The 57671-nt window shown below is 62.1% G+C and carries 51 protein-coding genes (2 of these 51 only partly in view); 21 read left to right on the top strand and 30 right to left on the bottom strand.

The window, feature by feature from the left end:
• The 7 genes from AC0L2D_RS16555 to AC0L2D_RS16525 form a co-directional block, all read left to right on the top strand.
• Positions 1-1095, top strand: partial view of a hydantoinase B/oxoprolinase family protein gene (locus tag AC0L2D_RS16555; RefSeq protein WP_473541563.1) — the 3' portion only. The gene continues 873 nt to the left of window position 1, outside the view; the window shows 1095 of its 1968 coding nt (coding positions 874-1968); its start codon lies beyond the left edge, outside the window; it ends in the stop codon at positions 1093-1095.
• 160 nt (positions 1096-1255) lie between these two features.
• A complete protein-coding gene (locus AC0L2D_RS16550) occupies positions 1256-2113 on the top strand; it encodes an FAD binding domain-containing protein (RefSeq protein ID WP_473541562.1) in 858 nt (285 codons plus the stop codon).
• A complete protein-coding gene (locus AC0L2D_RS16545; protein WP_473541561.1) occupies positions 2104-2601 on the top strand; it encodes a (2Fe-2S)-binding protein in 498 nt (165 codons plus the stop codon). The genes AC0L2D_RS16550 and AC0L2D_RS16545 overlap by 10 nt, the downstream gene beginning before the upstream one ends.
• Complete coding sequence (locus AC0L2D_RS16540) at positions 2594-4942, top strand: xanthine dehydrogenase family protein molybdopterin-binding subunit (protein WP_473541560.1); 2349 nt, start codon at positions 2594-2596, stop codon at positions 4940-4942. The genes AC0L2D_RS16545 and AC0L2D_RS16540 overlap by 8 nt, the downstream gene beginning before the upstream one ends.
• A 12-nt stretch (positions 4943-4954) precedes the next feature.
• Complete coding sequence (locus AC0L2D_RS16535) at positions 4955-5686, top strand: LamB/YcsF family protein (protein ID WP_027163996.1); 732 nt, start codon at positions 4955-4957, stop codon at positions 5684-5686.
• Between the two features lie 96 nt (positions 5687-5782).
• Positions 5783-7165 (top strand): aspartate aminotransferase family protein, encoded by a 1383-nt coding sequence (locus tag AC0L2D_RS16530; protein ID WP_473541559.1) that lies wholly within the window; start codon positions 5783-5785, stop codon positions 7163-7165.
• Positions 7162-7830 (top strand): nuclear transport factor 2 family protein, encoded by a 669-nt coding sequence (locus AC0L2D_RS16525; protein WP_013533161.1) that lies wholly within the window; start codon positions 7162-7164, stop codon positions 7828-7830. The genes AC0L2D_RS16530 and AC0L2D_RS16525 overlap by 4 nt, the downstream gene beginning before the upstream one ends.
• A gap of 114 nt (positions 7831-7944) precedes the next feature.
• Here the strand turns inward: AC0L2D_RS16525 and AC0L2D_RS16520 are convergent, their stop codons facing one another.
• From AC0L2D_RS16520 to AC0L2D_RS16475, 10 genes are all read right to left on the bottom strand, one after another.
• Positions 7945-9138 carry an ABC transporter substrate-binding protein gene (locus AC0L2D_RS16520; RefSeq protein ID WP_013533160.1) on the bottom strand — a complete coding sequence of 398 codons (1194 nt, stop codon included), beginning with the start codon at positions 9136-9138 and terminating at the stop codon, positions 7945-7947.
• A gap of 42 nt (positions 9139-9180) precedes the next feature.
• Positions 9181-10272 (bottom strand): branched-chain amino acid ABC transporter permease, encoded by a 1092-nt coding sequence (locus AC0L2D_RS16515; protein ID WP_013533159.1) that lies wholly within the window; start codon positions 10270-10272, stop codon positions 9181-9183.
• 4 nt (positions 10273-10276) lie between these two features.
• Positions 10277-11182, bottom strand: coding sequence for a branched-chain amino acid ABC transporter permease (locus AC0L2D_RS16510; protein ID WP_013533158.1), 906 nt, complete (start codon positions 11180-11182; stop codon positions 10277-10279).
• 1 nt (position 11183) lies between these two features.
• On the bottom strand, positions 11184-11918 hold the full coding sequence (locus tag AC0L2D_RS16505) for an ABC transporter ATP-binding protein (protein WP_013533157.1): 735 nt from the start codon (positions 11916-11918) through the stop codon (positions 11184-11186).
• Complete coding sequence (locus AC0L2D_RS16500) at positions 11915-12667, bottom strand: ABC transporter ATP-binding protein (protein WP_013533156.1); 753 nt, start codon at positions 12665-12667, stop codon at positions 11915-11917. The genes AC0L2D_RS16505 and AC0L2D_RS16500 overlap by 4 nt, the downstream gene beginning before the upstream one ends.
• A gap of 247 nt (positions 12668-12914) precedes the next feature.
• Complete coding sequence (locus AC0L2D_RS16495; RefSeq protein ID WP_063167471.1) at positions 12915-13886, bottom strand: 5-oxoprolinase subunit C family protein; 972 nt, start codon at positions 13884-13886, stop codon at positions 12915-12917.
• Positions 13876-14751 (bottom strand): 5-oxoprolinase subunit B family protein, encoded by an 876-nt coding sequence (locus AC0L2D_RS16490; protein WP_473541558.1) that lies wholly within the window; start codon positions 14749-14751, stop codon positions 13876-13878. The genes AC0L2D_RS16495 and AC0L2D_RS16490 overlap by 11 nt, the downstream gene beginning before the upstream one ends.
• 9 nt (positions 14752-14760) lie before the next feature.
• Complete coding sequence (locus tag AC0L2D_RS16485) at positions 14761-16125, bottom strand: acetyl-CoA carboxylase biotin carboxylase subunit (protein WP_473541557.1); 1365 nt, start codon at positions 16123-16125, stop codon at positions 14761-14763.
• Positions 16125-16358, bottom strand: coding sequence for an acetyl-CoA carboxylase (locus tag AC0L2D_RS16480; protein WP_013533152.1), 234 nt, complete (start codon positions 16356-16358; stop codon positions 16125-16127). Before AC0L2D_RS16480 ends, AC0L2D_RS16485 begins: the two co-directional genes overlap by 1 nt.
• Before the next feature lie 66 nt (positions 16359-16424).
• Positions 16425-17147, bottom strand: coding sequence for a LamB/YcsF family protein (locus AC0L2D_RS16475; protein WP_013533151.1), 723 nt, complete (start codon positions 17145-17147; stop codon positions 16425-16427).
• A 135-nt stretch (positions 17148-17282) separates the two neighbouring features.
• Here AC0L2D_RS16475 and AC0L2D_RS16470 point away from each other — a divergent pair, with 135 nt between their 5' ends.
• Positions 17283-18188: a LysR family transcriptional regulator gene (locus AC0L2D_RS16470; RefSeq protein ID WP_013533150.1), complete on the top strand. Its 906-nt coding sequence runs from the start codon at positions 17283-17285 to the stop codon at positions 18186-18188.
• Between the two features lie 74 nt (positions 18189-18262).
• Complete coding sequence (locus tag AC0L2D_RS16465; protein ID WP_473541556.1) at positions 18263-18430, top strand: hypothetical protein; 168 nt, start codon at positions 18263-18265, stop codon at positions 18428-18430.
• On the opposite strand, the gene AC0L2D_RS16460 is transcribed toward AC0L2D_RS16465, so the two are convergent.
• Positions 18414-19154 (bottom strand): NADPH-dependent F420 reductase, encoded by a 741-nt coding sequence (locus AC0L2D_RS16460; protein ID WP_473541555.1) that lies wholly within the window; start codon positions 19152-19154, stop codon positions 18414-18416. The two genes, AC0L2D_RS16465 and AC0L2D_RS16460, sit on opposite strands and share 17 nt — an antisense overlap.
• Positions 19155-19507: 353 nt before the next feature.
• Here AC0L2D_RS16460 and AC0L2D_RS16455 point away from each other — a divergent pair, with 353 nt between their 5' ends.
• Positions 19508-20107 (top strand): TetR/AcrR family transcriptional regulator, encoded by a 600-nt coding sequence (locus tag AC0L2D_RS16455; RefSeq protein ID WP_013533147.1) that lies wholly within the window; start codon positions 19508-19510, stop codon positions 20105-20107.
• A 253-nt stretch (positions 20108-20360) separates the two neighbouring features.
• Here AC0L2D_RS16455 and AC0L2D_RS16450 read toward each other — a convergent pair whose 3' ends face one another.
• The 3 genes from AC0L2D_RS16450 to AC0L2D_RS16440 form a co-directional block, all read right to left on the bottom strand.
• Positions 20361-21500: an alpha-hydroxy acid oxidase gene (locus AC0L2D_RS16450; protein ID WP_473541554.1), complete on the bottom strand. Its 1140-nt coding sequence runs from the start codon at positions 21498-21500 to the stop codon at positions 20361-20363.
• Between the two features lie 101 nt (positions 21501-21601).
• On the bottom strand, positions 21602-22702 hold the full coding sequence (locus tag AC0L2D_RS16445) for an isocitrate/isopropylmalate dehydrogenase family protein (RefSeq protein ID WP_127368603.1): 1101 nt from the start codon (positions 22700-22702) through the stop codon (positions 21602-21604).
• 25 nt (positions 22703-22727) lie between these two features.
• Positions 22728-23471 carry a glucose 1-dehydrogenase gene (locus tag AC0L2D_RS16440; RefSeq protein ID WP_473541553.1) on the bottom strand — a complete coding sequence of 248 codons (744 nt, stop codon included), beginning with the start codon at positions 23469-23471 and terminating at the stop codon, positions 22728-22730.
• 141 nt (positions 23472-23612) lie between these two features.
• Between AC0L2D_RS16440 and AC0L2D_RS16435 the strand changes: the two genes are divergently transcribed.
• Entirely contained in the window at positions 23613-25109 is a 1497-nt protein-coding gene (locus AC0L2D_RS16435; RefSeq protein ID WP_473541552.1) for an aldehyde dehydrogenase family protein, read from the top strand.
• 100 nt (positions 25110-25209) lie between these two features.
• Here AC0L2D_RS16435 and AC0L2D_RS16430 read toward each other — a convergent pair whose 3' ends face one another.
• The 9 genes from AC0L2D_RS16430 to AC0L2D_RS16390 all read right to left on the bottom strand — a co-directional run bounded on the left by AC0L2D_RS16430 (position 25210) and on the right by AC0L2D_RS16390 (position 36912).
• Entirely contained in the window at positions 25210-26106 is an 897-nt protein-coding gene (locus AC0L2D_RS16430; protein ID WP_473541551.1) for a LysR family transcriptional regulator, read from the bottom strand.
• A 124-nt stretch (positions 26107-26230) separates the two neighbouring features.
• Positions 26231-27730, bottom strand: coding sequence for a sugar ABC transporter ATP-binding protein (locus tag AC0L2D_RS16425; protein ID WP_024502414.1), 1500 nt, complete (start codon positions 27728-27730; stop codon positions 26231-26233).
• A 3-nt stretch (positions 27731-27733) separates the two neighbouring features.
• Positions 27734-28828 (bottom strand): strictosidine synthase, encoded by a 1095-nt coding sequence (locus AC0L2D_RS16420; RefSeq protein ID WP_473541550.1) that lies wholly within the window; start codon positions 28826-28828, stop codon positions 27734-27736.
• Entirely contained in the window at positions 28825-30942 is a 2118-nt protein-coding gene (locus tag AC0L2D_RS16415) for an ABC transporter permease (protein WP_473541549.1), read from the bottom strand. The genes AC0L2D_RS16420 and AC0L2D_RS16415 overlap by 4 nt, the downstream gene beginning before the upstream one ends.
• 12 nt (positions 30943-30954) lie before the next feature.
• Entirely contained in the window at positions 30955-31971 is a 1017-nt protein-coding gene (locus tag AC0L2D_RS16410) for a sugar ABC transporter substrate-binding protein (protein ID WP_064994996.1), read from the bottom strand.
• A gap of 33 nt (positions 31972-32004) precedes the next feature.
• Entirely contained in the window at positions 32005-32958 is a 954-nt protein-coding gene (locus tag AC0L2D_RS16405; protein ID WP_473541548.1) for an ABC transporter permease, read from the bottom strand.
• 394 nt (positions 32959-33352) lie between these two features.
• Positions 33353-34177 (bottom strand): alpha/beta hydrolase, encoded by an 825-nt coding sequence (locus AC0L2D_RS16400; protein ID WP_473541547.1) that lies wholly within the window; start codon positions 34175-34177, stop codon positions 33353-33355.
• 10 nt (positions 34178-34187) lie between these two features.
• Positions 34188-35669 carry an NAD-dependent succinate-semialdehyde dehydrogenase gene (locus AC0L2D_RS16395; protein ID WP_473541546.1) on the bottom strand — a complete coding sequence of 494 codons (1482 nt, stop codon included), beginning with the start codon at positions 35667-35669 and terminating at the stop codon, positions 34188-34190.
• Between the two features lie 16 nt (positions 35670-35685).
• Positions 35686-36912, bottom strand: coding sequence for an iron-containing alcohol dehydrogenase (locus AC0L2D_RS16390; RefSeq protein ID WP_024502418.1), 1227 nt, complete (start codon positions 36910-36912; stop codon positions 35686-35688).
• Positions 36913-37088: 176 nt separating this feature from the next.
• Between AC0L2D_RS16390 and AC0L2D_RS16385 the strand changes: the two genes are divergently transcribed.
• The 10 genes from AC0L2D_RS16385 to AC0L2D_RS16340 all read left to right on the top strand — a co-directional run bounded on the left by AC0L2D_RS16385 (position 37089) and on the right by AC0L2D_RS16340 (position 50942).
• On the top strand, positions 37089-37790 hold the full coding sequence (locus AC0L2D_RS16385; RefSeq protein ID WP_013533133.1) for a GntR family transcriptional regulator: 702 nt from the start codon (positions 37089-37091) through the stop codon (positions 37788-37790).
• Between the two features lie 11 nt (positions 37791-37801).
• On the top strand, positions 37802-39394 hold the full coding sequence (locus AC0L2D_RS16380) for a sugar ABC transporter ATP-binding protein (protein WP_473541545.1): 1593 nt from the start codon (positions 37802-37804) through the stop codon (positions 39392-39394).
• Positions 39382-40380 carry an ABC transporter permease gene (locus tag AC0L2D_RS16375; RefSeq protein ID WP_473541544.1) on the top strand — a complete coding sequence of 333 codons (999 nt, stop codon included), beginning with the start codon at positions 39382-39384 and terminating at the stop codon, positions 40378-40380. Before AC0L2D_RS16380 ends, AC0L2D_RS16375 begins: the two co-directional genes overlap by 13 nt.
• Before the next feature lie 54 nt (positions 40381-40434).
• The gene (locus AC0L2D_RS16370) at positions 40435-41385 is read left to right on the top strand and encodes a substrate-binding domain-containing protein (RefSeq protein ID WP_013533130.1); all 951 of its coding nucleotides are present in this window, start codon (positions 40435-40437) and stop codon (positions 41383-41385) included.
• 72 nt (positions 41386-41457) lie between these two features.
• Positions 41458-42051 carry a DJ-1/PfpI family protein gene (locus AC0L2D_RS16365; RefSeq protein ID WP_013533129.1) on the top strand — a complete coding sequence of 198 codons (594 nt, stop codon included), beginning with the start codon at positions 41458-41460 and terminating at the stop codon, positions 42049-42051.
• Between the two features lie 1435 nt (positions 42052-43486).
• Entirely contained in the window at positions 43487-46081 is a 2595-nt protein-coding gene (locus AC0L2D_RS16360; protein WP_082826410.1) for a non-ribosomal peptide synthetase, read from the top strand.
• Positions 46078-47061, top strand: a complete 984-nt coding sequence (nadE, locus tag AC0L2D_RS16355) for an NAD(+) synthase (protein ID WP_032898949.1) — start codon at positions 46078-46080, stop codon at positions 47059-47061. Before AC0L2D_RS16360 ends, nadE begins: the two co-directional genes overlap by 4 nt.
• A 3-nt stretch (positions 47062-47064) precedes the next feature.
• Complete coding sequence (gene asnB, locus AC0L2D_RS16350; protein ID WP_473541543.1) at positions 47065-49086, top strand: asparagine synthase (glutamine-hydrolyzing); 2022 nt, start codon at positions 47065-47067, stop codon at positions 49084-49086.
• Positions 49083-50636: a class I adenylate-forming enzyme family protein gene (locus tag AC0L2D_RS16345; RefSeq protein ID WP_473541542.1), complete on the top strand. Its 1554-nt coding sequence runs from the start codon at positions 49083-49085 to the stop codon at positions 50634-50636. The genes asnB and AC0L2D_RS16345 overlap by 4 nt, the downstream gene beginning before the upstream one ends.
• Positions 50637-50675: 39 nt before the next feature.
• The gene (locus tag AC0L2D_RS16340) at positions 50676-50942 is read left to right on the top strand and encodes an acyl carrier protein (RefSeq protein ID WP_013533122.1); all 267 of its coding nucleotides are present in this window, start codon (positions 50676-50678) and stop codon (positions 50940-50942) included.
• A 59-nt stretch (positions 50943-51001) separates the two neighbouring features.
• On the opposite strand, the gene AC0L2D_RS16335 is transcribed toward AC0L2D_RS16340, so the two are convergent.
• From AC0L2D_RS16335 to AC0L2D_RS16305, 7 genes are all read right to left on the bottom strand, one after another.
• Positions 51002-51694: a N5-glutamine methyltransferase family protein gene (locus AC0L2D_RS16335; protein ID WP_164753432.1), complete on the bottom strand. Its 693-nt coding sequence runs from the start codon at positions 51692-51694 to the stop codon at positions 51002-51004.
• Between the two features lie 110 nt (positions 51695-51804).
• Positions 51805-53067: a polysaccharide biosynthesis/export family protein gene (locus AC0L2D_RS16330; protein WP_063167489.1), complete on the bottom strand. Its 1263-nt coding sequence runs from the start codon at positions 53065-53067 to the stop codon at positions 51805-51807.
• Positions 53068-53083: 16 nt separating this feature from the next.
• Positions 53084-54313 (bottom strand): hypothetical protein, encoded by a 1230-nt coding sequence (locus tag AC0L2D_RS16325; protein WP_473541541.1) that lies wholly within the window; start codon positions 54311-54313, stop codon positions 53084-53086.
• Positions 54310-55314 (bottom strand): SDR family NAD(P)-dependent oxidoreductase, encoded by a 1005-nt coding sequence (locus AC0L2D_RS16320; protein ID WP_024502427.1) that lies wholly within the window; start codon positions 55312-55314, stop codon positions 54310-54312. The genes AC0L2D_RS16325 and AC0L2D_RS16320 overlap by 4 nt, the downstream gene beginning before the upstream one ends.
• A gap of 87 nt (positions 55315-55401) precedes the next feature.
• Entirely contained in the window at positions 55402-56076 is a 675-nt protein-coding gene (locus AC0L2D_RS16315; protein ID WP_013533117.1) for a sugar transferase, read from the bottom strand.
• On the bottom strand, positions 56073-57209 hold the full coding sequence (locus AC0L2D_RS16310) for a DegT/DnrJ/EryC1/StrS family aminotransferase (protein ID WP_013533116.1): 1137 nt from the start codon (positions 57207-57209) through the stop codon (positions 56073-56075). The genes AC0L2D_RS16315 and AC0L2D_RS16310 overlap by 4 nt, the downstream gene beginning before the upstream one ends.
• 39 nt (positions 57210-57248) lie before the next feature.
• Positions 57249-57671, bottom strand: the 3' portion of a protein-coding gene (locus AC0L2D_RS16305; protein WP_013533115.1) for a nucleotidyltransferase family protein. It continues 300 nt past the right edge of the window; 423 of the gene's 723 nt are visible here — the last part of the coding sequence; its start codon lies beyond the right edge, outside the window; it ends in the stop codon at positions 57249-57251.

Genomic DNA, 57671 nt, shown 5'->3' with positions numbered 1-57671 from the left:
CCGGGCGCGACCTTCTCGGCCGTGGTCGCCGGCATGAAAACCTTCTTTCCGGACCTCCCGCTCAACAGCGGGTTTTACCGGATGATCGAGGTGACCGCGCCGAAGAACAGCATCGTCAGCGCGGAATGGCCGGTGGCGGTGACCGGGTTCCTGATGCCGTTTGAAAAGATCATGAACGCGATCTTCGAGATGTGGTCGAAGATCATGCCCGAACGCGCTATCGCCTGCGCCTTCAACCTCGAATATCTGCTGGCCGGGGGACGGGATGCGCGCAAACCCGAAAAGCCGATCTTCATGTTCTACGAATGGCTGCCTGGCGGCTGGGGCGGGCGCAACGGCAAGGATGGTGCCGATGTCACCACCGCCTGCTTCGGAACCGGGCTGATGTCGCAGCCGAACGAAGGCAACGAGCGGGTCAATCCCACTCGGACGCTCGAGTTCCAGATCAAGCAGGATTCAGCCGGGCCCGGCAAGTGGCGGGGCGGCGTCGGCGTGCAGAAGACCTCATTGCTGCTTGAGGCTGAAAATGCCGTCATGTCCTATATTTGCGACCGCGAGCGTGCTGTCGTCTGGGGTGTCGAAGGAGGCCTGCCGTCGATGCCCCACGGCTTGACCATGAAGCGCGCCGGAGAAGAGACCGAGATCTGGCTCGGCTCCGTATTCTCCGATTACTCCGTCCACACAGGCGACCAGTTCGCTCGTCCGACGGCCGGCGGCGGTGGTTTCGGCGATCCACTGCAGCGCGAGCCCCGCAAGGTGATGGAGGACGTGATCGACGACTACGTTTCCCTGGAGCGTGCCAGGACTGACTACGGTGTGGTGATCCGCGAAATCGACCGCGACCTGTGCCAGTACGAAATCGACGAGATGGCGACCGAAGCCTGCCGTGCCGACATCCGGGCGAAACGGAAGGGCTGGGCACGCATGGATCCCGAGGAGGTCGCGCGCAAATATCGCTCCGGCGAGATCGATACGCTCGATGCGGTTCGGCACTATGCCGTGATCCTCGACTGGGAGACTGGCGAACTACTTCCCAAAACCACCGCCCAGTTCCGGGAGAGTTTTGAGAAACGGACCGTCACCCACTGGGTTTGAGCGCCAGCGAGCGCGCCGCAATCTTGCGGGCGCTCGCGGGATGCCAGAGTTATCTGTTTTTCGATACCATATTCAAAGAATTACTATTTCACAGGAACCTAAAGCTGGAGCAACAATGTCGCAGCGCCGCGAAGGTTGGCTGCTCCGAGGGGTATGACAGATGGCACCAGGCGTGGGACGATCGTTCACCGCGGCCAGCACACTTGAAGAGGCAATGGCCGCACGCCGGCAGGGCGCGGTGGTGCTTGCAGGCGGCACCTGGATGATGCGTCATCCCCAACGCGGGGTCGACCTTCCCGACGCTGTGGTCGCACTCGACCGAATACCGGCCTTGTCCAAGGTCGAAATCGACTCGGACCATGTCGTGATAGGTGCAACTGTTACCCACGCAGTCCTTGGCCGCGCGTTGCATGGGGCAGCGGGCTTCGAAGGTCTGGTTGCCGCGGCGGAGAACGCGGCCAATCCCGGTATCCGAAGGGTCGCCACCGTGGGCGGCAACATTTGTGCCCTCGACTTTGCCGCCGCCGATCTCGCCCCTGCGCTTCTCGTCTGTGAGGCGACGGTGGAGCTGGAGACGTTCGAAGGCCCAAAACTCATCGGTATTTCGGATTTCCTCAAAGACAGGCATGCGCTGCTGGCAGAGGCGATTGTGACGAGAATTCATCTGCGCCGCGACCTTGTCGCAAGCGCGCATATCCGCCTGCCGCTTCGGAAGGCTGGCGACTATCCGGTCGCCGTCGTCTCGCTTGCGGTGGACAAGGACAAACGATGTCGCATCGCCGTCGGCTCGGCGGAGCCGGTAGCGCGGCGCTGGACGGCGCTCGAACAGGCGATGAGGGCAAGCCAGGCCTCCGCGCTCGATCCGGAGCGCGCTGCCGGGCTTGCACTGGAGCACAATGATTTTCAGGGCCGCGACGGCAGGGAAGCGGAGGGTTGGTACCGGCGCCAGGTTCTTCCGCCGCTGGTCAAGCGCGGTGTTGCCGCACTTCTCAAGACCGAGGGCCTGGCATGGTTGTGACATTCCAGCTGAATGGCGAGGACTGCAGCTTTCACGGCGATCCGATGACGCCGCTCGTCGACATCTTGCGGCGGGAACGATTCCTGACGGGGACCAAAGCCGTGTGCCGCGAAGGCTTCTGCGGCGCCTGCACGGTGCATGTCGACGACGAAGCGGTGCCGTCCTGCCTGAAGCCGATTGGCCTGGTCCAGGGGTGCGCGGTCACGACCATCGAGGGATTGAGTTCCGGAAACCAGGTGCTGCATCCGCTCCAGGCCAATCTAGAGGCCGCCGATGCCGTGCAATGCGGCATGTGTTTTCCGGGAATGGTTATGAGCCTTTCGGCGTTCGTGCGTGACAATCCGCATGCGAGCCGTCCCGACATCAAGGCCGCGATGGTCGGCAACATCTGCCGCTGCACCGGATATGAGCGGATCGTCGACGCCGTGGCCGACTGCCTTGACCAAGCGCGGAAGGCTGGCCAGTCGGTGGGAGGCATCCATGTCTGAGCTGTCCGCCACGGTGATGAATCTTCCCCGCCGCGATGCGCAGGACAAGCTGCGTGGGCGGACGAAATACACCAACGACCGGGTTCGCCCCGACATGTTGCATGCCGTGCTGCTGCGGTCGACCGTTTCCGCGGGGCGTATCCGCAAGCTCGACGTTTCGGCGGCACTTCGCTGTCCTGGCGTGCGCGCGGTGGCGACCGGCGCCGACGCGCCAGGCCTCTACGGCATCGGCATTGCCGACCATCCGCTCCTGGCCATCGACACCATCCGCTATCATGGCGAGCCAATCGCCGTCGTTGCCGCCGAAACGGAGAAGCAGGCGCGGGCGGCGCTTGCCGTCATCGTGCTTGAGATCGAGCCGCTGGCACCGGTGTCCACCATGGCCGAAGCGCTCCAGCCCGCAGCCCGTCTCGTCCACGAGGGCTGGCGCGGCTATGAGGTGATCACCGAGGGCGGCGCACGTGCCGGTAACATCGCATGGGAGGCAAAATCCAGCCGCGGCGACGTCGATGCGGCCTTCGCCCGTCCCGACATACGCATAGTCGAGAGCAGCTTTACCGTCGGCCGGCAGAGCCATGTGCCTTTCGAACCGCGCGTTGCCATCGGCTCCTGGGAGGACGGCCGGGCTCACATCCAGACCTCGACGCAGGTGCCTTGGACAGTTCGCAACGTCACCGGAAGGGTCATGCAGCTTGCGCCCGGGCGTGTGCGGGTCACCGTGCCGCCTGTCGGAGGCGGGTTCGGCCTGAAATTCGATGCGTCCATCGAGCCGATCACGGCACTTCTGGCGCGGATGACCGGGCGCACGGTGGTCCTGGAAAACACCCGGCAGGAAGAGATGGCAACCTGCCTCTGCCGCGAGAATGCGGAAATCCGCATTCGGTCCGCTGTCACTGCCGAAGGATACATCGCCGGACGCGAGGCGGTCGTGCTGATGGACTGCGGCGCGTATGGCGGCGAACAGGTTTTCCTGACAACGATGACGGCGCACACGCTGGGCGGCAATTACAGGGTTGGCGCAACGCGGCTCGTCAGCCGCGCCGTATACACCAACACACCACCCAACGGCGCTTTCCGAGCTTGCAACGGCGTCTACAACACCTTCGCGTTGGAGCGACACACCGACGAAATCTGCGATGCGCTAGGCTTCGACCCAATGGAGTTCCGGAAGAAAAATGTCCTGGGAGATGGCGATCTCGGTGCCACGGGGCAGGTTTTCGAGGCCGACGTGCTGGGTCCGATGCTCGATCGCATGGAGACACTGCGCGCCAGCACCGGTACATCAGAGGCCGAGGCCGACGGCAGGCTCTATGGAATTGCGACCACGGTCGGCACATGGTTCGTTTTCGTCGGGCCTTCGGCGGCGACGGTGAATTTGAACGCCGACGGCAGCGCAACGCTGGTCACCTCGGGTGTGGAGATCGGATCCGGCACGATGGTGCAATCCCTGCCGCAGATCGTGGCTGGGCAGCTCGGGCTTGCTCCCGACCAGGTGATCGTGCGCGAAGCCGATACGGATGCCGCCGGTCTCGATGTCGGCGTTGGCGGTGGGCGCACCACCGTGTCCATTGGTGCCGCGAGCATCGCCGCCTGCGCGGAAGTGCGGGAGAAGCTGCTGCGGACCGCCGGCGAGATGCTCCAGACCCGACCGGAAGACCTGGTGCTGCGGGACGGTCGTGTCGAGATCACGGGACGTCCCGGTTCCGGCATGTCGATCCCCGCTGTCGTCGCCCATGCACAGGCAACCACTGGCCCGATCACCGGAAGCGGGGCCTTTGCCGCCAGGAACACTCCGGCAATGTCCGGCTGCGCGATGGGGCATTTCATCGATGCGCTCGACATTCCCGTCTTCGTCGTTCACGAGGCCGAGGTGGCGGTTGATCCGGACACCGGCCATGTCGAGGTGCTGGCCTATCGCGTAGTTCAAGATGTCGGCCGCGCGCTCAACCCGCGCGCCATCCTGGGCCAGATACAGGGCGGCGTGGTACAGGGGCTCGGCTATGCGTTGCACGAGGAGGTGACGCTCACCGCCGACGGATGCATCGCGCAGGACGATTTCGAGACTTATCGCCTGCCGCTGGCGCAGGATGTGGTTCCGGTCGCCGCCGACCTTTACGAGGGCGCGCCGTCGATGGGGCCTCTAGGCACCAAGGGTGCGGGCGAGGTCCCGATCCTGGCGGTGGGCGCGGCGATCGGCTGCGCTGTGGCACGCGCCATCGGCAAGCCGGTGCGGCAGCTGCCACTGACGCCGCCGCGCGTGCTTCGACTGCTGCATGAGCGCGAACCACCGCCGGAATTCCCGCACATCGCCCCCGGCTGGGCGTTGAACACTCTGGGCTGAGGCAAGTAAACCATGGTCACCCTGAACTGCGACATGGGCGAAAGCTACGGCAACTGGCGCTTCGGTGACGATGCCGGCATCATGCCTCATATCGATTGCGCCAACATCGCCTGCGGCTTCCACGCCTCCGATCCATGGACGATGCTGAAGACCGTGCGGCTCGCCCTTTCGCATGGCAAGCGGGTCGGCGCGCATCCCTCCCTTCCCGATCGTGAGGGGTTCGGCCGGCGCGAAATGAGACTTCAGCCGGAGGAACTGACAGCTGCCTTCCTCTATCAAATCGGTGCTCTGACAGGGATGCTGGCCGCCGAGGGCGGGCAACTCAGCCATGTCAAGCCGCATGGCATCATTTACGGCATGGCCGCGCACGACGTCGACACTGCCCGGGCAATTGCCGCGGCGGTCAAGCCGTTCGGCGTCCCTCTCTTCGGCATGGCGGGAACCTGTCACGAGACGGCGGCAGCCGAACTCGGCGTTGCCTTCGTGGGCGAGTTCTTTCCCGATCTTGCCTACGCTCCCGGCGGCAGCCTGATCATCCCGCGCGTCCAGTCGGCCATCGACCTGACGCTTGCCGAGCACCGAATGATGGGGGCGCTTACCCGACGCGAACTCGTCACGACAGACGGCACGATCCGCCCGGTCGACTTCGACACCGTCTGCATCCACTCCGATCCGCCGAATGCGCGCGACGTCGCTGCGCTGATGCGGCGGATCATCGACACTCATTCCAACGGCCTGCCATGATTCATTCTTCCGAATCGTGAAAGCTCCACGCAAGGGACTCGAGGACTATCTCGAACTCACTGCCCGAACCATTTCTCCAAGCCGCTGAGGACTTCCATGGATGCGCTTTCCAACTCTCTCGCCGCCGCCGACATCGCCACCACCATGCACCCCTACACCAACCTGCGTCAGCACGAAGAAACCGGGCCGCTGATCATCAGCCGCGGCGACGGCATCCGTGTGTATGACGAACGCGGCAAGGAATACATCGAAGGGCTGGCCGGGCTCTGGTCGGTGGGCGTCGGCTTTTCGGAAAAGCGGTTGGCCGACGCTGCCTATCAGCAAATGCTGAAGCTGCCCTACTACCACACCTTCTCCTCCAAGGCGCATGAGCCATCCATCCGGCTCGCGGAGAAACTCGTGGAGATGACGCCGGAAAACCTGACGCGTGTCTTCTTCACGTCGTCGGGCTCGGAAGCCAACGACACCATCGTCAAGATGATGTGGTTCATGAACAACGCGCTGGGCCGGCCAAAAAAGAAGAAATTCCTGGCACGGACCAAGGGCTATCACGGCATCACCGTCGCCTCCGGCAGCCTGACAGGCTTGCCGGTCAACCATCGGGACTTCGATCTGCCGGTCATTCCCGTTCGCCACCTGACCTGCCCGCACTTCTATCGCTTCGGCATGGCAGGCGAAGACGAAGCCGCCTTCACGGCGCGCCTGCTCGCCGAGCTGGAAGCGGTGATCGCGGAAGAAGGGGCCGACACCATCGCAGCCTTCATAGGAGAGCCGCTCATGGCAGCCGGCGGCGTTCTGCCACCGCCGGTCGGGTACTGGGAAGGCGTGGAGAAAATCTGCCGGGCAAATGATATCATTCTAGTAGCGGACGAGGTGATCTGTGGTTTCGGGCGGCTTGGTACGCCCTTCGGCGCTCAGAAATACGGCTTCACGCCTGATATCATGACGGTCTCCAAGCAAATCACGTCGTCTTATATGCCGCTTGCCGCCGTCATTTTCTCCGATGCGATCTATCAGGCGATCGCCGACAACACCGCCACGATCGGCAATTTCGGCCACGGCTTCACGGCGTCAGGTCATCCGGTCGCGACGGCAGTGGGTCTCGAAAACCTGGCCATCTTCGAGGAGCGGGACCTGATCGGAAACGCGGCCCGCCTCGAGACGTCGTTCCAGGCCGGCATCCGCTCATTTGCCGATCACCCGCTTGTCGGCGAAGCGCGGGGCACCGGTCTTATCGGCGCCGTTGAGCTGGTGGCAGACAAGGCGACGAAACGCCCCTTCGCCAAGGTTGGGCGCGCAGGGGGTATCGCAGCAGGGATCGGCCACGAGGAAGGCCTCATCTTCCGCGCCATCGGCGATCAGCTCGCGCTCTGCCCGCCGATGATCTCGACAGAAGACGATGTGAAAGAAATCATGACGCGCATGGGCCGGACGCTTGAGCGCCTGACCGGTGCGGTTGCCAAGGAGGGACTCGAATGACCCGCATGAAAGCCGAACCGGTCGTCCATATCGACGACGAACGCTTTCGGGTCACCGAATGGCGCTTTGCCACCGGGGCCGAGACCGGCTGGCACATCCACGGACATGACTACGTCATCGTGCCGCTTACGGACGGCAAGCTCGGTCTCGAAGGTCCGGACGGCGCGCAGGCGCAAGCCGCTCTCACCCAAGGGGTGCCCTATTCGCGGCGGACGGGTGTGGCCCATAACGTCATCAATGCCGGCGATGCGCCGCTGGCCTTCCTGGAGGTCGAGGTCGTTGAGGCCGGCGACCTCGCAGCCAGGCGGCTCGCCGTGCTCGACCGGTTCCTCGCAGCCTGGAACGCCCGCGACGTGGGCGCGCTGATGGACTGCATGGCTGAGAATTGCGCTTTCCACGGCTCGGCTGGACCCGATGCCGAAGGGCGCAAGCATATGGGGCGTGACGCCGTGCGCGCCGCCTATGCAGCGCTGTTCGATGCTTTCCCGAAGGCCGCGTGGACCAGGGGACGGCACGTCGTGACGGGCGACACCGGGCTTTCATCATGGCGCTTCGTCGGCACCACGGCAGCGGGGCAGCAAATCGAAGTCGACGGCTGCGATATCTTCGCTTTCTCGGGGGAGCTCATAGCGCTCAAGGATTCCTACCGCAAAGCGCGAGGGTAGCGAAAATCTGAATTCATCGGGCGACGAGGGCGGTCCAAGCGGGCCGCCCTCGTTTTTTGTCCAAAGGCAAGATCCTCAAAAGATGAAAGGGCCGGGCTTACCCGGCCCATCTTCTTACTTGAGCAAGGCTTCCATCGGTACCGGCTCGGAAATCGTCCAGTTGCCTACAACACCCGGCTTGCCGGCCTTGGTCTCGACGATCAGGTACCGCGTCTGGTTCTGGTGATGCAGTTCCGGCGTGAAGGTACGAGGCCCGAACAGCGTCGGCTCGTTCTTCATCTTCTCCAGTTCCGCGACGACGGCGTCGGCATCGGTCGTGCCTGCACGCTCCACCGCCTTGGCCCAGACGTCGACCATGACGTAACCCGGAAAGACATACTGGCTCGAGGGATCGGCGCCTGTCTTCGCCTTGTAGGTGGCATTGAACTTCAGCACTTCCGGATTGGGATCGTCGCCATAGATCGATCCCTGAACGGGGACGTAGAAGTTCGTCAGATCGGGCACAGCGGATAGCCAATAGCTACCGTCGACGCCCGAGCCATTCAGGATCATGGAGTTGATGCCCGCGGCACGAAGCTGCTTGATGGCCGAGACAGCGCCCGGCATCATTGTGCAAAGCATGATCGCATCCGGCTCCTTCGGCAGAGACTTGATGCGAGTGATCTGCGCGGCGATGGAGGCGTCCTCGTTCTTGAAGGTGTCTTCACCGACAAGCTTCGCGCCTTGGGCTTCGAGCTTCGGCATCATCCAGTCGAAGCCGTCGCAGATGCCCTTGTTGTAGGCCGTCCAGGTATCGAGCAGACGGTAGAAGTCCTTTGCGCCTTTTTCCTTGAATGCCCACTCGGCCATGGTCGCGCCCTGCACGGGCGCCAGCACCGACGCGGAGAAGCTGTGCGGGCCGACACCCTGGATACCGGCCTTGACCGATTCCGCGCACAGGAAGAAGGAGATACGGCCCGCGTCCTCGGCCGCGAGCGCAGCCGGCGATCCGAAGTCGTAGTCGCACGAGACGACCACGAGATCCGCGCCCTGGTCGAGCACGGAGAGGCCCGCCTTGGCGCCTTCGGCCCGGTCGGACTTGGTGTCGGCCTTGACGACCTTGATCTGCTTTCCAAGCAGACCGCCAGCCGCATTGATCTCGTCGATGCGGATCAAGGCCGCCTCCTGCGCAGGCTTGTCATAGGCTTCCATGAAGCCCGACTCCGCAGTGGCGAAGCCGATGACGATGGTCTTGTCATCGGCCAGGGCCGGGTATGCGATGGACATCGAGGCCAGAGCGGTTGCGACAATTCTCATTTTGTATGTCATGCACGTCTCCTTTTTGTTTTCCGGTCGGGCTTGTGCCGCCGGTCACTTGTTGCGACTGCTGCGGGGTAAGGTGATCTCGCGGTTGCCCATGAGTCCGGATGGGCGAAGCGCGAGGATCACGATCATGATGACGCCGAGGGCTATTTCCTGAACCCCTTTCGGGAGGGCGAAAGTGGACTCGCCGAGCGATACGCCTGCCTCCAGCCAGCGCAGCGCCTGGATGAGGGCGGACAGCAGGACGACACCCACCACACCCCCCGACAGGCTGCCCATGCCGCCGACAACGAGCATGGAAAGGGTGATGAAGGTGAGACCGAGATAGAATGTGTCGGGTGTGACCACGCCGATGGAATGAGCCATGAGCGCACCGCCCAGCCCCATCACCGCGCCTGATATGACGAATGCCACCAATCTTTCCCTGGGAATGTCGATACCGGAAGCCGCGGCGGCGGTGGGCTCGTCGCGGGCAGCACGAAGGGCCAGGCCGGACCGGGAGATCGCGTGCGCCCAGGCGATGAAGATCGCGACCACGGCGCCGATGAGATACGGCCAGATCACGCGTACGATCGGAATGCCGACGACCGATGAGGTCGCTCCGGTCACGCTCTCCCAGTTGGAATAAATTGTGTTGATCATGGCGAGCATCGCGAAGGTCGCGATCGAAGCCGCGATGCCCGATAATCGCATCAGCACCCGCCCGAAGATGAGAGCGGCGAGGGCGGCGAACAATGCTGCCAGCGTAGCCGATTGCCAGTACGGCAATCGGGTCGCCAGCAGCCATTCGGGCAGTCCCGGCAGCGAACCGCGTTTCATCATCGGATTGATGGTGAGCCACGCGGCCGCGTAGGCGCCAAGGCAGGTGAAGCCGATATGCCCGAAGCTGAGAACGCCCGAATTCCCGATAAAGATGTATAGGCCCACGACGAGGATGACACGGACGAATACGTCGATCACCGTCTGGTTGAAGGGCCGCGATCCGGTCATCACCGTGATCAGCGCGATGGCCAGCAGCAGCAGAGAAAGCAGGACCGGTGTCAGGATTGTGCGGCGGGCAAGCGCGAAGCGGGCGGGCTTTCGCTCGGCAGCCGGGGCACCGGCAGCGGTAGAGTTGGTGAGGGAGGCGGCGACACCCATGAAATCAGATCCTTTCCTTGGTGCCGCGCGCGGCAATAAGACCCTGTGGGCGGAAGAGGAGGACGAGGATGACCGCTCCATAGACAAAGGCATCGCGGAATGGCCGGGCGTCGATGGGCAGCATGACTTGCATGATCACCGAGGCGGCACCCAGCAGGAAGCCGGCGAGCACGGCTCCCCCGAGGCTGCCGAGGCCGCCAATGACGGTGGCGATGAAGGCCATCAACATGATCGAGGCGCCCATCTGGATGTCCAGCGTGCCTGTCTGGGCGCCAAAGATCAGTGCAATGGCGGCGGCCAACGCGCCGGAGAGGGCGAACGCGCCCATGATAACCCGGTTCGCACGCACACCCAGCATTCGGGCCATCGAGAAGTTCTCGGCCGCCGCCCGCATCTCCAGGCCGAAGCGGGTTTGACGCAGGAACAGTGTCAGGCCGATCAGGATGACCATCGTGGCCACGATCGTTATGAGCTGGAGGAGGGGAAGCCTGGCACCAAGGATCTCCACCGGCTGGGACAGTTCGGGCAGCAGCGAGATCGATTTCGGCCGACTGGAGAAAAGCATGAGCAGGAAGTAGCGAATGACGAAACCGAGCGCGAAGGAGGCGATCATCATGGTTGCCGGATTTGCCTGACGGAACCGCCTGAAGACGACGATTTCGCACAGCACCGACAGCCCGGCCCCGCAGAGGAGCACGAATGGCAACAGCAGGTACCACGGCAATTGGCCGGCGAAGACGATGGCCATTGCGTCCGTAGACGGCCATAACAGGGCGAAGACGCAGAAGGCGATGACGTCGCCATGCGCGAAGTTCACGAGCCGCATGACGCCGAAGATGAGGGCAATGCCGAGCGCCCCGAGCGCATAGAGCGAACCAAGCGAGAGTGCGTCGAACAGGATCTGAAGCATCTCAATTGTCCTCGTAGCCGAAATAGGCAGCCTGGATCGCCTCGCCATTGCCGAGCGTCCGCGCGTCGCCATCGAGCACGATCTGTCCGCCACGCATCAGGATCATCCGCCCGCCCACCATCATCGCCCGGGCCGAGCTCTGCTCAACGATCAGGAGCGTGAGCTGGCGCTGCGCACGCAGCGCGATCAGCCGCTCGTAGACCTGGTCGTTGATGTTGGGGGCGAGGCCCAGTGAAGGCTCGTCGATGGCTACAAGCCGCGGATTGGTCATCAGCGCGCGGCCGATGACCAGCATTTGCTGCTGCCCGCCGGACAGCAATCCCGCCTGCCCGTGCCGCCTCTCTTTCAGCATCGGGAAGGTTGCGTAGACGGCTTCGAGTTCGTCGGCCGCTCGGCTGCGCCAGCCGCGTTCGCGGGCATGCATGCCGGTTCCGACCAGAAGGTTCTCTTCGGTCGTCAGCGAGCCGAAGACATCGCGCCCCTCCGGCACCATGGAGAATCCGAGCCGGGCGATGTTCTCCGGCGCCTGGCCGGTGATCTCATGACCTGCAAGGTCGATCCGGCCGCCCGCCACCGGCGTAACACCGGCGATCGCGCGCAGCAGCGAAGACTTCCCGGCTCCGTTCGGGCCGGTGATGAACAGGATTTCTCCCTCGTCCATGGAGAAGGAGACATTGCGGACCGCCGTGAGACGGCTGTAGCGGATGGTGATGTCGGAAAGGGCGAGCAGGCTCATTCCATCGCCTCCAGCACAGGCAGGTCGGTGTTCGCGGCCGTGCCCATATAGGCGTGGCGCACCTTCTCGCTGTCGCGGATCGCGGCAGGCGGTCCTTCCTCGATGATCGCTCCGGAATCGAGCACGACGATATGCTGGCAAAGGCCGAGCACCAGCCCGACATTGTGCTCGATGAGCAGGACACCACAGCCGAGATCGCTGGCGATGTGTCTTATCAGGGCGGAAAGCTCCCGCGCCTCCAGTGCGCTCATGCCAGCCGCGGGCTCGTCGAGCAGGATGTATGCGGGCCGTCCCATCAGGGCGCGGCCAATGGCGACGCGGCGCTCGTCCGTGTATGGCAACGTTCCGGCGATGCGGGTACCCAGCGCACCGATGCCTATCCAGTCGAGCATCGCTTCCGCTTCGGCGATGGCAGCGCGCCGGCTCATTCCCAGGCCAACGCCGGTCACTTCCAAATTGTCCAGCACAGGCAGGTCGCGGAAGAGCCGCCCACCCTGGAAGGTGCGGGCGATGCCGCGCCGCCGGACCTGATGCGGCTTGAGACCCGTGAGTGCTTCCCCGTCGAGCTTGATGGTGCCTTCCGTCGGTGCCTGGAAGCCGGTCAGCACGTTGACGAGCGTGGTCTTGCCAGCGCCATTCGGGCCGATGAGGCCACTGATGCGGCCGGGCGTAATTTGGAGGTCTACCGATGACAGGGCCTTCAGCCCCGCAAACGATACCGAGACGTTCTCCGCGCTCAGATGACTCATGGCCCTTTCCTTCTTTCTACCGACGGAAAGGCGCGAAGCATCCGGCCTTGCGGCCAGCCACGTTGCAAATGTCTTCCCCTGTCGGTTCCGGCGGTCTCTAGCGGACTGCTCGGGTGCCAAATTCACGCCGTTGCCCGGCGTCGTCTTGTCGTTTCGCGCACCGGATTTTGTCTTCCGCCACGCGCGGTCGGTTTTGGCCGGCCGATCTCCTCGCCTCCGGCTCCTCCGCCGGCATTCCCGGCTGACGTCAGCCGGCCAGATGCCCTTCAGCACGCGCCAGCGCGGCGCGCTGTTCGGTTCGCGCGGCAAGCGCGTCTTCCAGCGTCACCGGGACGAAGCGCGCCGGGGTGTGCGGCTGGAGCTGGGCGATAAGGTCCATGTCGGCCGATATCACCACGCCCAGCATCATGTACCCGCCACCCGAAACCGCGTCCCGGTGAAGAACGATCGGCTCCGTGCCACTCGGCACTTGGACAGATCCGTAGGGATAGCAGGCATCGACGATGTTCGAGGGGTCGGAGCCCGCACCGAAAGGCTGCTCGCGCTCGACGAATTCCAGCGGCGTTCCGCCGCGGAAGCGATAGCCGATGCGGTCGGCTTCGGGCGCGACCTTCCAGGTTTCCTCAAAGAACCGATTGCCGGCAGCCTCAGTGATCCGATGCCAGTATATGCCGGGAAGCATTCTGAGTTCCGCCGGGCTATTGCGCGCGCGGCGCAGATTTGCAGGCAGTGAAAGACCGGCTTTGCCGGAACCTTCGCCGAGGGGAAGCTCATCGCCCGCTTTCAGCGTGCGGCCCTGATGGCCGCCAAGCGCGCCCAGAATGTAAGTCGAGCGCGAACCGAGAACCACGGGTACGTCGATGCCGCCGGAGACGGCCAGATAAGCGCGCGCGCCGCCCTTGAGGAAGCCGAAAGAAAGCCGGTCACCGGCCTTCACCGGAAAACTTTCCCACGTCGACCGTTCCTCGCCATTGAGTTTGGGTGGGAGCTCTCCACCTGTGACGGCGACGACCGCGGATTGGGTGAATTCGAGTTCGGGACCCATGAAAGTGGCTTCGAGCACCGCGGCACCCGGATCGTTGCCGACAAGCAGGTTTGCGATGCGTGTCGCAAAGCGGTCCATGCCGCCGCCTTCTGGAATGCCGACATGATAGTGGCCGGGTCGGCCAAGGTCCTGCACGGAAGTGGAGAGGCCGGGAGAGATTACCTTAACGGCCATTGATAAGCTCCATCAGCTTTGCATTGGTGCCGTAAATGTCGCTGTTGAAATCCTTCAGGCTGAAGGTGCACTCGCGAACCGTCGGCTGCCACCGATTGGCTTCGATTTCCTCAAGCGTGGCGTCGTAGTCATCGCGGCCAATGGCCTTGAACTTGACGATATCGCCTGGCTTGAACAGGCACATGTCATCGGCGAGGTAGCGCACCTTCCTGGTCGGGTCGTAGATCGGGGCCGGGGTTATGCCATACATCTGGTAGCCGCCAGCGCCGCGTACCGAATAGATCGCTGCAAAGCAGCCGCCATGGCCAATGGTGAGCTTGGGAGTGTCGGTGCGTGGACGCAAGTATTTCGGCGCCTGAATCTGTTTCTTGCGCTCAACCATCTGGTACAGGAAGGGCAGTCCGGCGACGAAGCCGACCATCGATACGAACCAGGGCTGGCCGGAATAGGCCTCGATAAACTCTTCCACCGTGGCGTAGCCGTTGATGCGTGCCGAATATTCAAGATCGGTGGAGGAGGGGTCCTGATGGCGCTCGCGGAAGCGCAGGCAGGTTTCACGCGTCCATGGATCCTGGAAATAAACCGGCAGTTCGATGATCCGGGTCTTCAGCACCGGGTCCGACTTCGAGGCCGCCTCTTCCATCGACTTCAGTTCGCTGAGCAAATCCTGCGGCTTGACGATGTCGGGGTTGAAGCGATTCTGGAAGCTGGCGTTGGCTGGGCAGATCTCGGTGACGCCTCGGATGCCTGCCGTACGCACCGCATTGGTCATCGAAAGGCCGGTAAAGAAGGAGGTGAGCGACATTTCTTCGGACACCTCGCCGAAGATATGTTCGTCACCGCCGAAGTTGAATCGTATCGACATCGGTCCTCCTTAACCCGCCAATGCTGCGGCGTTTTCGATGAGCCAGCCTTCCAGCCAGCGGGTATGCACGTCTCCCGCCCGCATCGCCGGATCGGCGGCCAGCGCAAGAAACAGCGGCTTGGTGGTCTTGAGCCCGCCGATCTTCAACTCGTTGAGCGCGCGGATCAGGCGCACTATCGCCGCCTCGCGCGTCTCTGCATGCACGATCAGCTTGGCAAGCAGCGAGTCATAAAAGGGCGGCACCTGATAGCCTTGATAGAGCATCGAATCGAAGCGTACGCCCGGACCGCCGGGAATGCGAAGCTCGGCCACCTGCCCGGGGAATGGAGCGAACTCCTTCGCCGGGTCTTCGGCATTGAGCCGGACTTCGATCGCATGCCCTTTGACGGAGACATCGCTTTGCCGGATCCGCAGCTTCTCGCCGCCGGCGATGCGAAGCATCTCCGCAACGAGGTCGATGCCGGTGATCGCTTCGGTGACCGGGTGCTCGACCTGGATACGGGTGTTCATCTCGATGAAGTAAAAGCGGTCTGCTTCATCTTCGTAAAGATACTCTACCGTGCCGGCACCAGAGTATTTGACCGCCTTGGCCAAGGCGACCGCTGAAGCGCAGAGCTCTTCGCGCAGCCTGTCTGAAAGTGCGCGCGACGGCGCCTCCTCCCAAACCTTCTGGCGTCGCCGCTGCAGCGAGCACTCCCGCTCGTAGCAGTGGATGGCATCGCATCCGTCTGCCAGCACCTGCACCTCGATATGGCGGGCCTTGCCGATCACCTTTTCCATGTAGAGACCACCATCGCCAAAGGCGGCGAGGGCTTCTGCTTCGGCCTGAGGAAAGGCTTGTTCGAACTCTGCGAACGAGTTCGCGATGCGGATGCCCCGCCCGCCGCCGCCTGCCGCCGCCTTGATCATCACCGGAAAACCGGTTGCGGTCAGCACCTCGTGGCCAGCCTCGAGGCCCTCGACCCGGCCAGCCGAGCCTGGCACGACGGGGACACCTGCAGCGGCAGCGGCCGATCGCGCCGAGACCTTGTCTCCCATCATCCGGATCGCATCTCCCGACGGGCCGACGAAGACCAATGCAGCGCCTGTGACCGCGTCGGAAAACGCGGCATTCTCGGCAAGGAACCCATAGCCTGGATGAACACTGTCGCAACCGGTGTCGCGGGCAGCCTTCAGAATTGCTTCGACATTGAGATAGGACTTCTTTGCCGCTGGTGGGCCGATGTTGACCGCTTCGTCCGCAAGCTGGACGTGGAGCGACTCGGCGTCTGCGGCCGAATACACCGCCACGGTGACGATCCCCAGATCTTGCGCGGCCCGGATGATCCTGACCGCTATCTCGCCCCGGTTGGCAACCAGAAGCTTTTTCAGCATCAGTCGAGATCCGCAATAGGTGCGCCGGCCATGATGGGGTCCTCATTGTCGGCAATGAAGCGGATGTTCGTACCGGCCGTCTCGGCCCTCACTTCGTGGAACGACTTCATCACTTCGATGAGACCGATTACGTCTCCGGCGGACACCGCGTCGCCATCCGCCTTGTATGGCGGCTGGTCTGGCGAAGCGCTGCGATAAAAAGTGCCGGGAAGAGGTGAAAGAATCTGGGCCATAAAAAGCTCCGGAAAACTGCGGACAGACTAATCTGGAACCGCCCGCGCGGGCGGGTTCGGTCGAGTTCAGTGCCAGGGGGCGATTGCGGTGCGCACGGCCCGGGCTATTTCGATGGCGTTCGGCGTATCGGAATGCACGCAGATGGTTTCGCAGCGTACAGGGAAGAAACTGCCGTCCTCTGCCGTGCCCTCGCCCTCCCTGATGGCGCGTACGCACCGCTCGGCCATCTCTGCGGGGTCCTTGGCGTCATGAACGCGTGTCAAGATCAGCTTGCCGGAGGCATCGTAGTCGAGATCGGCATAGAACTCAGCGACAAATGGGATACCGCGCTCTTGATAGATCTTCTCATGCAGGGTGCCCGTCATGCCGAAGAGGGGTACGCCGAAAATCTCTGCCGCGTCGCACACGCCATGGGCTATTGCCTCCTGCTGCATGGCCATGAAGTAGAGGCTGCCATGCGGCTTGATGTGGTGGAGTTCCACACCCTCGGCCTTGAGGAAGCCGGCAAGCGCTCCCACCTGGTAAATGATGGTGTTCCTGACTTCTTCGCGGGTCATCCGCATCTCGCGCCGGCCGAAACCCTGAATGTCGGGCAAGCCTGGGTGGGCGCCGATCTTTACGCCACTCGCCTTGGCGCTGCGGACGGCGGCGTGCATGTGATCCGGATCGGAAGCGTGAAAACCACAGGCGACATTGGCAACGTCGATGATGGGCATCATGCCCATATCATCGCCAACCTTGTAGAGGCCAAAGCTTTCGCCCATGTCGCAGTTTAGCGTCACCGCCATCGCATTGTTACCCCTCGAAGCTGCCGTCTTTGCGGCGTTGCAGCATTTTTTGCGCATGCGAGGGCATTTGTGAAATAGTAGTTTATTGATTGTCATATCAAAAAAACAGATAATGGTTCTGGGCCAGGGCGCACCATGACCATCACCTTGAAACAGCTGGATTATTTTATCGCGACCGCCGAGAGCGGACAGGTCAGTCATGCCGCGGTGGAACTCAACATCTCGCAATCGGCGGTCACTGCGGCGATAAAGACGCTTGAGGCTGACCTGGGCGTACGGCTTTTGGAGCGTAACCACGCTGGCGTAAGACTGACGATGGAGGGCGCGCGGTTTCTTGAACATGCGCGTGTTATCACCGGGGCCGTCGCTGCCGCCGTCCGAAGCCCGTTGCGCGATAGGAAAGGCCTGGCGGGCAAGCTGCGGCTGGGCATGACCTACACGGTCGTCGGCTACTACATGTCGCGCCACTACGCGCGCTTTCGAAAGACCTATCCCGAGATCGAGGTCGAGGTGCTGGAACTGCCCCGAGACGCTCTCGAAAGCGGGTTGATGTGCGGGGACATCGACATGGCCGTGATGCTGGTGTCGAACCTGGAGCACACCAAGGAGTTGGCGCAGGAGGTCTTGATGCGGTCGAACCGCCGGCTCTGGCTTTCGGCTGATCATCACCTCCTCGCGCGGCAGGAGATCAGCCTCGCCGATGTGGCGGCGGAAGATTATGTCATGCTGACGGTTGACGAGGCACGCACGACGGCCGCCCGTTACTGGGATGCCGCGGGCCTTTCGCTCCGCGCCGTCCTTACCACCAGTTCGGTCGAGGCCGTGCGGTCGCTCGTGGCTGCCGGCATGGGGGTCACTGTCCTGTCCGACATGGTTTACCGCCCCTGGTCCTTGGAGGGGCAGCGCATCGAAGTGCGCGGGCTTGTCGAGCCCATCCCCACTATGGACGTTGGCCTTGCCTGGTCGCGTGACAGATCAATCGAACCGGCGGCTGCGGCCTTCCGGGCCTTTATGTCCGTAACCATGGGCGGCGGCGGCTAATCTCCTGCCGCCAGTCAGGCGCTATGGCTCAGGCTCGCTGGTTGAGCAGCGGAGCATGCCGCGCTCAGGAGCTGATGCCTCGCATCCTCAAGGGGGATTTCAAGGGGGATTTCACCTTTGTCGCAAATTACCTCGTCATCGTCGTCCCTCAGGTTGCTCCCGACAAACAGAAGGAATTCTTGGACAGTCTTATTGGTCACCTCGGACCGGAACCGGAGAAGTTTCTCATCGGCGGGCGGTGACTTCACGGTTGCGGGCTACGATCTGCTCGTGGCGGAGGGGAGGCGTCGCCTCGATGAAGCCCTTGATCAGCGCGTCGCGCATTCCGGGTGCGCGCGCCTTTTCCGCCGTGGACAGCGCATCCTGAAGATCAGGCAACGTCAGTTCCGTGCAGTAGGCGGGCGTGCCCGGTTGCTGGCGCCAGGAATTCGCGAGATCGCCGGCATCAAGTGCGTCGAAACCGGTCTCGTTCACCAGTTCGCGTGCGATCGCTTTGGCATGCACATCATCGCCTGCGACGGGGATCGCGATGCGTCCGGTCATTCCGGCCGCTGCGCCACTTTCTGCGAGCGTTTGGGCGAGGACTGCATTGAATGCCTTGACCACTGGCCGGCCGAGTTGTTCGCTGGACCACACGCTTTCCGGCTTGCCATCGTCAACCTCCGCGATATTCCCGTCGCGCATGGGATAATAATTGGAGGTGTCGATCACGACCACGTTGGCTGGTACATCGGCAAAGAGGCCGGCGACATCGGGGATCTTCGCAAATGGGATCGATAGAACGATCGCCTCGACATCCCTGGCTGCTTCGTGCGCGGCAACCGGGATCGCACCAACCTCCGTCGCTTTCTCGCCGATGTCCTCAGGCCCCTTCGAGCCCGCCAGCTTCACCGCGTGTCCGGCGGCTGACAGCTTTCGTGCAAGGGTGGTGCCGATATTTCCCGCGCCGATAATGCCGATCTTCATGCCGATTTCCTTCCAGATAATTGTGATTATGAGCTCAGCGCATGGTGCGCGGATCTATTCCGTATTGAGCGGACATCCAGAGGGTCGCGCAGGGCGGTGCTGCCGACGGAGCAGCCCGCCTCGAAACTCGTATAGCTCGCGGCATCTGCTGACGGCGCGCGCCAGGCGCCAGGCAGGTTGCGGTACCCGTTGCCCGGATGCATGCCGGTATCATCTGCCTGATCATCGTGTCCTCGTTTCGCTCGCTGATGCCGACCTGCTAGAATAGTCGACCGGGGGCTATATGGAGACTCTCTCCGATTCGGCTTTTAGATACGGAGAGTGTCTCCGGTATTCAAGGGTTCAAGGTCAGTATGTCGCAATTGTCGGTCGCGTCAGCCCTGCGCAGGGACGCGCAGCATAATCGGGCGCACATTCTCGAGGTGGCGCGACAAGCGTTCGGCAACGATAGTGTTGACGTTTCGATGGATTCTATTGCGAAGCTGGCGGGCGTGGGAGCAGGGACGCTCTACCGCCATTTTCCAAACAAAGACGCCCTGCTGGCTGCGCTGTTAGTTCTTCATTATGAAGGCCTCGAGCATCGTCGCGTTGAAATCGAAGCCGGGGAGAGCGATGCAGGCCGCGCACTCGAACTCTGGGTTGAAGCTCTCGGCGACTGGATGCTGGCTTATGAGGGCTTGCCTGAACCGTTACGGGCGGCTTGCCGAGTAGAATCCCCGCTGACGCCGACCTGCCATGCTGTCATCGCGACGACGGAGCGAATCCTGAAGGCTGCACAGGACGAAGGGCTTGCACGACGGACGATGACCGGGCGCGACATCTTTTTCGGGGCACTGGCGATCGCTTGGGCGAGCGGCGCAACGGCAGCGGGCGAAGACACCCGCAACGTGCTTCGCGACATTCTGAAGAACGGGTGGATGGAACCGAAAACAGCACCGGGCGGCCGACCTTAGTCTGCCTATCCGACTGCGCAGCCTCTCGAATTTAATCACGCCCGCCGCTAGCGGGTGTGCATCAAACAAGTGCTCTCTGACAGGCGGCCGTTGGGCTTGGGAAGGAGCGGCGTGTGAGGGCGGCAATTGGTCGGCCGCCCGCAGCCGCTTGCACAACCGCGATAGCAAAACCTTGGCATGATGAGGAAGAAGAATATTGGACGAGCGGGGGTTTTCTGTACCTCTTGACCAAGCGTGAGCACTCGTCTTGGCGCTATGCTATCATTTCTGATCCCGCTTCCTGAAAACGGGGGATCCCGCAGAGCCTGAGGCAAGTCACCACTTCGTCCAGGATGATATCCAGTGCCTTGGCCACGCCGGGCTCGCCAGCCACGGCGCCGAACAGGGCGGCCCGGCCGATCGCCGCGACGGTGGCGCCGCGTGCCTTGGCCTTGACGATGTCCGTGCCCGTGCGGATACCGGAATCGATGAGGATCGGGATTTGGGCGCCAAGTGCCTGACGGATAGCGGGCAGGGCGTCGATGCTCGATACAGCACCGTCGAGCTGGCGGCCTCCATGGTTGGACACCCAGATGCCATCGGCACCAGCCGCCACCAGTCGCGACGCATCGCCCGGGTGCAGGACGCCCTTGACCAGCAGCCGGCCTTTCCACCAGTCGCGGATCTGGCGGAAATCGTCCCAGTCGAAACCTGCATGGAGGCTGCCGCCAACACGCGCGGCGATCGTCAGGCCGGCGCTGTTGTCATCGAGATAGCCGCGGACGTTCTCGAACTGGGGCAGACCGCCGCGCAGCAGGCGCAGCGACCAGCCAGGATGAAGCATGCCTTCCCAGAGATGCCGGGCCGAAGGCCGCAGTGGGATAGATATGCCGTTCCTAAGATCCTTTTCGCGCTTGCCACCGGCTTGCAGATCAACGGTCACCACCAGCGTCGAATAGCCAAATTCTTCCGCTCGCCTCACCAACTGGCGATTGAAGTCGAAATCCTTGAGCACATAAAGCTGGAACCACAGCGGCCCCTGTACGGCTCGCGCCATGCCTTCGATGCTGGCCGTGGCCATGGTGGAGAGCGTGTAGGGGATGCTGCGAGCGGTTGCCGCCCTCGCGATGGCAATGTCGGCTCCGGGCCTGACCAGCGCGCAGGAGCCCATCGGGCTGATCACCAGCGGTGTTGGCAAGGTCTCGGACCAGAGCGTCGTGGAAACGTTCGGATGCGAAACATCGGTAAGCACGCGCGGCAAAATTCTGATCTTTTCGAAATCGCTTCGATTGGCTTTGAGGGTGAGTTCTTGCCCCGCCCCGCCATCGATGAATTCGAAGACCGATTTCGGCAGACGACGACGGGCAAGCGTGCGAAAGTCCTCGACCGAAACCTGGCGATCGAGAGCGCCCATCTCAGGTCTGGACCCTGTGCCGGCCGGCGATGAATATCCGGCGCATGAGCGTCTGGCCGACCTTGCCAGGTCCAACAAGATTTATCCTTGGCTTGGTCATATCAGTCGCGCCCGGCAGCGAGCCGGTCGCAGACCGAACGGGTTATCTCGCTGGTCGACGCCCTGCCTTTCAGATCGGCGCTCAGAAGCCCGTTGGCCAGGCAGTCCTCGGTCACGCGACGGATGCGCGCTGCGGCCTGGTTGAGTCTCTCGTCGCCATGCTTGTGGCCGAGCCAGTCGAGCATCGAGGCTGCCGACAGGATCGTCCCATACGGATTGGCGATACCCTGGCCGGCAATGTCGGGCGCCGAGCCGTGCGCGGCCTGGAAGAAGCCGTTGGCCGCGCCGATCTCGGCTGAAGGCGCCATGCCCATCCCGCCCACCGTCGCGGCGGCGAGGTCGGACAGGATGTCGCCGAACATGTTCTCGCTGACGATGACGTTGAAATGGCCCGGTTTCACCACGAGATGCATCGCCATGGCGTCGACCAGCGCGTGCTCGGTCGCGATATCGGGATAGTCCTTCGCCACTTCGTCGAAGACGGAGCGAAAGAAGGCATAGCTGCGCAGCACGTTGGCCTTGTCGCAGCAGGTCACCCGGCGCACGCCGTCACGGGGCGCGCCGCCCGACTGGCGCGCCAGTTCGAAGGCCTTGCGTGCGATACGCTCGATGCCGGAGCGGGTCTGCACCAGCGTGTCGACCGCCACTTCGCCGCGCAACAGCGCGCCCGATCCCCGCGCGGCGTAAAGCCCTTCGCTGTTCTCGCGCAAGATGATGTAGTCGATATCGCCGGCCTTCACTCCGCTCAACGGGCTCGGCACGCCCTCGAAAAGCCTGACGGGGCGGATATTGGCATAGAGATCGAGTTCGAAGCGCAGCCTCAGCGTGAAATCCAGGCCTGCTTCGGTCCCATCGGCATGGATGACGCCCGGCAAGCCGCCCGCACCATGCAGGATGGCGTCCGCCTCGCGGCAGGCCTGGAAGGTCGGCTCGGGAAAGCTCTGGCCGGTCTTCAGGAAATGCTCGGCTCCGGCCGGGTATTCGCTGAAGTGCAAGGGGCTGCCGGGACCGAGCGCTGCTTTTACCACTTGAACCGCTGCGGCGCAGACTTCCGGGCCGATGCCGTCGCCATGCACCACGGCGATTTCGTAGACAGGCTTCATCGCCAACTCCCAAATGGTCTAACGCTCAGATGCACTTGCCGCCATCGACGTTGAGGTCGACGCCGGTGATCATGCTGGCCTCGTCGGAGCACAGGAATGCCGCGGCATTGCCCATGTCCGCCGGCGTAGACAGCCTGCCGATCGGAATGGTGGCGACGACGCGGGCGCGGTTCTCCTCGCCGGAGCCGATGAAAGTGGACAGAAGTGGCGTGTCGCCGGCAACCGGGTTGATGGCGTTGACGCGGATGCCGAAGGGGGCGAGTTCCACGGCCATGGCCCGGGTGGCGGCAATCGCCCAGCCTTTGGAAGCATTGTACCAGGTCAAATTCGGGCGCGGCGAGACGCCGCCGGTGGAGGCGACGTTGAGGATGGCGCCCGATTTGATGGATTTGAAATGCGCAACGACCGCACGGGCGCCATTGTAGATGGATCGCATGTTGACGTTGGCGATCCGGTCGAACATCTCTTCGTCCATCGTCTCGAGCGCCAAGGGCGGCTGGGCCACGCCGGCATTGTTGACCAGTATATCGAGACCGCTAAAGGCCGAGCGGGCCAGGTCTGCCGCCGCTTCGAAGCTTCCGAGTGTCGAGACGTCGCCAGTGATTGGCCGCACATTTTCGCCGACTTCGGCAGCAACGCGGGCCGCGGCGGCCTCATCACGGTCCATCAACACGACCAGCGCACCTTCGGTGACGAATTTCCTGACGATGCCTTCGCCAAATCCCGAACCGCCGCCCGTGACGATAGCGACCTTGCCAGCAAGTCTCATATCTGTTCCTCCGTTGCCGGCACCATCGGGGAAGTCGCGTGCATTGCACAGTCCGATTATCTGAACGCCCTTTTAGCTTTCCTTGTTTGAGGTCAACCGGCGTGGGAGTCATAGTCGCCACGGAATTGTGAGGAGGAAGAGATGACGCTGAATTTCGACCCGCGGGCGAAGGCCACGGCGCTCTACCATGGCGAATTCCGGCCGATGTTCGTCGGCGGCAAGTGGGTTCCGGCACAATCCGGCCAGGAGATGCAGGCGCTCAACCCGGCGACTGGCGAAGTGTTGGCCACCGTGCCGCGTGGCTCGGCGGCCGACATCGATGCGGCGGTGGACGCTGCGCGCACGGCCTTCGAAGGGCCGTGGTCAAAATTCTCGCCCTACGAGCGGCAGTGCGTGCTTCTGCGCATCGCCGATCTCTTCGAGACCCATTGGGAAGAACTCAGCGTTTCCGACACTCTCGACATGGGACTGCCGATCACGCGCACGCTCGCCAACCGGCGGCGCGTCATCGGCATGCTGCGCTTTTATGCGGGCATGGCGACCGCGCTGCATGGCGAATCCATAGACAATTCGATCCCCGGCGAGATCGTCTCGTTCACAAGGCGCGAGCCGGTAGGCGTTGTCGGCGCGATCATCCCCTGGAACGCTCCGACCGCAGCGTCGATCTGGAAGATCGCGCCGGCGCTCGCCACCGGCTGCACCATCGTGCTGAAGCCCTCGGAGGATGCTTCGTTGACGCCGCTGCTGATCGCCGGGCTGATGCAGGAGGCCGGCGTTCCCGACGGCGTCGTCAACGTCGTCACCGGCACCGGGACAGAGGCCGGGGCGCGGCTCGCTGAACATCCCGACGTCAACAAGATCGTCTTCACCGGCTCGACGCTGACCGGCCAGGCCATCGCGCGGGCGGGCGTGACCAACCTCAAGCGCGTTTCCCTGGAGCTCGGCGGCAAATCACCGATCATCGTCTGCCGCGATGCCGACATCGACAAGGCGGTTCCGGTCGCCGCGATGGCTGTGTTCGTGCATTCGGGCCAGATCTGCATCGCCGGTTCGCGGCTTTTCGTGGCCCGCGAAATCCATGACGAATTCGTGCGCCGGGTCGCCGAGTTTGCCGGCAGGCTTCGCATCGGCCATGGCATCGAGGCGGAAACCGAAATCGGCCCGCTCATCAATGCCAGGCAGGCCGGCAAGGTGGTGGGCTATATCAAGGCCGGCCGCGACGAAGGCGCGGAACTGATGGCGGGCGGCTCGCGACTGACCGGCGGGCCCTACGACGGCGGCAATTTCATCGCGCCGACTGTCTTCGGTGCGGTGTCGGACAAGATGACCATCGCGCGTGAAGAGATCTTTGGTCCGGTGATTTCGGCGATGCCGTTCGACACGCTCGACGAAGCCGTGGCGCGGGCCAATGCGACGCCCTATGGCCTGGCGGCCGGCATTTTCACCAGTCATCTTGGCACCGCCCACAAGCTCGCCCGCCGCATCAAGGCCGGCTCGGTATGGGTCAACATGTACCACGCCATCGACCCGGCGGTGCCGTTCGGCGGGATGAAGATGTCCGGCTACGGCCGCGAGGGCGGCATCGAACATCTGCATGAATATCTGGAGACCAAGTCGATCTGGATCCAGACCGACTGAGGGTGCGCTGATATTCAGGAGAGGCCGGGCTGCCAATGGCGGCGTTCCCAACGCACCATTCTCGGCGCTCGTGCAAGGTGCCTGTCCGAAGGCGCGACGCTCAGTTTGCCAGTTCGCGCAAATTGGTTCGGATGAGGTTCATCAGCTGTTCGGAGAAGGAGTGGTGCACATAGCCCCGCGCGGTGATGATGCCGACCGAGCGGTGGGCGTCGCGATGGTCGATCGGCACCACCCGCATACGCTCGTCATTGCGCGAAATGGCGATGCCGGGCACCACGCAGACGCCAAGTCCCGAACACACCAGCGCCACCGCCGTCTGTGCGCTTTCGACCTCGTATTGCGGCTTGAACTCGATGCCTTCCGCCGCCGTCAGCCGATCGACAAGGCCGCGCACGGCGGTCTTGCGGCTGAGCAGGATGAGCGGATAGCGCAGCAGGTCCGAGAGCAGCAGCTTCCTTTCGCCACCGTATACTTCCGTGGGGATGCAGGCCATCAGCGGATCGTCGAGGATGGACTCGAACTGGAAGTCCGTCAGGTTTGGCAGTTCGGGGCCGATGTAGAACTCGACCTCCTGCTGTTGTAAAAGGCCAAGCGCGGCCTGTGGCGGGCTCTCGATGACCTCGACGATGCTGCGTGGATAGCGCAACTTGAATGTCGCCAGGATATCGCCCAGCCGGCTTGCCGCGAGCGTCGGCGCGCAGGCGATCTGCACTTTGCCCTTGCGCCGAGCGGCGACCTCCGTCAGGCGGTCGAGGCTGGTCTGCACCTGAGACATCACGTTGGCGATCTCCTCGAACAGGATCTGGCCTTCCGGCGTCAGGCTGGCACGCTGTGCGGTGCGGATGAACAGCGAGATACCGATCTGCTCCTCAAGGTCGCGAATCTGCATCGAGACCGCCGATGGCGAACGGTTGCTCTCCTCGGCAGCACGTCGGAAGCTGCCGTTTTCGGCGGCAAGCAGGAACGTCTGCAGAAGTTTGAGGTTGACGCTGGGCATATCCGCTCGGGCAGGGTGATCTGGCCCCTGACCTATTCAGACGCGGAACCGATTGCAAGGCAATAGGGCAGGCCAGACATTGGTCCTGGCTTGGCCGGCAAAAGTGTCTCTCTTGTCGAGCCGCTCAATGAACCGCGGCGAACATGACGCGTTCCTCGGTGGCCTCCGAAAGCATCATCTCCTCGACAACGCGGCCGCGCTTGACCACCAGAATGCGATCCGAAACGGCGAGAATTTCAGGCAGGTAGGACGAGATGACAACGACGGCCATGCCTTGCTCGGCGAGATCGCTGATGAGCTGGTGGATCTCGACGATGGCGCCGACGTCGACCCCGCGTGTCGGCTCGTCGAAGATCACCAGCCTCGGCTTCTGAATCAGCGATTTGGCGATCACGACCTTTTGCTGGTTACCGCCGGAGAGCTCGATCATCCGGGCTCGGTCGCTGGTCTGCCGCAGGCTCAGACGTTCGCCCCATTCGCGGGCAAGTTGCCTGGCTCGCGCCAGCGACACCATGGAGACGGGATTGGCGCCCTCGGTCAGTTCACCCATTTGCAGGTTCTCGCCCGCGGTCATGGTTTCGAAGAAACCGTCGACCTTGCGATCCTCGGTGACATAGACGATGCCGTCGCGCACCGCAGGCCTGGGCACCCGATAGCGCACCGACTTGCCGAGCAGGCGGATCTCGCCGCCGTGGAAGATGTTGCGCTTCAACAGTCCGGCGACGACCTTGGCCATTTCGGTGCGGCCGGCGCCGACAAGGCCGAACATGCCGGTGACCTGGCCTGAAAACACCGAGAAGGAAGAGTTGCGCACCAGACCGGCGCAGGACAGATTCTCGACCGAAAGCACCTTGTCGCCATAGGGGCGCGCCGTGCGCTTGACCTCGCCATGCAGCGTTTCGGTGAGCGTGCGGCCGACCATGGCCTGCACGATCGAGGCGCGGGTGAAACCCTTGGCCTCGCCGGACGCGACGATCTCGCCATCGCGCATGACCGTGATGCGGTTGGCGACGGCAAGCGCCTCTTCCAGCGCATGGGTGATGAAGATGACGGCGATGCCCTCCTTCACCAGCCGCTGCAAAAGTTTGAAGAAGTGGCTCTTCTCTTCAGGCGTCAGCGTCGCGGTCGGCTCGTCGAAGATGATGACGCGGGCCTTGTGGTGGACGGCGCGCGCGATCTCCACCATCTGCTTGTGCGCCGCGCCCAGCGTGCTGACCTGCGCGGACGGGTCGACCTGGAAGCCCATGCCGGCGAGGAACTGCCGCGCCTGAATGTAGAGGCCGCGCAACCGGTTGAACATCTTCTCTTCGCCGAGATAGAGATTCTGCGCTACGGTCATGGCCGGCACCAGGTTGGTTTCCTGGAACACCATGGCGATTCCGGCGCGCAGCGCTTCGGCGGGCGTGGCGAAGGACACATCCTTGCCGTCGAAGGTCATCTTGCCCTCGGTCAGCTTGAAGACACCGGCCATGACCTTGGTCAGCGTCGACTTGCCGGCGCCGTTTTCCCCGAGCAGCGCGTGGATTTCGCCTTTGCGCAGGTCGAAATTGACATTCTTGAAGGCCGGAATGCGCGCGAATGCCTTGGCGGCATCCCTGAGTTCAATGATGTTGGCGTCCGACATCGCTTAGCCTCGCTTGCCGCTGGCGGCGCTCGCCACGCGTACGATCCTCGATCCGCCGCGCGAGGCGACCAGCAGATCATCGCCCAGCTCGCAGGCGCTCAGCGTCCCGTGCACCTTGCCGTCTGCGCGCGAATGGAAACTCGACAGCGGCTTCATGTTCTGGTCGCAAAGAACCACCAGCCCGTAGGACCTTGTCACCGCGTATGGCTTCAGCACGTTCATCTGCTTCAACTGGCTGCCTTGCATGGGCTCGCGATAGTCGCGCCATGAGCCGAGCGACGGCGCCATCCAGTAGGCCTCCGGGACTTCCGCCAGCATGCGGGTGCGGTAGGTCTCCTCGCGCAGGATGAACTCCACCAGTTGGTTGCGCACGGAATAGAAGGTCAGCCAATAGCCGGCGTTGAAGGCCGGGGCGATGCGGGCGGGGTAGGCCGGCAGATGCTCCAGCACGGGCAGCGTCGCCGTGGTGGCAAGGTCGATCGCCAGCACGCGGTGGCGCCAGGCCTCCGAAACGTAGATGCGGTTGGAGCCGGTGGTGGCGATGCCGGCCGGCCAGGCCAAGCCGTCCCTGACAAGCTCCAGCCGGCCGTTTTTTAGATCGAGCCGCCAGACCGAACCGGACACGCTCTTCTGCATCAGGTCGCGACGCCAACCGCTCGCCGGCACTGAGGCCGAACCGTTGGCCACCAGCAAGGTGTTGCTGTCGAGGAAGGTGAGAGCGGTGATGCAGGAAAGGCGCCGAGCCTCCTCACCCGTCGCCTCGCGCCCGTCATACAGGCCGCCGTGGACGACGACGCCCTTGCCGTCGATGGCCATCGCGGTCATGCCGCGGGCATGGGCGAGTGCGGTGATCTCGCCCGGAAATTCCTGCAAGGTTTCGGCATGGCCGTCGGCGCTAAAGCGCATCAGCCGGTTGGCGCTGCTTGCCAGAATGCCCTTTTCGGTGCGTACGAGATTGTCGGCCTCGGCGAGGCCGGCGAACGGCTCGGCTTCCTCCAGTCCTTGGTTGGGCAGCAACGGCCCGTCGAGCGTCGGCACGGTCACTGCCCACTCGCCACGGCCGAGAAAGCGGTCAAGAAGCTGGCTCAAACCGCTCATGGCTTTTTGCCCCAGTAGGAATCCGAGCTGAACCAGTCGGGATCGACGCCTTTCAAGGGCAAGGTGCCCATGCGGTTGTTGAAGATGCCGCAGAGATAGAGGATGCCCTTGTGCTCGCGCATCGAGGTGATCATCGGATGCTTCTCGCCGGCCTGGTCCCACAGGCTTTCGAGGATCTGGCCGTTCTCGTCGAAGCGCAGCACGCAGCCGGTGTTGAGATTGGGCATCAGCCACGCGTCTTCCGATACGCGCCGCGCCATGCGACGGCGGAAGCTCGGCATTTCAAGCGAGAGATCCAAGGCCGGCGTGCGCATGCCCATCAGGGCCAGCCAGTAGGTACCGTCGGAGGCGCGGTTGATGTTGTCGGGATAGCCGGGCAAGCCCTCGATGACGCGCTCGACTTGGCCCTTCTTCGGGCCATCGAAATAGTAGCGGCTGATGCGGCAGGCCCAGCTTTCGGCGAACAGCACCGACTGGCCGTCGAAGGTCGTGCAGATGCCGTTGGGGAAGACGAGGTTCGACAGCAGTGTGCGTGTCGAACCGGATTTGGGATCATGGACGATGATGCGTCCGTTGCCGCGGCTTTCCAGCGCGTCGGCATACCAGTCATGCATTTCGAAGCGCACTGTCGCTTCCGAGAAGACGATACGGCCGTCCGGCAGGATGTCGCAGTCGTCGGCGAGCTTCATGGTCGAGTCGTCGACCACCGAGGTCAGTGAGCGGTTGGTTTCGGCGGTCAGCAGCTTTACGTCGCCGGCCGGCGAGACCTGATAGAGGCCCATGCCGGCGACGCAGATGACGAGATTGTCGTCGCGGTCGAAAGCCATGCCGAGCGGCGAGCCGCCAATATGTGCGAACACTTCGCTATCGGTGTAATGGGGCGGCTGGAAGCGCAGGATCTCGCCCTGGCGGCTGCCGGTGTAGAGACGGTCCTGCCGGTCGAAGATCACATCCTCCGCGCCATCGAGAACGCCGAGGCCGATGACGCCGACGTCCTTCAACCGGTCATTCACCGCCATTGGCGCGCCGGGCGCGGTCGAGATCGCCTGCGGCATCTTGGCGAAGGTTGGCGAGATGTAGACGCTGCGCAGGATCTTGTGGCGGTTCTTCACCCAGCGAACGTCGAGAAGCACCGACAAAAGCAGCACGATGCCGAGGATCAGGAAATTGACCGGGCCGGGCACGGCCAGCGCAAGCAGACTGTTCGACAGGACAAGCACGAAGACGGTGCCCATCAGCGCCTTGGCGACCGAGCCGCGCCCGCCGCCTAGCGAGATGCCGCCGAGCACGGTCGCGGTCAACACCTGCAGTTCGAGACCGGTGCCGATGTCGGAAGCGGCACTGCCGATGCGGGCCGAGAAGAAGAAGCCGGAGAGCGCCACCAGTACCGAGCACAAGACATAGGCGCTGAACAAGATGAAGCGCACATTGATGCCGGCATTGTAGGCAGAGCGGCGCGCGCCGCCGACCGCGAACAGCCGCCAGCCATAGCGGGCGCGCGACAGCACGAGATGGATGATCAGCGCGATGACGACGAACACCACAAAGGATGTCGGCACGCCCCAGATTGTGCCGAAACCAAGGAAATCATAGGCCGGCGAATCCGGACCGCTGGTGACGATCCGCGTCGAGACCTGCGGGAAGACGATGTCGAAGGTCGAGCGGTAGATGATGAGCGTCACCAGCGTGGTGAGAAACGCCCGCATGCGCAGGAAGCCAACCAGGAAGCCGTTGATGGCGCCGCAGACGACGCCGAGGCCCAGGCACGCCAACAGGCCGGTACCAAAGCTCCACTGCTCGACATTCATCCCATAGAGCGTGACCAGCACGGCGAGCGCGAAGGTCGACCCGACAGACAGATCGATGCCGCCTGACACCATGACGATGGTCATGCCGAGCACCACAAGGCCAAGCTCGGCGGTCTGGCCGCTGAGATTGGTCAGCGTCGCCAGATCGAAGAAGCCCGGCACGATCGAGCCGAAGATCGCGCACAAAATGACCAGCGCCGTGAAGGGGATGACGCTGTCGATCCACTTCTTGGTCAGGATCTCCCCGACCACGTGGTCGGGGAGCAGGCGGTAGCGCCAGCGCACAAGGCTTTCAGCCATGCTCATCAAGGAAGTCCGTTACTTGAGCTCGTCCAGCTTCCAGCAATTCCTGCCGGTCGCATTGGCCTTGTCGACGCGGGTGATCGGGCCGAAGAAGATGGTCTTCTCGCTACCCGCCTGCCGGCCGGGCTGCTGCAGCAGCTCGGAAATCTGTTGTGCTGCGATCTCGGCCTGGATCGGGGCATTAAAGTTGAAGATCACGTCGAGCAGCCCGTTCTTGATGCTCTCGCAGCCCGTGGCGCTGCCCGCGCCATTGGTGACGATCGTCACCTGGTCCTGCTTGCCGGCGGCCACGACGGCGGCACCGGCGCCGACCTCGGCATTATCCCAGATGCCCATGATGCCGCACAGGTCCGGATGCTGCTGGAGGACCGTCTCGGTGATCTGGCGGGCCTTTTCGCTCATGTAATCGGCCGGCTGGTCGGAGACGAGCTGCAGCTCGGGATTGGCCTTCAGCACCTCGTCGATGCCGGTGCGCATGTAGATGTTGGCGGCACCCGTCTGGACGCCGGCGAGCCAGACCACCTTGTGCGAGACGGCATTGGGCCCGGTGCAGTGCTTGGCCAGTTCGCCCATTTCGAGACGGCCCATTTCGATCCAGTCGTTGCCGACATAACTGTCCGTCTGGGTGGCCGACTGCATGTTGACTTGCAGCACCTTGATGCCGGCCGCCTGCGCCTGTTTCAACAGGCGTGCGTAGGTCTGGACGTCGGGGTTCTGCACGATGATCAGGTCCGGTTTCTCGGCGATGGCGCCCTGCATGGCGCGAATGCCGGCATTGGTGTCGCCGGAGGGATCGCGCACTTCGAGGCTGAAGCCGTAGCGTGCCGCGTGACGTTGCCACACCACCACCCATGCCTGGTTGAGGTCCATGCCCTGCGAGATTGGCACGAAGATGACCTTCTTGCCCTTGAGCGCCTCGAGATAGGTGGAGCGGCCGACCTGATCAGTTTCCTGCGCCGTGGCGATTTTCGCCGCGCCCAGCAGCGCGAGCGCTGTCATGCCCGCGAGCAGGCAGTTCTTGAACAACTTCATGGTATCCTCCCAGATTTATGTCTCGGTTTTTGTTCAGATGTCGCCGCTTTGCGAGGTCTGCTCGTCGCGCGGATTGATGATGGCGTCGATCGCCAGCGCGCCCAGCAGGATCACGCTCTTGATCAGGTTCTGGCTGGTGTAGCTGAAGTTCAGGATCGTCATGCCGTTGGTCAGGATGCCGACCAGGATGGTGCCGACGATGACGTTGCGTACGCCGCCCTGGCCACCGGAGAGGCCGATGCCGCCCAGCACGACCACCAGCAGCACGTCATAGATCAGGCTGGAATTGTAGAGGCGCGTGTCGATGCCGGTGACCAGCCCCAGCATGATGATGCCGGCGATATAGGCAATGAGGGCGCTGATGACATATTGCGTCACGATGATCGGGCGCGTCGGCAGCCCGGTCGTGCGGGCCGCGTTCGGGTTGTCGCCAGTAGCATAGACCAGCCGGCCGAAGCGGGTCTTCCTCAGGAAAAAGCCCATGAGCGCGGCCACCGCCGCGAAGATGATCACCGACATCGGGATGCCGAGGATGGTTCCGTTGCCGACGAATTTCAGCCAGCCGATATCGGAGGGGGCATAGAGCACGTCGGACGCAAAGACGATGCGGCCAGAGCCGTAGACCGAGGACGCGATGGCAAGGGTGGCGAAGATCGGCGGAATTTCGGCCACCGCCACCATGACGCCGGTGAACAGGCCGATGGCCGCGACCAGGATGGCCCCGAAGACGACGGCCAGCGTGAAGTCGACGCCCCAGGTGGAGATCCAAATGCTGAACGCGACGCCGACGACCATCACCGCCACCATGGTCAGGTCGATGCCGCGCCCAACGACGATGAACCCCATGCCGACGGCCAGCGTGCCGAGGATCGAGACATTCTTGAGAATGGCAAGGATGTTGCCCTGGCTCAGGAAATTGTTGAGCGTCGCCGAGAACACCAGGAAGAGGACGGCCGAGATCGCGCCGACGACGAGTTCCTGGGACATTTTGATGCCCAAGCGCGCGGTGTCGGATTTGCCCGAACCAGCCAAGTCAGTTCCTCCCTCGCTGCCGGTTTGAACCAGCGGCGTGCCAAAGCGGCCTTGCCCCAGGGGCTTTGCCGCGACGACGTTCCTCCACAGCCCTAAGCCGGCTGCTTGCGTGAAGACCATCGCGGCTCAGGGCGGCAGGGGCAATTTCGATTTTCTGATGCGCTGTGCAGTTCGTCAGTGTGGAAAAAGAGGATGAGGAATCGTCGGTTGTGTGCTCTGCCGGATTTCACCTGTCGCAAAGCTCAGCCCGATGCCGGCAGCGTGCCGCGATCCCCATGACGGTACTTTCCTGAGTGACGGGAGTGTCAAGTAAGGCACAAGCGGGCCCTGCTCTCCCTGGGTTTCCGTCCTACAGGCCGTTTCCATCGATCATCGCCATCAGGCAATCGCCAGCTTGTGTGCCGCTGATGCCCAGATCACGCACGCTGTTCATGTGGTTTCGGTCATTCAGGCGGAGGTCGCTGACAGGGTGCCCCTGCGCGCGCAAGCGCTTTCCGAAGTCGGCGGCCTGCTGGTGAAAAGGTGACGTTTCCTGATCTCCGACGAGAATGGTCGCTGCCGTCTCCCGGTCATGCCACCGCGTCATTGGGGTGAAGGCAGCTGCCTCCTCATCGGTGATGCCGATTAACGGCTGGAGGAAGGAGGTCTGAAGGGGCTTGAGGTCGTAAAGGCCGCCTAGCAGCAGCGCCGCACGTATGCGCGACGGCATTGGCGCCTTTTCGAACAGGAATGTGGCCAGGTGCGCACCCGCCGAATGACCACTTACGCTTAGCCGGGCAGGGTCGCCGCCATGGGCGGCTATATTGTCCAGCACCCATTGTTTGGCACGCCGGATCTGGTCGACGATTGCCGCCATCCTGAATTCGGGCATCAGCGCATAGTCGACGATGACCGCGACCGCCCCAGCTTTGGTGACTGTGTTCGCTACATAAGAATAGTCGCTCCTGGAGAACATGCGCCAGTAGCCACCATGGATGAAGATGTGCACGGGAAGATCCCTGCGCACGCCGGGCGGAAAGAACAGGTCCAACCTTTCGGCCTCGCCCTCGCCATAGGCGATACCCGCCGACATCGGCAGGGTCGCCCGGGTTTCGGCGCTGCGAGTCACTATGTCGGCCACGATATCGTCAAAATCGGCCACATGGTCGCGCGTGCGGAAAGGGTCCTTTGACATGACTGCCGGTTCAGAAGGTGACGGCAATATATTTAGCCTCCATGAACTCGGCGATGCCGTGGTGCTGGCCGCCTTCGCGGCCAAGGCCGCTCTGCTTGACGCCTCCGAATGGTGCGGCCGGATCCGACATCAGTCCCCGGTTGAGGCCGATCATGCCGGCCTCGATCCCCGACGCCACCCGCATGCCGCGCCCAACATCGCGTGTGTATATATAAGCGGCCAGGCCATATTCCGTGTTGTTGGCATGCGCGATGGCCTCGGCCTCGGTGTCGAAGCGTGTGATAGGTGCCACCGGGCCGAAAATCTCCTCTTGCGCCATCTCCGCATCGGGCGGCACATCGGACAGCACTGTGGGCGGATAGAAGAATCCTTCTTCCTCCGAAATCGCCCCGCCGCAAAGCACCTTGGCTCCCCGGCCCACCGCGTCCTTGACCAGGCGGTCGATCTTGTCGACAGCCTTTCTGGTGATCATCGGCCCGCACTCGGTGTCGGCATTCGGGCCCGCCCCCACCTTAAGTGCCGCCATGCGCTTGCGGAGCCCGTCGGCAAAAGCATCATAGATTCCCGATTGCACATAGAGGCGATTGGCGGCGGTGCAGGCTTCGCCGGCGTTGCGCATCTTGGCGATCATCGCGCCATCGAGGGCGGCGTCGAGATCGGCATCGTCGAAGACGACGAACGGGGCATTGCCGCCGAGTTCCATCGAACACGAAATGACATGCTTTGAAGCCTCGCCGAGCAAGGTTCGGCCGACACCCGTCGATCCCGTGAAGGACAGTTTCCTGACCCGCGGATCGGCAAGCATGGCCGAAGTCAGCGGCCCAGGACTGGTCGTGGTCAGCACGTTGACGACGCCGGCAGGCACGCCGGCTTCGCTGTAGAGTGCCGCCAGCGCATAGGCCGTCAGCGGTGTTTCGCTGGCCGGCTTCAGGACGACAGTGCAGCCTGCCGCCAGCGCCGGCGCGATCTTGCGGGTCGCCATCGCGGCCGGAAAATTCCACGGTGTGATCAGCACGCAAATTCCGATCGGCTCATAATCGACCACGATCCGGTTGGTGCCGGATGGCGCGGTGCCGAATTCACCGGTGATCCGGACCGCCTCTTCGGCATTCCAGCGGAAGAACTCGGCGGCATAAGCCACTTCGCCGCGCGCGTCGCGCAGCGCCTTGCCGTTCTCCAGCGAGATCAGCATGGCGAGCGTTTCGGAGCGTTCGACCATCAGTTCGAAACAGCGCCTGAGGATTTCCGAGCGTTTGCGCGGCGCAGTTTCCCGCCATCTCCTAGCTGCTTTGGCCGCCGCCTCGACGGCGGCGGTGGCGTCCTCGACCGTCGCATCGGGAACCGCCGCGATCACCGCCCCGGAGGAGGGATCGACGACATCGATGAGCCGACCGTCGGAGGACGACCGCCAAGTGCCGTCGATGTAGAGTCCGTGCGAAAAACCGCGCACGTCATAGCCATCCTGGTCGAGTTGCTGAGCGTTCAAATTCATCGCTTTGTTCCGTTTCTCACATAACGCAGGCGGCGAGGTCGCCGTCATGGGCGGCCTGGACGAGGCGTCGCATCGTGCCGAGATCGAACGCACGCGGATTGTTCTTGATCAGGCGGTCGATGCCGAGCGCTTGCTCGGCGGTCCAGTCAAGCTTATCGGCAGGGAGGCCCAGATCCGCCAGTGTCGGCGTAATACCGATCGCCGCGAACAATCGCCTGATCTCCTCGATCGTGGCGGCTGCCATCTCGTCGGCGGTTCGCGCCTTGGCCTCCAAGCCAAGTGCCGCGCCGATCTCTGCCATCTCGTGAGCGGCGACGCGGCTGTTATAGGTCATCACGTAAGGCATCATTGTGGCCACGCCCAAACCATGGGCGGTGTGGGTGAGGGCGCCTGCCGGGTATTGCACGGCATGCGCCGCCGCCGTGCCGGCGGTGCCGAACGCGCAGCCCGCCGCCAGAGCGCCCATCATGACATCGGCACGCGCGTCGGCATCCGTGCCGTCGCTGCAGGCTTTCTCCAGACTCCGGCCAAGCAGCTTTATCGCGAGCAACGCGAAATGGTCTGTCAGCGCAGTCTTGCCGATGAAGACATGCTGTTGCGGCAGATTGGGGTCTTCACCGCGCCGCATGGCGGTGAAGGCCTCAATCGCATGGGTCAAGGCGTCGGCGCCGGCGATCGCGGTCAGGCCAGGCGGACAGGTCATTGTCAGCTCGGGATCGCACAGAGCGACCGCGGCGATAAGGTGAGGGCTCGATATGCCGACCTTGAGCGTCCGGTCCGGGTCGGAAATCACCGCGACCGGCGTCACCTCGGAGCCGGTGCCGGCCGTGGTGGGTACGGCGATCAGCGGCAGTGTCTGACCCGGCACCTTGAACTCCCCGTAATAGTCCTGGAGCTTGCCGCCATGGCTGAGCAGCAGGGTGGCGCATTTGGCGAAATCGAGACAGCTGCCGCCGCCGATGCCGATCACCATATCCGGCCCGAACCCCTTCGCTTCCTCGACGCAGATGCCGACCGTGTCGCGTGGCACGTCGGGCAGAACACGATCATGCACCAGGACCTCGATCGAGGCTGACTGAAGGGACTTGATGATGTCGGCGAATACCGTTGTGCCCGCGAAACGCTCGTCGGTGCAGACCAGCGCGCGTCGGCCGAACCGGGCGGCGACCGTCGGCAGCACATGGCGTTGCCCCTTCCCGAACAGGATTTCGCGCGGCAACCGCAGGGCGGCGAAGAGGGTCATGATTGGTCCTTTGACGGCTGCTGACTGGAAACGGAGGCATTGAACTCGGTCTGGATCGGACGGTTTAAGAGTGTGTCTCTCGCACTTAAAAGATATCCGCTTTAAAATCGTATAGGATATAGGATTGCATCCGCGGAACCATCGTGTTAGCAGTCCTCACTGTCAAGAGGCAAAATATGCAGACCGCAAACTTACCCGACCCAAGCGACGCCAGCATTGGAGCTGGTCGCATCCAGCGCGCCAACAGTCTCGTCGAAGATGTCTATGAAGCCATCTTCGCGCAGTTGATGGCGCTGAAGATCCCCCCCGGCTCGCGCATCACAGTCGACAGCCTGGTCAAGGAATTCAACGTCTCGCACACGCCGATCCGGGAAGCCCTCGGACGGCTCGAAGGCGAAGGCCTGGTGCTCAAGACGCATCTGATCGGTTATCGTGCCGCGCCCCAGATCACCCGGCGCCGTTTCGACGAATTATACGAGATGCGTCTGCTGCTCGAGCCGCATGGCGCCGCAAAGGCCGCCGCAACAATGGACGACGCCAAGCTCGATCTGTTGCTCGAAGCTGCCGGCGTGATGTCACGCCGCGAAGGCAAGGATGATCGCGTGCGCTATTCGAATTTCGCCAGGCAGGATGCGATCTTCCACGACAAGATCATGGAGTTTTCTCAAAACGAACTCATCCGCGAGACGTTGAGCCACCAGCACACGCACTTCCACATCTTCCGCCTGATGTTCCATGCACGCGTGACCGAGGAGGCGCTTGACGAACACGAGGCGATCCTTGCCGCGTTCGGCTCGGCCGATCCCGATGCCGCCGAAAAGGCGATGCGCATCCATATAGAGCACTCGCGCGATCGCCTGCTCCCGGCATTCGATTGAGGTCGGAACGGATGTCCATTGCCGCGAATATCGCCGGCGAGGGCGGGAGCACGTTGTCCAGCGAAGCGCCTGGTTCGCTTGAACCGGTGCTGCGCGCCCAGGAATTGTCCAAGCAATACGGCCCAGTGACGGTGCTGTCGGACGTCACCCTGGACGTCCTGCCGGGAGAGATCCACGCCATCATTGGCGAGAACGGTGCCGGCAAGTCGACGTTGATGCGGCTGCTGTCCGGCTATGTCGAGCCAAGCCACGGCACGTTGTCGATGAACGGACACGCGGTGAAATTTGCCAAGCCTGCCCAAGCACAGGATGCCGGTATCGCTTTGGTTCATCAGGAGATCCTGCTCGCCGAGGGGCTCACGGTCACCGACAATCTGTTTCTCGGGCGAGAGCTTTCGCGTGGCCATGTCGTGGATGACCGCACCATGCGCCGGCTGGCAACCGAGAAACTGGCGCAGATCGGCTGCGCGGTCTCGCCAAGGGCACTGGTGCGCGACGTTTCGCTGGCAGACCGGCAGATGGTGCAGATCGCTCGCGCCCTGCTTGACGACCACAAGGTGGTTATCTTCGACGAGCCGACCGCCGTTCTGACCGGTGGCGAGGTCGAGCGCCTGCTGGAGATCGTCCTGCAACTGAAGGCTCACGGCACCGCCGTGCTCTATATCAGCCACCGGTTGGATGAGGTGCAGCGGGTCGCAGACAAAGTGACCGTTCTGCGCGACGGCAAGATGGTCGGCACCTATCCCGGCAAGACGCTGAGCCAGATGGACATGGCGCGGCTGATGGTCGGGCGCGAACTGGCAGCGCTCTATCCTGAGAGAACCGCAGCGCCTTCGGATGTACCGATGCTGAGCGTAAGGAACGCCTCCGTTCCCGGCTATGTGGAGGACGTGTCGTTCACGGTCCACAAGGGCGAGATCCTGGGGTTCGCCGGTATGGTCGGCGCAGGCCGAACCGAACTCTTCGAGGGCGTTATCGGCTTGCGCCCGGCAGTTGCCAAGATCGAACTTGAGGGCAAGTCGGTCCATTTCCAATCGCCGCGCGCGGCGATCGACGCCGGCGTCGGTTACCTGACCGAGGATCGCAAGGGCAAGGGACTGCTGCTGCAAGAGCACCTGGCGCCTAACCTGACGCTGTCGGCGCTCGATGTGTTTCATCCCGGCCTCTCGATGGGTCGGCGCCGCGAAGCGCAAGCCTTGGAACAGGCCGTGGAGACATATGACATCAGGCTGAAGAGCCTCGGCGCCAAAGCGGCCCAGCTTTCCGGGGGCAATCAGCAGAAGCTGCTGCTGGCGAAGGTGCTGCTGACCGATCCTTCGGTGGTCATTATCGACGAGCCCACGCGTGGCATCGACATCGCCAACAAGGCGCAGATCTATGCCTTCATCCAGGAGCTTGTGGCCAAGGGCAAGGCCTGCATCGTCATCTCTTCGGAGATGCAGGAATTGATCGGCATCTGCGACCGCATCCTGGTGATGCGCGAAGGCCGCATCACCGGCGAGGTCAGTGGCGCCGAAATGACCGAAAGCAATGTGGCGGTACTGGCGACCAGTGGCCCCAAGCAAGGGCCAAAAGCCAAGGGAGGCACAAAATGGCTGTCATGAGCGAATCCGCACCCAGGCGTCGCCCCCTCGATCTCAACATCAGTTGGACCGATATCGGGCCTTTTCTTGCGCTGGCAGCTCTGCTGGTGGTCGGTTACCTCATCAACCCCGATTTCCTGTCCGCCACCAACCTCGCCAACGTCATCACCCGCAGCGCCTTCATTGCTATTATCGCGGTCGGCGCGACATTTGTGATCTCGTCGGGGGGGCTCGATCTTTCCGTCGGCTCGATGGCCGCCTTCATCACCGGCATCACCATCATGTTCATGAACGCGGTGGCGCCGCATGCCGGCATCTGGGCTATTCCCGCCGGTATGGCGGTTGCGATCCTGGTCGGCCTGGTGTGCGGGCTTGCCAACGGACTCATCGTCACGGTCGGCAGGATCGAACCGTTTATCGTCACGCTGGGCACGATGGGGATTTTCCGGGCGCTGATAACCTATCTGACCGATGGCGGCACGATACCGATCGACAGGTCGTTGCGCGAGGCCTACCGGCCTGTCTATTTCGGCACGGTCGGCGGGATCCCGGTTCCAATTCTCATATCCATCGCAGTCGCCGCGGTCGCATCCTTCATCCTTTACAAGATGAAATATGGGCGCAAATGTGCGGCGGTCGGCGCCAATGAGGATGTCGCCCGTTATTCCGGCATCTCGGTGATCAGGACACGGACCGTGGCCTATATCGTCCAGGGTGTCTGTGTGGCGATTGCCGCGATCTGCTACGTGCCGCGCCTGGGCGCCGCAACGCCGACGACCGGACAGCTTTGGGAACTGCAGGTCATCACCGCCGTGGTGATTGGCGGCACCGCATTGCGCGGCGGCAAGGGCCATGTGTGGGGGACAGTCGCCGGCGCCGTCATCCTGGAACTCATCGCCAACCTCATGGTGCTCTCGGACTTCGTCTCCGAATACCTCGTTGCCGCTGTTCAAGGCGTCATCATCATCATCGCCATGCTCATCCAGCGGTTTTCGAATTCGAAATAGCGCCGCGTCCGGACCACGCGGATTAACGTTCTTGTAGGTCCAAGGGAGAAGACAATGTTCAGTAGAAAATGGATTGCGGCAGCGACACTTGGCGCGCTGCTGCTGGCCGGCCAGGCCATGGCGCAAGACAAGAAGGTCATCGCGGTGTCGATACCGGCCGCTGACCACGGTTGGACAGCGGGCATCGTCTACCACGCACAAGCGGCGGCCAAGGAAATCAACGCCGCCTTCCCGAACGTCGAAGTGGTCGTGAAGACGTCGCCGTCCGCGGCGGAGCAGGTCAGCGCGCTTGAGGACCTGTCGGCCAGCCGCAAGCTGGATGCTCTGGTGATCCTGCCTTACAGCTCGGAAGAGCTGACCCAGCCGGTCAAGGCTATCAAGGACATGGGCACGTTCATCACCGTCGTCGATCGCGGTCTGACTGACGCCTCCGTCCAGGATCTCTACCTCGCCGGCGACAATATCGCGGTTGGCACCAACACCGCCAAGTTCATGATCGACAAGCTTGGCGGCAAGGGCGACGTCGTTGTGTTGCGCGGCATTCCGACCGTCATCGACGACGAGCGCATCAAGGGCTTCCAGGACACGATCAAAGGCACTGATCTGAAAGTCCTCGACATCCAGTACGCGCATTGGAACAGCGACGAAGCCTTCAAGCTGATGCAGGACTATCTGGCCAAGTACCCGCATATCGATGCGGTGTGGGCCAATGACGACGACATGCTGCTTGGCGTGCTCGAGGCGGTCAAGCAGTCGGGGCGGACCGACATCAAGCTTGCGCTCGGTGGCAACGGCATGAAGGACATCGTCAAGAAAGTGATCGACGGCGACGCCATGACGCCGGTCGAGACGCCATACCCGCCGTCGATGATCAAGACCGCGATCTACATGACAGTCGCCAACCTGATCGGCCAGGCACCCGTCCGTGGCACCGTCAAGCTCGACGCGCCGTTGATCACCCAGGCCAACGCCAAGGAATATTACTTTCCGGATTCGCCATTCTGACCCTATCCGATTTCACAGAAAGGCAGGCGCAGTCTGCGCCTTGCCTAGCTCAAAACACTGAGAGGAAGAACCATGCCAGGCAAAAAGATACTGATGCTGACCGGTGAGTTCACCGAAGAATACGAAATCTTTGTCTATCAGCAAGCGATGGAAGCCGTCGGTCACACCATCCACGTGGTATGCCCGGACAAGAACGCCGGAGATCTGATCAAGACCTCGCTGCACGACTTCGAGGGCGACCAGACCTACACCGAAAAGCTCGGCCATTATGCGCTGATCAACAAGACTTTCTCGGAAGCCGAGAGGCAGCTCGATCAATATCATGCCGTCTACTGCGCGGGCGGCCGCGGCCCGGAATACATCCGCACCGACAAGCGCGTGCAGGCGATCGTGCGCCATTTCCACGAGGCCAAGAAGCCAATCTTCACCATCTGCCACGGCGTGCAGATCCTGATCGCTGTCGACGGCGTGGTGCGCGGCAAGAAGGTCGCGGCACTCGGCGCCTGCGAGCCGGAGGTGACACTGGCGGGTGGCACCTATATCGACCTGTCGCCGACCGAGGCCTATGTGGACGGGACAATGGTTTCGGCCAAAGGTTGGACGGCGCTTGCTGCGTTCATCCGCGAATGTCTGAAGGTGCTGGGAACGGAAATCCGCCACGCATAAACTTCTGGAACCGACGCATTCGCCAAGGGATGCGTCGGTTCCCTTCAACAGCGCTTCCATATCCATCAACTCGGTCGGGATCGCGGCTTCCGAGCTACGATATAGGCGAGACACTTAAGTATTGCCGCCTGTTGCGCCGCTTTTCGTCCTGCCTGTTCCACTGGTGCTGTTCGACAGGGTCGGCGCGCGGCGTTGTTTCAGCATCCGGATAGGCCGTGTCGTCGACCGTGCGGCCCCGTCGTCCCCCCGAGGCCACCTCGCTCCGGGCTTGCTCATTCGGATTGCAAGCTGCTGACATCAGTCAACGCCTGCAACGGCGCTACGCCACCGGAAATCGGGTGCGCTTGAGTTCAGGCCCGCGTCAGTAAATCTGGCATCGCGGATAATCCAATAATCTCCCAGCGTCCGGGGTTGGTCATCGGCCTGACGAAAAGAACGGCGTCCAGGAACGATTTCGGCCGGCTGTCGTTGCCTAACATTAGGTATCCCTTATGGACTTTGCGAAATGCCGCTGTGTCAGAATCTATGCCCTCTTGAAATGACGTTCAAATGTCCTCGCTGCGGATTGGCTTTGCTGAAACCCGGGCGCTGGTTCCAGGTTGCGTCCAAATATCGCTGCGAGGGCTGTCACAGCGAAATCCGGATTACGTATCCCGACAAGATTGCACTTTTCCAGAAGTATGCGGATTCGCAGGGCGAGGTCCATCTCCCCCAAAGCATAGCTCAGTCCTGACCAGTCGTTCAGCGGCTAGGCCACGGTCCTGCCAGGAGGGCAGGCGATCTGAAGGCTGACTTCCGGCGGTAGGGTTGCCTGTAGCATGGAACGAAATCCGTTCCCTGCGGTTGGAGTTGTCCAGCTACACGCGATTGAACCGGCCTTGCCCCACAGTCAGGAGCAGTGATGCAAACATACCTGGTGGAACAAATGGAGGGGGATGACGTGGTCGCGGCGAGTAACGTCAATGCGTCCAGCCCGTTCACGGCGGCGACTATGTCAACGGGACGCCAGGTTACCCTGCGGACTTGGGAAAACAATTGGGTTCGTGTAACGGATGAGCTTGGAGGGGAAGTGTTCGCATACTGCTTCGTTTCAAGCACTGGCAAAGCGGATAGCAGCGCGCAGCCCGACACCTCTGTAAGGTAAGGGAGTCCCGCAGCCCGGGCGGGCGCAGGCTGGCCTCTTCATCTTCGAATAATTCAAGCGATTAAGACCGTCTCACGCATCATCCGAATGATTGATGAAAAGATCATGCCGCGGAGCGATAAGCGGCAACAATCCTAGCGTGGGGCCCTTATGTCTCTGGCGCATTTAGAATCTTCGAGGGCGATTCAAACGGTGCAGGCTGACTACCAAGCGGTGGTCCCTTGCCGATGGTTAAAAGCTCCCGATCATGCTCTTGACCATGGCGGGCCTGTTCTACGTTTGCATCAACGGATGGGAACTGGCTTCGCCGACGTTCCTGTCTTTGATCACCTGAGGGAGATCGCCGGGCGTTATTCCGAAAAATTAGCCGCCAGCGACGGCACCAATCGACTGACCTATTCCGAGCTTTTTCGGGCGGTCGAGGCATTGGCCGGCTGGATTGAAGCCGTCGTTCCCGACGGAAATGCGGTTGGAATACTTCAGGCCAACTCGGTCTGGTACACCGTTGCGATGCTGGCCAGCATGGCATCCGGTCGGCCGTCAGTGCCGCTTAACGTGCGAGATCCGGACTCGCGCATCAACGAAATCGTCGCCGACGCGAGGCTCTCCGCCATAATTGGCGACAAAGGCCTCCACGGCCTTGATCTGCCCCAGCACGTTGCCTGGATCGATATGGCGCAATCATTGCAGGCAACGCCCCATCCAGCCGCACACCGTGTGGTTTCTGTCGATGCACCGGCAATCGTGCTTTATACCTCCGGCAGCACGGGCCGCCCCAAGGGGATTGTCAACAGCCAGCGGAACTTGCTGTGCCGAGTGCAGCAATATGTCGATGCGTGCCACATCAATGCACAGGATGTATTCCTGCCTCTGACCGGCCCGGCAACCATCGCCGGCTGTCGGGAAATTCTTGCCGCTCTTCTCACGGGTGCCACGTTGCAGCTTGTGGAGGTTGAAGCCGTCGGTCTGCGCGCGGTTCGCGGCCGCATGCAATCCGAAGGCGTGACGATCACCTATCTGGTGCCGGCATTGCTTCGCGCTCTCTTGGCGGATGAACCCGCGGACGCCTTTGGTTCGCTCAGAGTTGCCCGAATTGGAGGCGAGAAGGTATCTTCGGCCGACATCCGCCTCGTGCGCAAGGCTGTCCCGCCAAATTGCCTGGTGCAGATCGGCTATTCATCGACGGAAACGACGGGATCGCAGTGGTTCTTGCCGCACGATTGGCCGGAATTCGATTCTTCGGCTCCCGTCGGCTGGCTGCTTCCGGGAATCAGCTTCGCAGTGGTCGATGAAGAGGGTTACCCGGTTCAGCCCGGCAAGATCGGAGAACTGTTGATCAGAAGCCCGTATGTCGCGCTTGGACATTGGGAAAACGGGGCCGTTGTTCCGTTTGAAGTAGACCCCGACGACCAGACGCTTCGCATCTTTGCGACGGGCGATCTTGTGCAAATCGGGAGTGACGGCCTGCTGCGGATCATAGGCCGCAAAGGGCGCCAGATAAAGGTCAATGGGCGGCGCGTTGAGCCGGCCGAACTCGAACGGGTTCTGCGTGGCGCGCCGTCGGTGAAGGATGCCGTGGTTATCGTCACCCCGGCGAATGAACTGGTTGCATTCGCCGTACCGCACAGCGGAGCGGGAGCCAGTTTTTGCGACGAGCTGCGCCAACTTGCCAGGACAAAATTGCCGCCGGCGCTTTGCCCGTTGCGACTCCATGCAAGCGCCGAGATACCGCGACTGCCCAGCGGAAAGATCGATATGACAACGCTGGCTGCAATTGACCTTTCGGTTCGGGAAACCACGCCCCCACCGCAAATACCCCATGCGGGACATGAAGTTCCTGCTCATCAGATCGTACGGCGTGCCTGGACCAAGGTCCTCAAGACGCGGGTCGCCCTGGGCTGTTGGGACGAAGCGGGGGGAGATTCGCTGAAGCTGCTGCACTGCGTCATGGAAATCGAAAGCGCGATCGGGCAGGAGCTCGGATTGGAAGCCTTCACGGTTGGAATGAGCTTCGATGAGATGGTTGCAGCGGTCATTTCTGCTCAAGGAGGCGGCGAGCACGCGCCCGCTTGGAAACACGAGCCTCCGCTGCTTTTCCTTTTCCCCGGCTCGGTCGGCTATGGTCCGAGCCTTGCTTCGTTCGCATCGGCAATAAGCAAGGTCGCCAGGGTGTCTCCCATCAGATATCCGGCCCTGGGCATGATCCTGCAAGGTCAGAACACCGTCGCCGCAATGGTCGAAGCTGCAATCGATCATATCAACCGCGTGCAGCCGACCGGCTGTGTTCGCCTGCTTGGTCACTCGCTCGGAGGAGCGGTTGCTTTTGAGGTTGCCGCGCGTCTGCTTGATCAAGGGCGAGCGGTAGCGTTCACGGGCATTCTGGATACCAGCCTGGTTGGCGAACGCAGCAAGCGTTGGGAGACGATTACCCGGACATTTCACCGGATCCGAACCAATCGTATATCGGCTAGTCGAGTGGCATGCCGCGCGCTTGCCAAGGTCGCGGTCAAAATGCACTGCGAATCCCGGCTTGCCAGCTTCCTCGATCGCTATGCCGAGGGTCAGTTCAACCCGACGAGCTTCAGAACCAAACTGGAACTGCAGGAAGTTCTGCGCGCGCGCGCCTTCTTCCAGTGGCTCACAGAACCCAGGCCGATACTGCCGATCACCGGCACCTTGTTCCGTTGCGCGCGGCCCGGAATGCCGCTTGCACTTGGGTGGGATCGGGCATTCGTCCATCTGGACGTCATTCCGATCGCCGGCACTCACATCGACATGGTCGTGGAGCCCCATCTGACCATCAATCGCCCGCTCATCGAAAACGCTGTGACTGAGACCTACTCTTCAATCGAGTCACAGAAACGGGAGGCAGTGTCATCGACCTGATCGGGGAATTCAGCAGCGATGTGCTGGCGCTCGATGCTCGGCTGGAGATCGATCGCATCGTCGAGACCTTGCGCGAACAGGTTCTCGGCACACAACGGCGCCGCGGAGTGGTTGTCGGGCTCTCCGGAGGCATCGACAGTTCGGTCGTCGCAACGGTCTGCGCACGCGCGTTCGGCAGGGACAAGGTACTGGGCCTGTTCATGCCGGAGCGCGATTCATCCGGCGACTCGTTGAGGCTTGGCCGCAGCGTCGCCGGGCAGCTTGGCATCGACACAATCCTTGAGGATATCCAGCCGGCGCTCGAGGGCATCGGCGCCTACGCCCGACAGATGGAGGCCATCCGAACTGCCGTCCCTGGATATGGCGAAGGCTGGAAATGCAAGCTGGTCATGGCATCGGTGCTGGAGAGCAGCGGCCTTAATATCACGCGCCTCACCGTCGAGGATCCGGACGGAAAGATCGACACCGTGCGTCTTTCGCCGGCGGCTTACCTGCAGATCGTCGCTGCAACCAACTACAAGCAGCGGGTTCGCAAGATGACTGAATACTATCATGCGGACCGCCTCAACTATGCAGTGGCAGGCACGCCAAACCGGCTCGAATATGACCAAGGCTTCTTCGTCAAGCAGGGCGACGGCGTCGCCGACGTGATGCCGATCGTCCATCTCTACAAGACCCAGGTTTATCAGCTGGCGGAATATCTCGGGATTGACGAGGAGGTCCGAACGAGGCCGCCGACCACGGACACGTTTTCCATGGCGCAAACCCAGGAGGAGTTCTACTTCGCCTTGCCCTATCAGCTGATGGATTTGTGCCTCTACGGCATGAATCACGGAATTTCGGCCGGCGTGGTTGCCGCCGCCGCCGGCCTGACGGCCGAGCAGGTCGAGAAGGTCTATAAGGATATCGTCAGCAAACGCCGCGCCGCCCGCTACCTTCACGCACGGCCGCAGCTGTCCGCTGCGATGGACAGGGATTGACCCATGTGCGGCATCGCCGGAATTGTGGCGCTGAACGCGGCTGCGGAGCCTCCTTCACGAGCCGCGCTTCTACGAATGGCAGCCGCGCTCTCCCATCGAGGCCCGGACGAGAGCGGCGTTTACCGCGACAGGCGGGCGGGGCTGGCGCATACCCGTCTGTCGATCATCGATCTCTCGACCGGACAGCAGCCCCTCGCGGACACCGGCGATACCACCTGGATCGTGTTCAACGGCGAGATCTTCAACTACGTCGAGCTGCGTGAACAACTCATGGCGCTGGGGCATCGTTTCCGCACCCGCAGCGATACCGAGGTCATCGTGCACGCCTACCGCGCCTGGGGCGTGGCCGCGTTCGAGAGGCTAAACGGGCAGTGGGCACTCGCCATCTGGGATTCGCTGACAGGCCGTCTCGTCCTGTCGCGCGACCGGTTCGGCATCTGCCCGCTGCATTTGTGCGAACATGCTGGCCGCCTTCACTTCGCCAGCGAAGTGAAGGCCATTTTCGCAGCCGACCCGGCGATACCGCGGGCCTTCGATCCGGCGGGGATAGACCAGACTTTCACGCTGTGGACGGTCGTACCGCCGCAAGGCGTATTTCAGGGAGTGAAGGAACTTACCCCCGGCCATGTACGCATCTACGACAATGGCAGCGTTCGTGAGCACGGTTTCTGGAAACCTCGCTATCCCGAGATCGCGGACCAGGCCCATGGCACCTTCACCGGCTCACTGGACGATGCGGTGGACGAAGTGCGTAGCGCCTTGCAGGCCGCGACGGCGCTTAGAATGGTCAAGGCGGATGTGCCGGTTGGCTGCTACCTTTCCGGCGGGCTCGACAGCTCACTTGTCGCCATGCTCGGGAGGCGCTTCGCCGGCGCGCCATTCCAGACCTTCTCGTTGCGTTTTGCTGACGCCGAATATGATGAAACCCGTTACCAGCGGCTGGTTGCAAGTGCGAGCGGCGGCGAGCACCACGAGGTGATGGTTTCGCGCGGTGATATTGCCGAGGTTTTCCCAGATGTGATCCGTCACGCCGAGCGTCCGATTCTCAGGACCGCGCCGGCGCCGTTGTTCCTTCTCTCGAGGCTGGTGCGCGAACATGGCATCAAGGTCGTCCTGACCGGCGAGGGCGCCGACGAGATGTTTGCCGGCTACGACCTGTTCCGTGAAGGCAAGGTCCGCCGTTTCTGGGGGCGGCAGCCCGCATCCGCCCGACGCGCGCGACTGCTGGAACGGCTCTACCCCTATCTGAGCCGGTCGCCCGTCAAGCAGCAGGCGATGGCGCGCCAGTTCTTCGGACACGGTATCCATGCATTTGGCGCGCCCGGCTTCGCGCATGACACCCGCTGGCGCACCACCAGCGCCATCAAACGGCTGTTCTCGGCCGACATGCATGCCGAAGCGGCGCGTCACGACGTGGTGGCGGACCTGCTTGGCCACCTGCCCGAAGAGTTTCCACGATGGGGTCCTCTCGCGCAGGACCAGTATCTTGAGATCAGGACGCTGATGTCGGGCTACCTGCTCTCCTCGCAGGGTGACAGGATGCTGATGGCCCATTCTGTCGAGGGGCGCTTCCCGTTCCTGGACGACAGGCTCGTGGCGTTGGCGAATTCGCTCCCGCCCGACTACAAGCTGCGCATTCTGGATGAGAAGCACGTGCTGAAGCGTGTGGCGAAATCGATCGTGCCCGCGGAAGTCGTGGCCCGCAAGAAGCAACCCTACCGGGCGCCCAACGCACTTTGCTTCACGGGCGATGGCGCACCCGCCTATGTCCGCGAAGCACTCTCCGAGACTGCCCTGCGCGCGGCGAATGTCTTTGATCCGAACTCGGTCGCGCGCCTGCTGGACAAATGCGCTGCCAAGACCGGCGATGGGGATCTGTCCAACTCGGACAACATGGCATTGGTCGGCGTGCTGTCGACGCAGCTCCTCCATCAGCAGTTTGTCGCAAGCCGCCCATCGAGCGCGCATGCGGTCGACCTCAGGATAGATGTCGATCACCTGCACAGGGAAGAGGTGCTGGTATGATGCATGGCGCCGTACCTCTGCTGGACGATTACCTCAGCCATTCGGCCGAACGGCTCGGCGACAAGATAGCGCTGGTGTGCGGCGAGCACCGGCTCACCTATGACGAGCTTGAGACACGCTCCAGCGCGGTCGCCCGTCATCTCGTCACGTCCGGGGTCGCCCCCGGTGACCGCGTTATGATCTTCGCCGACAACACCGTCGAGACCGTGGTCAGCTTCTGGGCGGTTCTCAAGGCGAGCGCCGTTGTGTGCGTCGTCAATCCGCTCACCAAGAGCGACAAGCTGGGGTATTTGCTCAACGATTGCCTTCCGGCAGCATTGATCACCGACAAACATTTGCAGCCGGTCTTTGCTGAGCCGGCGCGTAACTGTCCGTCGCTGCGGCGGCTCATCGTCTCCGGTCAGGTGGACGACGCCGAGCTCCGGGGATTGCCGCATGCCGTGCGCTGGGATGAGGCGGCTGCCGGCCACGGCAAAGCGCCGGCCCGCCGCCGCATCGATATCGATCTCGCAGCCATCATCTACACGTCGGGCTCGACCGGCGAACCCAAAGGCGTGATGCTGACACACAGGAACATGATGACAGCCTGCACGTCTATCGCCTCGTACCTTGAGCTTGGCGAAGACGACGTGATCCTCAATGTCTTGCCCCTGGCCTTCGACTACGGCCTCTATCAGATGATAATGGCATTCCGTACCGGGGCGCGGTTGGTCCTCGAGCGCTCGTTTGCCTTCCCCGCACAGATACTTGCGATCATCGAAAGGGAGAGAGTTACAGGCTTTCCCGGCGTGCCGACCATCTTTGCCGCGCTGTCGGATCTCAGGACGCTGAAGGCAAATGATTTTGCAAGCATAAGGTATGTCACGAATACGGCGGCAGCCCTGCCGCTTAAGCACATTCGCCTGCTCCAGGAACTGTTTGCCGCCGCCCGCATCTATTCGATGTACGGCCTGACCGAATGCAAACGCTGCACCTATCTTCCGCCGGACGATCTTGCCCGAAAACCGTTGAGCGTGGGGATCGCCATCCCGAACACCGAAATGTGGATTGTCGATGAGGATGACCGAAGGGTTGGTCCCAATGTCGTCGGCCAGTTGGTCATCCGCGGGGCAACGGTCATGAAGGGCTACTGGGGTAAGCCGGAGGCTACCGCGAAGAAGCTCAAGCCAGGTCCTTTGCCCGGCGAGCAGGTTCTGTACACCGGCGACTACTGCCGAATGGACGAGGAAGGCTACCTCTATTTTGTCGGCCGCAGCGATGAGATCATAAAATCGCGGGGAGAAAAGGTGGCGCCTAAGGAAGTCGAAAACGTGCTGATGGAAATCCCGGGAGTACGGGAAGCCGCGGTTGTCGGAGTACCTGACGACCTGCTGGGGCAAGCAGTGAAAGCGTTTGTCGTCATGGAGCAAGGAACGATCATGGGCGAAAAGCAGCTGCGGATGGAATGTCAGAAGCGATTGGAAAACTTCATGATTCCGAAGTCCATCCAAATTGTGTCCAGTCTGCCGATGACGGACACGGGCAAGCTCAAGAAAATGGCGCTGTCATAAAGCAATTTACGGAAATTATTTGGATCGGAGGCCAATTCAATGCTGAGCACGAACAACAGAATTGACACCTACAGCGATCAAATCCGCGCCTTTCTGGCGTCAAACTTCTACGTAGCCGACCCGCGTGCGCTGGAAGTTGAAACGTCGTTGCTCGATCAGGGCATCATAGACTCGACTGGAGTGCTTGAAGTTATCGGATTCGTCGAGGAGACATTCGGCATCACTGTCGAGGACAGTGAACTTCTGCCGGAGAATTTCGATTCCATCCAGGGAATTGCACGTTACGTGGTCAGCAAGGAAAACTGATCGCCGGGCTACGGCTTGAGGGCGTCGTCCCAACCGAGCGTGCAAACCCATGGCGCGGCTCACGCTGACGCTTTGGCCCGTGCACAAACCACCCTGGCTTCACCGGCTTTGTTCGCAACCGTGCGAATGCTCTCATAGGCTTTGGAACGCTCAACCAAACTCATGACCTGCCGGTCCTGGCCAAGCCCGACCTCGAAAAGCAGCATGCCACCTTGCCGCAGATAGTGCTGCGCCTCCTTGATCACCCGCATATGAATGCTCAGGCCGTAAGGCCCGGCAGCGAACGCCTCACGGGGTTCAAGTTCCATCAGATGCGCGCGGTCGTTTTCGAGCCGCTTCTCCGAGATGTAAGGCGGGTTGCAGACGACCAGATCGATCGTACCTTCGAGTTCCAGACCCGAGAAGGAATTGAAGAGGTCGCCCTGTAGCACCGAAATGCGTCCGGCCAGGCCAAGATGGGCAACGTTCCGGCAGGTGGTTTCGACGCAGCTGTCAGTGAGATCGCTCGCCCAGACGCGCGCGGTGGGGACCTTGTATCCAATGGCGCAGGCGAGATTGCCCGCCCCGCAGCACATGTCCACGACACGCGGTACCGGCCTGTTAAGTTCACGAAGGACATTGAGGGCGGTGCTGCCGAGCAGTTCCGTCTCCGGGCGAGGGACGAGCACGCCGGGCGCGACAACCAACTTCAGCCCCATGAAGTCGGTGCGGCCGGTGCTGTAGGCGCTGGCGACATCTATTTCACCAATCACGGCAAACCCGCTTTCTTGATTTCCCCATGTTGATTTCTCAGGCGCCCGGTCTTCATGCCGTGGGCGAGCCATCAGCAACGTCGTTCCCGGCTCGGTTCACGTCCGCGCAACTACTGGATCGCCGCGCTCTGCAGTTCGCTGCTGAACCTCACCTCGATGGTGTCTCCAGGCGCAACCTCGGTGTCCTGGTCGACCGGTCGACCTCTCGACGCGTCGCCGGCCCCGCCGGTTATTGTGATCCGCGCCTGAAAGGTTTCGCCGGCGACGGGCAGTGGAAGCGCGGACGCCCCTGATGGCTGAAGCTTCTGGCTGGCTGCGTGGAGCCTTGCAGTGGTCTCGGCGAGGCGAAGGTCGGTGTCCCTCAATTCGTTCAGAAGGCCGATCCTTCTTTGATTTTCATTGCGTTCCTGCTGCCTGACGGAGTCTTCCTGCTGGCGCCGCGTTCTCATCAGTTCGACCGAGGTCTCGAGCGCCCGGCTCGACGACATCAGCACGGCACGTCTGACGTCGGCGAGCCTGCTGTTGGTCAGGTTGCCCGATTCGAACGATTTGGTGACCCGCGCAAGATCGTCCTCATCCTGTTTCACCGCGGCCGCTTCCGTCTGCTCGCGCTTGAGCAGAACCTCGACCTGAGCCTCGGCATCCTTGGCGGTCTTGTCGAGATAGCTTTGCTCCTGCTGAAAATTGTTCAGCGAAATCTTGAGGCCCTCCGCTTCCGCCTGCGCGACCGCCGATATCAATGCGTTCGACAGGGGCGAGCCTTGCGGCGGTTGCATGTCAAATTCTGCCTGGTTCTGAAGTTCGGCGCGGATGCGCGCGCCATGAAAGTAGTCCCTGATGTAGTCCCCCCAGATCGACTCGTAGTCGCGTCGCAGATCAACGGGATCAGGTCCGCTTTGGCTTGCCCGAGACCGCAGGAGACTGAAACCGCCGGCGACGGCAATTGCCTGTCGGACAGTCATGAGTGGCCGGTAAGTCTGCTGCCCTGGTGTCAGCACATCGCCAGTCACATAGATCGGACGGTACTCCGCGATCACGGCCGTGACGTCGCTCGGCTTGATGACGATCATTTGCTCCCGTCCATCAGGTAGGCGCTGATGGACTATCTTGGTTGGCAGCACCGCCTCCATTCGCGTCTGCAATTCGGCCGGCGTCAGCCCGCCAACCGGGATCATCCCGAACTCGGGCAGCGCGATCGAGCCATCCATTTGCACGATCGCGCGTTGCGTTCGCTCCGCTATGGAGGCTATTCCTATCTCCACCGTATCGCCGGGCGACAGCTTATAGGCCACCGGCGCTTCAGCCGCGGCTGCGATATCCAGGGCCAGGCAGCCGGCAAGGGCTGCAAAGAAAATTCGGCTAACGAAGGCCATCGATGGCAATCTCCCTTTAATTCAGGCCCGGCTGCTGCGGCCAATCGAGATGGGCGACGAATTCGTAGACCGGCCCACCAGGCACCCCCCAATTGCTCGACCAGATCACTTGCGACCCATCAGGGGAGGGTGAGGCATGTGTCTCGCTCCAATAGTCGAACGGAGCGTTTCGCGTCTGCACGATGCGTCGGACCTCCTGACGACCGTCGACACGCAGCGCGATCACTTCGCGCGTGTATGGCGCCCAGTCCGGGTGGCTCCGAACCTCATCGGGATTGCCCCCGTAACTTATAAATGCCCATTCGGGCCTGTCCAAAGCACGCAGCGACGTATGCTCGGCCTCACCGTACTTCGTGAGCGACGTGACCTTTCCATCGGACAGCCGACGCTTGATCACCTGATATTTGTCCGGAGCGGATTTGCTGGTTCCGACGTAAATTTCGCTGCCATCCGCATCGAGAGTCAAATCGCCATGGCCGGGCCGATGATGATCCTTCCACGTTTGGCGCAGGGTGCCGTCGACTGCGAAAATGGCTCGCTGTTCGGTGCCGTCGACCAGATTTTGGAAACACAGGATGTTCTCTCCGAGCGGAGAAATGGTGCAGGAACTGGTCGTTCCGGCAACCTGGGCGAGATCGATGTCCGGGTATTTCAGACGCCGGTCGATGTCGTATGCGAAAACGACAGCAGCTCCATCATTGCGGGTCGCGCGTACGGCAATGCGGTTGCCGTCACGACTAGGATTTCCCTTGGACGGGCCGAATTCGAGATCCCGATATTTCGTTGCGGAATACACTATGTCCTCACGATTGGTGCGGGGCGCCCAGTTCGAAATCTTTTGACCATCGACACAGATCATCATCTCCGCGTTTCGAGGGCGCCATTCGCACTCACCCGACTTGTTGCGATGAAACAAAGGGAGGTAGGTTTTCCCGTCGAGGAAACACATGCCGTTGCAGCCGTTCATGAGGACGAGGAGGCTCTGATCCGCATTCCAGGCTTGCGCGCTCGAGTAGCGATGACTGCAATATATTTTGCCGCAGACAATTCCGCTGCCAAGCGCTCCGGGCTGGGTGATCCGAGTAAAGCGAATCCCTGTCGCCGGATCAGTTGCAGGTTTCAGATAAGCGGGCAGATCCATTGCCGGCTCCGTGCCTGCCGCACCGCTCGGCCGGTTTCCGGCTGTGTGCAGCGCCAGCAGAGCGGCCATCAACAGCAAAGCTGGTATGAGCCGCGGAAAGGTCATGTCATGTAGCTCATTTCGCGTCGGACGCGGCCTTCGCTGAGGCGCGAGCGCCACCACTCGATGGTCTTTTCCAGACCATCACGCAAGCTCGTATGTGCCCGCCATCCGACTTTACTTTCAAGGTTCGAGGAATCGGCGAGCAACGCGCGAACCTCGGAGTTTTGCGGCCGCATCCGGCTTTCATCTCGACGAACTGGTTTCCTGGTGCCACTCAACTCGAGCACCAACTCCAAAACGTCCGAGACACTGACGGCGCGCTGGCTGCCTGCATTGTAGGCATGGCCAAATTCAAGCTCGGCCGCCCCTGCCGCCACAAATGCCGCCGCAGTGTCCTCCACAAAGGTAAGGTCGCGGATAGGGCTGGTGTCTCCGACCATGATCGCCGGACAGTTCTCGTCCAGAGCCTGCCTTATGATGGTCGGCACGATGGCCCGCTCGCTCTGGCGCGGCCCGTATGTATTGAACGGTCGCAGGATGACCACCGGCACATCGAAGGACCTGGCATAGGACGCCGCCATCATGTCTGCGCCGATCTTGGATGCAGAGTAGGGGGACTGTCCCTGCAGCGGGTGGGATTCGTCGATCGGCATGGTCAGAGCGGTGCCATAAACCTCGCTCGTGGACGTATGCACAATGCGTTCGGTTTCCCAGTGGCGTGCCGCTTCGAGGACATTCACGGTGCCCAGCACATTGGTTTCCACATAGGATTGGGCAGCCGCGTAGGAGTAGGGAATCGCAATCAGCGCAGCCAGGTGAAACACCGCCGCCTGGCCGCGCACGATCCGGTTGATGAACGCGCTGTCACGAACATCCCCGCGAATGCATTGCAGTTGGCCTCGAACGTGGTCGGGTAAATCGTCCAGCCAGCCATGGCTGTCGAACGAGTTGTAGAGGGCCAGTGCCGTGACATCGGCGCCTTCGTGCACCAGCGCTTCCGTGAGGTGGGATCCGATAAATCCATCCGCACCCGTGACCAGGACCTTCCTGCCGTGATAGCTCACGACTGCGCACTCCTTTGATCGTGTGAGCTGTCAAACTGGCGAACGAACAACAATCCATTCATGCCAAACTCTCCTCACTTTCCAACTCTACCCACTTGCCGCGGGAGGCAGGGACACGCCGAAAACCGCCCTGAAGCCTCGCATTATCCAGACGAGGTCCGATGCAATCGTGCGCCGCGGATAGTAGGCGAGGTCGATCGTTGCCTTGGCCGGGAACAGGACCTCTCGATAAAACAGGAGCGGATCAAGGGATGGCGGGTAAAAACAGGCTTCGTGACGGAAGAGAACCTGGGTCGGGCCGAGCAGGCCAGGCTTCCACTGCAGGACGGCTTCATTGCCGCCGCGGAAACAATCGGCGAAGGCAAGGCTTTCCGGCCGCGGGCCCACAATTGCCATGTCTCCCGTAAAAACGTTCCACAGTTGCGGCAACTCATCAAGTTTCGTTGCCGCGAGAAAACGGCCTATCCGCGTCATCCGGCTGTCATCGTTCATGGTCAGCGCAAGGCCGAAAGGATCGGCTGTTGTCTTGAATTTGCGGAACTTGTACATGCGAAACGGTTTTGCGCCGGCACCCAGGCGCGTCTGTGCGAAAAGCACGGGCCAACCACCCTCGACAAAGAGTGCGACAGCAATCAGTAGCATCAGCGGAGCGAGTGCCATTCCCGCTGCTGCGGCGAGGATGATATCCATCGCGCGCCTGGCAATTCCGTGGCTGGTGCCAGCTACGGCGGGCCGATGCATCGTCACGTCGAGTGCGTTCATGCCGCGGCTCCCGCGCGCCCGCTGCTTTCAATCGCGGTGGCCAACGCAACAACCACCGACTCGATCGCACTTGCCGTAATTTGCGGATGTAGTGGAATCGTCAACTCCCGCTGCGCGAAATCCTCGGTCTTCGGCAGATGGATTTCAGTGAACATTTGGCGATAGAGCGTCATCTGGTGCACGGGCGTATAGTGGATTGTGGTCTGTATTCCCTTCGTTCGCAGATGGTCGATCACCGTTTGCCGGTCGACGTCATGTGGCAGGAGGACAGGCATGATGTGATAGGCCGAGGTCCGTGGTTTGCAGAACGGAACTGTCACAGCCGAGCAATAGTCTGCGATCAGACGTCGATAGAGGACGACCAATATGCGCCGGATTTCATTCCATTCCTGCAGGTTCTGAAGCTGGACCAAGCCAATAGCGGCGCGCAATTCATCCATGCGGTAATTGAAACCGAGCATCGTCACATCGTATTGCGGCGTGCGGCTGTTCAGCCGCTGATGTGTGCCGCTGGTCATCCCATGTCCGCGCGCCTGGCGGATCGCTTCACGGAGCTGTGCATCCCGGGCGATTACGGCCCCACCTTCCGCGGTGGTCATGTTCTTGTTGCCGTAGAAGCTAAAGGCCGCGGCCGCACCGTAAGTCCCCACCTCCTTAAGGCCGGGAGCATGCGCGGCATCCTCGACGATATGCAGTCCTCGCACACGGGCAAATCTCTGCCATTCTTCCCGGTCGGCGAGGTAGCCGGCAAAGTGGACGAGAATGACGGCCTTTGTGCGTCCGGTGCACTTGGCTTCCGCGTCGCTTAGGGACATCAGTGGCACTTCGGCCGACTCTATGTCGACGAATACCGGTGTTGCTCCTACGTAGAGCACTGCATTCGCGGTCGCCACGAAGGTCAGCGAGGGAACCAGAACTTCGTCTCCGGGACCGATCCCAAGTGCATGGAGAATGAGATGCAGGGCGGCGGTGCAAGAGCTGACGGCAACGCAATCGACCGCATCATGCACGGCCGCGAAGGCCTCTTCAAAGGCTCGTACCTGGTCCCCCATCGTCAGCCAGCCACTGTCGACAACTTTGGCCAAGGCCGCCTTTTCCGGAAAGCCAAGAATAGGAGCGCTGACCAAGAGCATTACGACCTCCTCATGTTGGCGTGGTCGAGCGTTCAGCCCTCAAGCGGCCGCTGCCGAGACCTCGATCGATGCGGACTGCTCTTCCCAGGCAATGGTTTGTGCGTTTTGAAAATCTTCAACGCGTCCGATATCCAGCCAAAGCCCGTCATGTTTGTAGACGTGCACATTCGTGCCGTTTTGCATCATCTGCAGCATGAGATCGTCGAATCCGAAGGCGATGCCGTCAGGTATAAAACGAAAAACGTCTGGATTCATGCAATATATCCCCATGCTTACCAAATGGGATAGCGTCGGTTTTTCACGAAATACTTGAACGGTATTGTCGACCTCGTCGATGACGCCGAAGTCCATCTTGATGACGCGGGATGCGGTGGCTATGGTGACTGGATCCGTGTGTGTGCGGTGTGATGCCACAAACCGGCTGAGACTGAGATCGGTAAGTACGTCCCCATTGAGAACAAT

Source organism: Mesorhizobium sp. WSM4833, from assembly GCF_055811095.1.
The sequence above is the reverse complement of the archived record's forward strand: the minus strand, read 5'-3'. Positions and strand labels throughout refer to the sequence as shown.

What these genes read in the sequence shown, in the direction of transcription:
- AC0L2D_RS16550 (WP_473541562.1), top strand. Translation starts at nt 1,256, where the DNA reads ATGGCACCAGGCGTGGGACGATCGTTCACCGCGGCCAGCACACTTGAA.
- AC0L2D_RS16545 (WP_473541561.1), top strand. Translation starts at nt 2,104, where the DNA reads ATGGTTGTGACATTCCAGCTGAATGGCGAGGACTGCAGCTTTCACGGC.
- AC0L2D_RS16540 (WP_473541560.1), top strand. Translation starts at nt 2,594, where the DNA reads ATGTCTGAGCTGTCCGCCACGGTGATGAATCTTCCCCGCCGCGATGCG.
- AC0L2D_RS16535 (WP_027163996.1), top strand. Translation starts at nt 4,955, where the DNA reads ATGGTCACCCTGAACTGCGACATGGGCGAAAGCTACGGCAACTGGCGC.
- AC0L2D_RS16530 (WP_473541559.1), top strand. Translation starts at nt 5,783, where the DNA reads ATGGATGCGCTTTCCAACTCTCTCGCCGCCGCCGACATCGCCACCACC.
- AC0L2D_RS16525 (WP_013533161.1), top strand. Translation starts at nt 7,162, where the DNA reads ATGACCCGCATGAAAGCCGAACCGGTCGTCCATATCGACGACGAACGC.
- AC0L2D_RS16520 (WP_013533160.1), bottom strand. Translation starts at nt 9,138, where the DNA reads ATGACATACAAAATGAGAATTGTCGCAACCGCTCTGGCCTCGATGTCC.
- AC0L2D_RS16515 (WP_013533159.1), bottom strand. Translation starts at nt 10,272, where the DNA reads ATGGGTGTCGCCGCCTCCCTCACCAACTCTACCGCTGCCGGTGCCCCG.
- AC0L2D_RS16510 (WP_013533158.1), bottom strand. Translation starts at nt 11,182, where the DNA reads ATGCTTCAGATCCTGTTCGACGCACTCTCGCTTGGTTCGCTCTATGCG.
- AC0L2D_RS16505 (WP_013533157.1), bottom strand. Translation starts at nt 11,918, where the DNA reads ATGAGCCTGCTCGCCCTTTCCGACATCACCATCCGCTACAGCCGTCTC.
- AC0L2D_RS16500 (WP_013533156.1), bottom strand. Translation starts at nt 12,667, where the DNA reads ATGAGTCATCTGAGCGCGGAGAACGTCTCGGTATCGTTTGCGGGGCTG.
- AC0L2D_RS16495 (WP_063167471.1), bottom strand. Translation starts at nt 13,886, where the DNA reads ATGGCCGTTAAGGTAATCTCTCCCGGCCTCTCCACTTCCGTGCAGGAC.
- AC0L2D_RS16490 (WP_473541558.1), bottom strand. Translation starts at nt 14,751, where the DNA reads ATGTCGATACGATTCAACTTCGGCGGTGACGAACATATCTTCGGCGAG.
- AC0L2D_RS16485 (WP_473541557.1), bottom strand. Translation starts at nt 16,125, where the DNA reads ATGCTGAAAAAGCTTCTGGTTGCCAACCGGGGCGAGATAGCGGTCAGG.
- AC0L2D_RS16480 (WP_013533152.1), bottom strand. Translation starts at nt 16,358, where the DNA reads ATGGCCCAGATTCTTTCACCTCTTCCCGGCACTTTTTATCGCAGCGCT.
- AC0L2D_RS16475 (WP_013533151.1), bottom strand. Translation starts at nt 17,147, where the DNA reads ATGGCGGTGACGCTAAACTGCGACATGGGCGAAAGCTTTGGCCTCTAC.
- AC0L2D_RS16470 (WP_013533150.1), top strand. Translation starts at nt 17,283, where the DNA reads ATGACCATCACCTTGAAACAGCTGGATTATTTTATCGCGACCGCCGAG.
- AC0L2D_RS16465 (WP_473541556.1), top strand. Translation starts at nt 18,263, where the DNA reads ATGCCTCGCATCCTCAAGGGGGATTTCAAGGGGGATTTCACCTTTGTC.
- AC0L2D_RS16460 (WP_473541555.1), bottom strand. Translation starts at nt 19,154, where the DNA reads ATGAAGATCGGCATTATCGGCGCGGGAAATATCGGCACCACCCTTGCA.
- AC0L2D_RS16455 (WP_013533147.1), top strand. Translation starts at nt 19,508, where the DNA reads ATGTCGCAATTGTCGGTCGCGTCAGCCCTGCGCAGGGACGCGCAGCAT.
- AC0L2D_RS16450 (WP_473541554.1), bottom strand. Translation starts at nt 21,500, where the DNA reads ATGGGCGCTCTCGATCGCCAGGTTTCGGTCGAGGACTTTCGCACGCTT.
- AC0L2D_RS16445 (WP_127368603.1), bottom strand. Translation starts at nt 22,702, where the DNA reads ATGAAGCCTGTCTACGAAATCGCCGTGGTGCATGGCGACGGCATCGGC.
- AC0L2D_RS16440 (WP_473541553.1), bottom strand. Translation starts at nt 23,471, where the DNA reads ATGAGACTTGCTGGCAAGGTCGCTATCGTCACGGGCGGCGGTTCGGGA.
- AC0L2D_RS16435 (WP_473541552.1), top strand. Translation starts at nt 23,613, where the DNA reads ATGACGCTGAATTTCGACCCGCGGGCGAAGGCCACGGCGCTCTACCAT.
- AC0L2D_RS16430 (WP_473541551.1), bottom strand. Translation starts at nt 26,106, where the DNA reads ATGCCCAGCGTCAACCTCAAACTTCTGCAGACGTTCCTGCTTGCCGCC.
- AC0L2D_RS16425 (WP_024502414.1), bottom strand. Translation starts at nt 27,730, where the DNA reads ATGTCGGACGCCAACATCATTGAACTCAGGGATGCCGCCAAGGCATTC.
- AC0L2D_RS16420 (WP_473541550.1), bottom strand. Translation starts at nt 28,828, where the DNA reads ATGAGCGGTTTGAGCCAGCTTCTTGACCGCTTTCTCGGCCGTGGCGAG.
- AC0L2D_RS16415 (WP_473541549.1), bottom strand. Translation starts at nt 30,942, where the DNA reads ATGAGCATGGCTGAAAGCCTTGTGCGCTGGCGCTACCGCCTGCTCCCC.
- AC0L2D_RS16410 (WP_064994996.1), bottom strand. Translation starts at nt 31,971, where the DNA reads ATGAAGTTGTTCAAGAACTGCCTGCTCGCGGGCATGACAGCGCTCGCG.
- AC0L2D_RS16405 (WP_473541548.1), bottom strand. Translation starts at nt 32,958, where the DNA reads ATGTCCCAGGAACTCGTCGTCGGCGCGATCTCGGCCGTCCTCTTCCTG.
- AC0L2D_RS16400 (WP_473541547.1), bottom strand. Translation starts at nt 34,177, where the DNA reads ATGTCAAAGGACCCTTTCCGCACGCGCGACCATGTGGCCGATTTTGAC.
- AC0L2D_RS16395 (WP_473541546.1), bottom strand. Translation starts at nt 35,669, where the DNA reads ATGAATTTGAACGCTCAGCAACTCGACCAGGATGGCTATGACGTGCGC.
- AC0L2D_RS16390 (WP_024502418.1), bottom strand. Translation starts at nt 36,912, where the DNA reads ATGACCCTCTTCGCCGCCCTGCGGTTGCCGCGCGAAATCCTGTTCGGG.
- AC0L2D_RS16385 (WP_013533133.1), top strand. Translation starts at nt 37,089, where the DNA reads ATGCAGACCGCAAACTTACCCGACCCAAGCGACGCCAGCATTGGAGCT.
- AC0L2D_RS16380 (WP_473541545.1), top strand. Translation starts at nt 37,802, where the DNA reads ATGTCCATTGCCGCGAATATCGCCGGCGAGGGCGGGAGCACGTTGTCC.
- AC0L2D_RS16375 (WP_473541544.1), top strand. Translation starts at nt 39,382, where the DNA reads ATGGCTGTCATGAGCGAATCCGCACCCAGGCGTCGCCCCCTCGATCTC.
- AC0L2D_RS16370 (WP_013533130.1), top strand. Translation starts at nt 40,435, where the DNA reads ATGTTCAGTAGAAAATGGATTGCGGCAGCGACACTTGGCGCGCTGCTG.
- AC0L2D_RS16365 (WP_013533129.1), top strand. Translation starts at nt 41,458, where the DNA reads ATGCCAGGCAAAAAGATACTGATGCTGACCGGTGAGTTCACCGAAGAA.
- AC0L2D_RS16360 (WP_082826410.1), top strand. Translation starts at nt 43,487, where the DNA reads ATGGGAACTGGCTTCGCCGACGTTCCTGTCTTTGATCACCTGAGGGAG.
- asnB (WP_473541543.1), top strand. Translation starts at nt 47,065, where the DNA reads ATGTGCGGCATCGCCGGAATTGTGGCGCTGAACGCGGCTGCGGAGCCT.
- AC0L2D_RS16345 (WP_473541542.1), top strand. Translation starts at nt 49,083, where the DNA reads ATGATGCATGGCGCCGTACCTCTGCTGGACGATTACCTCAGCCATTCG.
- AC0L2D_RS16340 (WP_013533122.1), top strand. Translation starts at nt 50,676, where the DNA reads ATGCTGAGCACGAACAACAGAATTGACACCTACAGCGATCAAATCCGC.
- AC0L2D_RS16330 (WP_063167489.1), bottom strand. Translation starts at nt 53,067, where the DNA reads ATGGCCTTCGTTAGCCGAATTTTCTTTGCAGCCCTTGCCGGCTGCCTG.
- AC0L2D_RS16325 (WP_473541541.1), bottom strand. Translation starts at nt 54,313, where the DNA reads ATGACCTTTCCGCGGCTCATACCAGCTTTGCTGTTGATGGCCGCTCTG.
- AC0L2D_RS16315 (WP_013533117.1), bottom strand. Translation starts at nt 56,076, where the DNA reads ATGAACGCACTCGACGTGACGATGCATCGGCCCGCCGTAGCTGGCACC.
- AC0L2D_RS16310 (WP_013533116.1), bottom strand. Translation starts at nt 57,209, where the DNA reads ATGCTCTTGGTCAGCGCTCCTATTCTTGGCTTTCCGGAAAAGGCGGCC.